Genomic DNA, 55,917 nt, shown 5'->3' with positions numbered 1-55,917 from the left:
GGTGAACCGCGTGGCCAAGGTAGTAAAAGGCGGGCGTATCTTTGCTTTTACCGCGCTGACCGTGGTGGGCGATGGCAAGGGCAAAGTAGGCTTCGGCCGTGGCAAGGCGCGTGAAGTGCCGGCTGCGATCCAGAAAGCACTGGAAGCTGCCCGCCGTAACATGATCCAGGTGGATCTGGATGGCACCACCATTCAGCACCCGATCAAGGCGCGGCACGGTGCCTCCAAGGTGTACATGCAGCCGGCCTCTGAGGGTACGGGCGTAATTGCCGGCGGTGCCATGCGCGCCGTGCTGGAAGTGACCGGTGTGCAGAACGTACTGGCCAAGTGCTACGGGTCTACCAACCCGGTAAACGTGGTACAGGCAACATTCGAAGGTCTGCGTTCCATGACGTCGGCGGAGCAGATTGCTACAAAGCGCGGCAAGAGCCTCGAAGAAATCCTGAACTGAGTCTTGCGAAACAGGCGGAAGCAGAAAGATGGCGGCTAACAAGATCAAGGTAACCCAGACGAAGAGCTCCTCTGGCCGGCTGGAAAAGCACAAGGCCTGCGTACGGGGCCTCGGGCTGCGCCGTATCGGCCACACCGTCGAGGTGGAAGACACACCTTCGGTGCGTGGCATGATCAATAAAGTCTCGTACATGGTGCGAGTGGAAGGAGAATGACGATGCGTCTGAACGAACTGAGCCCGGGCGCGGGCGCCCGTCCGTCCGGCAAGCGCGTCGGTCGCGGCATCGGCAGTGGCCTGGGTAAAACCGGTGGTCACGGTCACAAAGGTCAGACGTCCCGCTCGGGCGGCACCGTCAAGCCAGGTTTCGAAGGCGGTCAGATGCCGTTGCAGCGTCGCCTGCCGAAATTCGGTTTCACGTCGCGCAAGGCAATGAGCACTGGTGAAGTGCGCCTGGCCGAGCTGGCGAAGATCGACGGCGATGTGGTGGATCTGGACGCGCTGAAGAAAGCCAACGTGATTCGCGGCGACATGCGGCGTGCAAAGATTGTACTGAGCGGTGAACTGAACCGTGCACTGACCGTACGTGGTGTTATGGTTACCCGTGGTGCCCGCGAAGCGATCGAGCAAGCCGGCGGGAAAGTCGAGGAATAAAAGGCAGTCCTACATGGCCAAGAACCGTGCACAGACACTGAGTCAGAACACACCCGACGGGTCCGCGATGAGCGGCCTGTGGCGCCGTATCGGCTTTTTGCTGGGGGCGCTGGTGGTGTTTCGGATCGGCGCGCACATCCCGGTACCGGGGATCAACCCGGATGCGATGGCGCGTCTGTTCGACCAGAACCGCGACACAGTATTGGCAATGTTCAACATGTTCTCCGGGGGGGCCCTGGAGCGCATGAGTATTTTCGCGCTGGGTGTGATGCCTTATATCACCGCATCCATCGTGATCCAGCTGCTGACGGCGGTAAACCCGACCCTTGAGCAGCTGCGCAAGGAGGGCGAGCAGGGCCGTCGCAAGATCACCCAGTACACCCGATATCTCACGGTCGTGCTGGCGTTGATCCAGTCGTTTGGTGTGGCAGCCGGGCTATACAGCCAGAATGTCACCCTGGTGCCGGTGAACCCCGCCACCATGGACATCTTCTCGTTCTACTTTGTGGCGGTGACGTCGCTGGTGACCGGTTCGGTGTTCCTGATGTGGCTGGGCGAGCAGATTACCGAGCGCGGCATCGGCAACGGCATCTCGATGCTGATCTTCGCCGGGATTGTTGCCGGCCTGCCCGGTGCGGTGGCGCAGACCTTCGAGGCAACGCGCCAGGGCGAGATGAATCTGCTGATCATGCTGGCAGTGCTTGTGATCGCCGTGGCGGTAGTCTTTGCAGTGGTGTTCTTCGAGCGTGGCCAGCGTCGGATTACGGTGAACTACGCACGCCGACAGCAAGGCCGCCGGATGTATGCAGCGCAGCAGAGCCATCTGCCGCTGAAAGTGAACATGGCAGGGGTTATTCCGGCGATTTTCGCCAGCTCGATCCTGCTGTTCCCGGCATCCATCAGCCAATGGTTTGCGGGCAGCGGTGACAGCTGGTGGGCGAACGCGATGCGTGTCACCACCGATGCGCTGATGCCGGGTTCGCCGCTGTATATCCTGCTGTTTACAGTAGGCATTGTGTTCTTCTGCTACTTCTATGCGGCGTTGATGTTCAACCCCAAGGATGTGGCGGATAACCTGAAGAAGTCGGGTGCCTATATTCCGGGCATTCGTCCGGGCGAGCAGTCTGCCCGGTACATCGATACAGTCATGGGCCGCCTGACACTGGTTGGTGCAACCTACATGACACTGGTGTGCCTGATGCCGCTGTTCCTGCAAGGTATCTGGAACGTCCCGTTCTATCTTGGCGGCACGTCCCTGCTGATCGTGGTGGTTGTGGTCATGGATTTCTGGGCGCAGGTGAATGCCCAGCTGATGTCCACCCAGTACGAAAAGCTGATGAAGAAAGCGAATCTGAAAGGCTATGGCGGCACCGGCCTGGTGCGCTGAGGCAGTCGTAGCGGGCGTAGTAACAGCGAGGCGAAAGCAATGAAGGTTCAGGCTTCAGTCAAGAAAGTGTGCCGTAACTGCAAGATTGTCCGCCGTAAAGGCCGGGTAATGGTCATTTGCAGTGCCGAGCCGCGGCACAAGCAGCGTCAGGGCTGATCGGGCGTTTATACCCCGATCATGGCTTCTGGCAGGGTTAAGTTGAAAAATTGCCAGTCTGAGGATACTATTCGCGCCCTTTGGGGTTGCGGCCCCGGCTGGCATTGAATAGTTGCGTTAAGCGGAGAAATTTGGATGGCCCGTATTGCAGGCGTCAACATCCCGGATAACAAGCATGCGGTGATCTCGCTGACCTACGTCTATGGAATCGGCCGCACCACGGCACACAAGATTCTGGAAGCTACGGGGATTGCGCCGACCACCAAGATTCGTGAGCTGAGCGAAGAGCAGCTGGACCAGATCCGGGGCGAAGTGGCCAAGATCACGGTTGAAGGCGATCTGCGCCGTGAAGTCAGCATGAACATCAAGCGATTGATGGACATGGGGTGCTTCCGTGGCATTCGTCACCGCCGCAGCCTGCCGCTGCGTGGCCAGCGCACCAAGACCAACGCCCGGACCCGCAAGGGCCCGCGTAAACCGATCCGCAAGTAAACTGATTCGGGCTAGGCATTTATTATGGCAAAGTCAAAGAAAGACACCGGCGCTCGCCGTAAGAAAGTTACCCGGACGGTAGCGGACGGTATTGCGCACGTACATGCGTCCTTCAACAACACGATCATCACCATCTCTGATCGCCAGGGCAATGTCCTGTCCTGGGCGACCTCGGGTGGTGCCGGGTTCCGCGGCTCGCGCAAGAGCACTCCGTTCGCTGCCCAGGTAGCGGCAGAGAACGCCGGCAACGCGGCGAAGGACTACGGTCTGAAGAACCTGGAAGTGCGGGTGAAAGGCCCGGGCCCAGGTCGTGAATCCTCGGTGCGCGCACTGAATGCTTGTGGTTACAAGATCACCAGCATTTCCGACGTCACACCGATTCCGCACAACGGCTGCCGGCCGCCGAAAAAACGCCGCGTGTAACGGGAGTTAGAGCAAGATGGCAAGATACATCGGTCCCAAGTGCAAGCTTTCCCGTCGTGAAGGCACCGACCTGTTTCTGAAGAGCGGTATTCGCCCTCTGGATTCCAAGTGCAAGGCGGATCAACCGCCGGGTGCAGCGGCGGCCAGCCGTCGCCAGAGCCGTCTGTCGGAGTACGGCCTGCAACTGCGTGAAAAACAGAAAGTGCGCCGTATGTACGGTGTGCTGGAAAAACAGTTCCGTGGTTACTACAAGAAAGCAGCGGGCTCCAAAGGTGCAACCGGCGAAGTGCTGTTGCAACTGCTGGAAGGCCGTCTGGACAACGTAGTTTACCGCATGGGCTTTGGAGCAACGCGCGCCGAAGCTCGCCAGCTGGTGTCTCACCGTGCCATCACCGTGAACGGCCAGACCGTGAACGTGGCGTCCTATCAGGTTCGCCCCGGCGATGTGGTAGCCGTACGCGAGAAAGCCAGAAACCAGCTGCGTGTCAAAAACGCGATGGAACTGGCTCAACAGCGCGGATTCGCAAGCTGGCTCGAAGTGGACGAGAAAAAGCTGGAAGGTACTTTGAAGGCACTGCCTGAGCGTATCGACCTGCCGGCCGAGATCAATGAAAACCTGATCGTCGAGCTGTATTCCAAGTAAGCACAGCCTGAGGGAGCCCTATGACCGCCGTGAACGACTTTCTCACGCCTCGCTCGATCGCCATCAACGCGATCAGCCCGACTCATGCAAAGGTTGTGCTGGAGCCCCTCGAGCGTGGTTTCGGCCACACCCTCGGTACTGCGCTGCGCCGCATTCTGCTTTCCAGCATGCAAGGCAGCGCCATTACCGAAGCCGAGATCGAAGGTGTGCAGCACGAGTACTCCACCGTTGAGGGTGTGCAGGAAGATGTCATCAACATCCTGCTGAACCTCAAAGGTGTCGCGCTGCGCATGCACGACCGCGACGAGGCCATCCTGGAGCTGAGCAAGAAAGGCCCGGGCGTGGTAACAGCCGGTGACATTCAGCGCGATCACAGCGTTGAAATCGTCAATCCGGAGCATGTGATTTGCAATATTACGGGTGACACTGAGCTCAAAATGAAGCTCAAGGTGACCCAGGGCCGTGGCTACGTGGCAGCGGATGCGCGCCTGAGCGACGAAGACGAGACCCGTGGTATCGGCCGCCTGCAACTGGATGCCAGCTACAGCCCGGTGTTGCGTGTGGCCTATGTGGTGGAAGCCGCGCGGGTCGAGCAGCGCACCGACCTGGACAAGCTGGTGATCGACCTGGAAACCAATGGCACCATCGATCCCGAAGATGCCATTCGTTCCGCCGCGACGATTCTGCAACAGCAGATTGCCGTGTTTGTCGATCTGGAGCAGGACCGCAAGCCGGAGCCGAAACAGGAGCGCGAAGAAGTCGATCCGATTCTGCTGCGCCCGGTGGACGATCTGGAACTGACAGTGCGTTCGGCTAACTGTCTGAAAGCAGAGAACATTTACTACATCGGTGATCTGGTACAGCGCACCGAAGTAGAGCTGCTCAAGACCCCGAACCTGGGCAAGAAGTCGCTGACAGAAATCAAGGATGTGCTGGCATCCAAAGGCCTGTCCCTCGGGATGCGCCTGGAAAGCTGGCCACCGGCAAGCCTGCGCGACGATGACCGCCTGACGCACAAACTGCGCTAAGCGCCAAATTTATTATCTTGCAGTGTGCGGGCGTCGAGAGACGCCCCGAATCTTAAGGAAACGGAACCATGCGTCATCGCAAAAGTGGCAGAAAGTTCAACCGGACCAGCGCGCATCGCGAAGCGATGTTCCGCAACATGGCGGTGTCGCTGTTCGAACACGGTGCAATCAAGACAACCTTGCCGAAAGCCAAAGAGCTGCGTCGCGTCGCTGAGCCGCTGATCACTCTGGCGAAGCAGGATTCCGTGGCGAATCGTCGCCTGGCGTTTGCCCGGACTCGTTCCAAGGAAGCCGTAGGCATCCTGTTCAACGACCTCGGCCCGCGCTACAAAGAGCGCCCCGGTGGTTATATGCGCGTCCTGAAAATGGGCTTCCGCGCAGGCGACAACGCGCCGATGGCGTATGTCGAGCTGGTGGATCGCCCGCAAGGCGGCGCCGTGGCAGAGGCCGAGGCCGAATAAGGCTGGTCATTGTCAAAAACACGAAAGCCGGGCCAAGCCCGGCTTTTTTGTTTTGTGCCGGTGAAAATACCGGATCTGGCAGAAGATCGATCCAGCACAGCAGCCTGCTTGATACTTTCAGCATGAACTCGCGGGCTACTTGGCCAAAAGCACTCCCCCATCGGCACCGGGGATAATGCCCGTGCTGCCAGCTACCCTTCCTGTGGGAAGGCCCTGTGCGCTGAGCGCTTGTTGAGAGCGCCCTGGGCTTGACGTGCAGGCCACGCCGCTCTGGATAACTACCTCGTGCTGATATGGGCGAAGCAGGCTCAGCCATCCTGAAGCGCGGCGCCTTGCTGCGGCGGGCGGGGCGATGGCAGGCTCGCGCTCTCTCGCCTCAAAGCGGTGTTGCTGTTGTAGGTGGTGCTCAGGTACGGCAGAACCAGGCGTCGCAAGGCAATGGGCGCAGCCGGGCCAATATATTGTGCAGACCACAATACCGCGCCGTCATCCAGGCGTACGACAACAGCGTCGGCTATCACATCGCTAGTGGGCGGGAGGTAGCCACTGCCGCCCGGCATGGCACTGAATGCGATGGCAGTGCCGGTTTTCGCTGCCGCAGCGTTCCGGGTGTAGCGCCAGCCGTTGAGGCGAAAAAGTAGCGCGCAGCAGCTCTCCGCAAGCAATTCCGGCGCCCAGCCCGGCAAGGCCAGATGGCTGTCGAGGAGCTGGCTTTTCACTGGCGGCGCACCGAGGCCGAACAGGGGTGTTTCCGAGCGAACGGATCCGGGGTCGCGAGGCGCCTCCCAAAGTGCTTCCAGAAGAGCGCGGAGACTGGCTTCGGCATCGGGCCCGAGGCTCACGGGCCGCAAATCAATCTGGTAAGCGCTGGCTGCGGAGCTTACTTGCGCAGCCAACGCAAAAGCCAGGCTGCTGTCGAGATGCTGCTCCCGTTCGATCTCGGTGTCATCGCCGTGCCGTACGGAGACGGTATAAAGCGGCGGCAGTATCAACAATTGTGAGTGTTCGCGAGTACCCAGCTCCGTGTACCGGAGCTCGTCAACACATGCCTGCTCACATTGGAAGCCCTCTACAAACTGCCCTATGGCTGTGCAGCCGGACAGTGAAAGCAGGGCGGAGAAACAGCAAGCTGTAACCAAGCCATAGCGCAACATCGACCTTCCCCTGGTTGTTTGGCGTTTTTTGTAATGGTGTTATCTGGCGGGCTGCCGCTTACCGAGCAGCGGCACCCCGGATGCGCAGCTTAATGCTGCGCGAGAATCGTTTTCAGAAAGCGACCAGTGTGGCTGCCTTTCACTTTGGCGACATCTTCCGGCGTGCCTTCCGCAATAATCTGGCCGCCGCCATCACCGCCTTCCGGCCCCAGATCCACAATCCAGTCGGCGGTCTTGATGACGTCCAGATTGTGTTCGATCACCACAATGGTGTTGCCGTGCTCACGCAGGCGGAACAGCACGCCGAGCAGCTGCTGGATATCATGAAAATGTAGCCCGGTGGTCGGTTCATCCAGAATATAGAGTGTGCGCCCGGTGTCGCGTTTGGACAGCTCACGCGCCAGCTTCACTCGCTGCGCCTCGCCACCGGAGAGTGTGGTGGCTGCCTGGCCCAGCGTGATATAGCTCAGACCCACATCAATCAGTGTTTGCAGTTTGCGCGCCAGCGCCGGCACCGCGTCGAAGAATTCGCGGGCTTCTTCAACGGTCATCTCCAGCACTTCAAAGATGTTCTTGCCTTTATAGAGAATCTCCAGCGTTTCCCGGTTATAGCGCTTGCCCTGACAGACCTCGCATGGCACGTAAATATCTGCCAGAAAGTGCATTTCGACCTTGATGACGCCATCGCCCTGGCACGCCTCACAGCGGCCGCCGCGCACGTTGAAGCTGAAACGCCCGGCCTTGTAGCCTCGCGCGCGGGCCTCCTGCGTGCCGGCAAACAGATCACGAATAGGTGTGAACAACCCGGTGTAAGTGGCCGGGTTGGAGCGTGGCGTGCGCCCGATCGGGCTTTGATCAATGTCGATTACCTTGTCGAAATGCTCCAGGCCGCTGATGCCCTGATGCGGCGCTGCTTTCAGAGTGGTCGCGCCGTTCAGGTGGGTGGCAGCTTCCGGGTACAAGGTGTTATTGATCAGCGTCGATTTGCCCGAGCCGGATACGCCGGTGATGCACGTCATCAGCCCCACCGGCAGCTTGAGGGTGGCACCTTGAAGGTTGTTGCCGCTGGCGCCGCTCAGCGTCAGCCACTTGTCGCTGGAAGGCAGGCGCTCGGCCGGCACGGCAATCCGCTTGCGGCCGGAGAGATAGTCGCCGGTGATGGAGTTGCGGTTGCTGGCGATCTGCCTGGCAGTGCCTTGTGCGATGATCTCACCGCCGTGGACGCCGGCGCCTGGGCCGATGTCGATCACATGATCCGCCGCCCGGATAGCGTCTTCATCGTGCTCCACCACAATCACTGTATTACCGAGATCGCGCAGCCGATTGAGTGTTTCGAGCAACCGTTCGTTGTCGCGCTGATGGAGCCCGATGGAAGGCTCGTCCAGCACATACATCACCCCCACCAGGCCGGCACCAATTTGAGAGGCCAGTCGAATGCGTTGCGCCTCACCACCGGAAAGGGTGTCCGCGTTACGTGCCAGGGAAAGGTAATCCAGCCCCACGTTGACCAGAAATTGCAGGCGATCACGGATTTCCTTGAGGATCTTGTCGGCGATCTCGCCTTTGTGCCCCGGCAGCTTCAGCTGGCCAAAATAGTCACTTGAGCGGCCCACAGGCAGACGCACAAGATCGGGCAGGGTGCGATCATCGATGAACACATGCCGGGCCGCTTCGCGCAGGCGCGAGCCATGGCATTCCTGGCAGTCTGACGTGCTGAGAAGTGTTGCGAGGTCTTCACGCACGGCGTCGGATTCGGTTTCCCGATAGCGCCGCTCCATGTTCGGAATGATCCCCTCGAACGGGTGGTGCCGCTTGACGATATCGCCGCGATCGTTGAGGTAGCGGAACTCGACAGCCTCATTGCCGGTGCCGTAGAGAATCTTGCGGCGCACGGCCTTGGGCAACTTGCTGAACGAGGCATCAATATCAAAGCCGAGGTGCGTCGCCAGCGAGGTCAGCATCTGGAAATAATAAACATTGCGGCGATCCCAGCCGCGAATAGCCCCCGCTGCCAGCGAGGAAGCGGGCGCAACGACAATCTTGTCTTCGTCAAAAAACTGCTGCACCCCCAGGCCATCGCAAGTGGGGCATGCGCCAGCCGGGTTGTTGAACGAGAACAGCCGTGGCTCCAGCTCGGGGATGCTGTAGCCACAGTGCGGGCAGGCAAAGCGGGCGGAAAACACATGCTCTTCACCGCTGCTGTCCATTGGCGCCACCACAGCGATGCCGTCGGCCAGCTCAAGCGCAGTTTCAAACGATTCGGCCAGGCGGTTTTGCAGATCGTCGCGTACCTTGAACCGATCGACCACCACTTCTATCGAATGCTTCTTTTTCTTGTCCAGCGCGGGCACATCATCCAGATCGGTGATGCGGCCATTCACCCGCGCACGCACAAAGCCCTGGGCACGCAATTGATCAAACAGATGCAGATGCTCGCCCTTCTTGTCGCGCACGACAGGCGCCAGCAGCATCAGGCGTGCCCCTTCGGGCTGTGCCAGCACCTGATCCACCATCTGGCTCACCGTTTGCGCGGCCAGCGGGGCGTCATGTTCGGGGCAGCGGGGCTCGCCCACTCTGGCGAACAGTAGTCTCAGGTAGTCATAAATCTCGGTGATGGTGCCCACCGTGGAACGCGGGTTATGGCTGGTCGATTTCTGCTCGATGGAGATTGCCGGCGACAGCCCCTCGATATGATCCACATCGGGCTTTTCCATCATGGACAGAAACTGCCGTGCGTAAGTGGAGAGCGATTCCACATAACGGCGCTGGCCCTCGGCGTACAGCGTATCGAACGCCAGCGAAGACTTGCCGGAGCCGGACAAGCCCGTGATCACCACCAGCTTGTCGCGGGGGATATCCAGATCGACGTTTTTGAGATTATGCGTGCGCGCACCACGCACCTGAATCTTGTCCATGAGGTAGGGGCCTGCTCATTGCGGATTTCATTGGCAGCACTGGCCAAAATGACAGCGAAGTATAAAGCGATTGATGGCGGCACGCCATGGTGTGCGTGTGCTGAAGGCGAGCGGAGTCACAGGCGCCGGCAGCGGAAACGCAGCGAAACGTTACCGGGCGCAGCGGCGATTGAGGCCGTGCACGGCTATATTTCGCGGCACCCTGTGAGCGGCACCATGCGGTGCCGGAAAAAAAGTGCAGAGCCTGATGGCACGGCAGATGCCGGATCAGAGATTTTCCTGCGCCCAGTTCACCGCCTGCAGGCGGTTGGAGGCGTTGATCTTCTTGAAGATGTTGTAGATGTGCGTCTTGATGGTGTGCGGGCTGAGATTGAGGCTGCGCGCGATATCGGAGTTCTTGGCGCCGGTGGCCATCACCTTCAGCACCTCCACCTCGCGCTCGGTCAGGCTCACTTCACTGCGGGAAAACGTCTTGTTGAACGTGCGGCTCTTCATCAGGTATTGCTGCAATACCTTGCGCGGCAGCCAGAGCTCGCCCTCGAACATGGCTTTGATACCCTTGAGCAGCAGATCCTGCGGGCAATCATGCAGAAAGCCGCCATTTACCATGGGCAACCCGGCCAGGCGGGAGAGCGAGTCATCTTCGTCCACATTGAACACCGCGATGAACAGTTCGGTTTCAAGGTCAGGATCAATCGACAGCAGATAGCTGATAGCTTCGTTGATATCCACCGTTCTGAAATCGACCAGAAACAGCGCCTGGCTGGAAGCAGCAAGCTGCTCTGCGGTTGCATCCTGGATTTGCTTGACGCTGCGTGCGCTGACCTCTTGCGTGTTCAGGAATTCTGCCAGCAGAGAATTCTGCAACTGTTGGCCGCCGGCCACATAGACTTGATGTTCACTGGCGAAAGCGTTCATGCATGATTCCCTGCTTCATATGCCCTGGCGCGTAGGTGAGGGGTTGCCAAATCAGGTTACGCGCAGCCATTTCAACGGTAGATCCGCCGATTATAAAGTGCCCGGCCTTCTCTAAGAAGAAAAGCCGATCAGTTGGCAATCTATCACCAGTTTGACGGGGGTTCAATTTGCTTGCCGGGGCACGTCGCGGTACGCCCCGCCGGAGCCTGTTTCTGCTACACTGCGCGGCTCCGGGCGGCCCGCTGCAGGGCGGCTCAGGGCACCCGCGCAGCGCGGCCCACGCAAAGCGACGTGCCCATCAATTTCTCTTTTCTATCACGAGATGAGACATGAGTACCTCTTCCTCTCCGGCGCTGGTTCGCTCCGAAGTGCGAGTGACCGGCGCCCTGGCGGCTATTTTCGGCTTGCGCATGTTCGGCCTGTTCATGCTACTGCCGGTATTCGCTGTGTTCGGCGCAAGCCTGCCGGGGGCGACGCCATTTCTGATCGGACTGGCGGTGGGCGCGTATGGCCTGGTGCAGGCGCTGTTGCAGCTGCCCTTCGGGATGTTGTCAGATCGGTTCGGCCGGCGTCCGTTGCTGGTCATCGGATTGCTGTTGTTTGCGGCGGGCGGAGTGGTTGCCGCCTGTGCGGATACTATCTATGGCGTTATCGCCGGCCGTGCCATTCAGGGTGGTGGCGCAGTGGCAGCGGTGATCATGGCGTTGGTGACGGATGTGATCTCCGAGCAGCACCGCACCCGCGCCATGGCCGGCATCGGCATGTCGGTGGGCGGTGCTTTCGTGCTGGCGCTCATTCTCGGCCCCCTGCTCGCCAGCGGGCTGGGATTGTCCGGTTTGTTCTGGCTCTCCACCGGCTTGGCACTGCTGGGATTGCTGGTGGTGCTGGTATGGGTGCCTGACCCGAAGGTGCGCGTGCGCGAAGCGCAACTGCCACTGCCCCAGCGGCTGCTGCGCATCATTCGTGATCCGCTGATGGTGCGCCTCAACAGTGGTATTTTTGTACTGCATGCGCTGCTGACGGCGAGCTTTGTCGTCATCCCCGGTGTTTTGAGTGAGCGTCTGGGGCTACCCTTGCCGCAGCATAGCCTGCTCTATCTGGTGGTGTTCCTCGCCAGTTTTATCGCCATGGTGCCATTGATCATTGCCTCCGAGCGGCGCGGGCAGCGCCCGATCATGGCGATCAGTGTGAGCCTGTTGATCCTGTCCCTGGTCATGCTTGCTCTGGGCGGAGGAAAGCTGTGGCTGATCGGCGCTGCATTATGGGTATTCTTTACCGGTTTCAATGCCCTGGAAGCGTTGCTGCCGTCGCTGGTAGGCCGGGCCGCCCCGGTGGGCACACGAGGGACTGCATTGGGCATCTATTCCTCTTGCCAGTTTCTCGGGGTGTTTGTAGGCGGCGCTGCCGGCGGCTGGCTGTTGCAGCAATTCGGGTCTGGGATGGTGTTCTGGGCGGCGGCGGTGCTGTGCGCAGGCTGGCTGGTGCTGGTGTTGGGCATGCCGCCTCTGGTGAAGCTGGAAAGCCGCGTGCTGCCATTGCCGGTGGCGGCAGAGCAGGCCGACGACTGGGCCAGCCGCCTGTTGTCGGTGCAGGGCGTGCTGGAGGCCGTCGCCTTGCCGGAGGACGGCATAGCGCTGCTGAAAGTGGCACCGGCCGAGCTGGATGAAGTAGCGCTGGCGCGCCAGGCCGAGGGTGCCGTGACCGCAGTGTAGGAAGATGCCGTCAATCGCTGTCAGTGATTGACGACAGGCGCACCAGGGCGGTGGGAAACACCGGATTTAGCTGCCACAATGATTTGCCCGTCGCGGCGGGTGGAACCAATATCAACGGGTTTTACGGAGAGGCAAGATGGCACGAGGCATTAATAAGGTAATCCTGATTGGCAACCTGGGCGCTGACCCGGAAACCCGTTTCATGCCGAGCGGCGGCGCCGTCACGAATGTGAATATCGCCACCAGCGAATCCTGGAAGGACAAGCAGAGCGGGCAGATGCAAGAGCGCACCGAATGGCATCGGGTGGTGTTCTTCAATCGCCTGGCCGAGATCGCCGGCGAATACCTGAAAAAAGGCTCGAAGGTGTATATCGAAGGCAGCCTGCGCACGCGCAAATGGCAAGGGCAGGATGGTCAGGATCGCTATACCACCGAGATCGTCGCCAATGAAATGCAAATGCTCGACAGCCGTGGTGGCGGCGGTGATGGCAACTATGGCGGTGGCTATGGTGGAGGTCAGGGTGGTGGTTTCGGCGGCCAGGATCGGCAGGGTGATGCGGGCGGCGGCCGGCAATCGGGGCAGCAGGGCGGCGGCAACCAGGGTGGTTTTTCAGCTCCTGCGGATGATTTCGACGACGATATTCCGTTCTGAGGGCAGCCCCTGCCATGCCACGCGTTTTGACACTGATCGGATTATTCCTGCTCTGCCTGCTGTTCTTTCTGGTGCGCTCGCTGCCGGCGGCGCCGTTTGCGCGGCATGTTGATGGCCTGATGATCGCCGGTGCGCCCCTGCAGCTGGAGCAGGTTCACGGCCGCGTGTGGGCGGGCGATGCGCGCTGGCGCTGGAGCACCTGGCGCGGCGAGCTCAACTGGGCCACTGACTGGCGTGGCCTGCTGCCCGGCGTGCGGCTGGATATCGCCGGGCACGGCATTTCTGCGCAGGGCTGGCTGGCGGCGACACCCGGCAGTGCGCAGGTGCGCGATCTCTCCTTTACTGTCCCGCTCTCGGAAATTTCACGAAATATGCCGGCCGGCCGAGCCGATGGCACTGTCTCCGGGCACGTGGATTTACTGCGTTTTTATCGCGATGGAAGCGCTGAAGTCGAGGGCGCGCTGCGTTATGGCGGCGGCCGGGTGAGCTGGGCTGACGGTGAGGCCACAGTGCCACCACTGGATGGAAAGCTGTTCACCGCGCACAATGTGGCCTGGCTGGTGATGACGGACCCGGCCGAGACACTCTTGCTGGATGCGAAAGTGGAAGATGGCGAGGCTGCCGTGCGCGTCTACCGGTCATGGCCCCGGTTGCTGGGCGTCAGCCAGGGCGGCGCCGACGAAGACGTGGTATTTCAGGTTGCGCAGCCGCTCGGCGGCTGAAACGCCGGAACATTTTGCAGCGTGGGGAATTTTTCGCCGGGCCGGACTCTAACCAGAGAGCGGGCGCGGGGGTGTCAGAAGAACAGGTCGAATGACTGGCTGCCTGCCGCAATAGTCGGGCGTACGATGCAGGATTTTATTTGCAGCGTGGTACCGATATCCGGCAAGGCGGTCATGACACTGGCATTTCGTCATAACAATAATGGTTAATACTAAATGAGCGCAGGCGGTTGACCCGCGCGGGGTGGTCGGAACGGAACATGGCATTAACCCTCAAGCAGACACAATTGGACAGGCTGGCCCGTATTGCACGGTGGTTGCTGGCAGTACTGCTTGTCGTCTGGCTGGCTCGCGTACTGGCTGACAGCCTGCTGTTATGGTTTGCCGGGCCGCAATTGACGCCACCGGTCGATCCTGCAATGCAGCGGCTGACGGCAGCGAGTTCGAACCAGCGCACAGCACTGAGCCTCGGTGACATCGAAAGCTGGAAATTGTTTGGTATACCCCCGGAAGAATCTCCCGAGCAGCGCGTTGTGGATGCACCCGATACACGCTTGCGGCTGGAGCTGGTGGGGCTGTTTCAACATATCGACCCGGCGATGGCCCGTGCAATCATTGCCGAGCAAGGCCGGGATGCGGCGCTGTTCAAGCCGGGCGACAAGGTGCCGGGCAACGCTGAGCTGGTGGAAGTGCTGGGTGACCGTGTGATCCTGCGCCGCCAGGGGCAGCTTGAAGCGCTGCGTCTGCGCGAGCCGGAGCTCAGTGGTACGGTGTCCGCCTCTGCGCCGCCACGGCGGCGGCCGGAGCCAGTGGTGCAACAGCAAACAGCGGCGCCGGCACCAGCTCAACTGCTGCCGGACGGCGACCCGGCCCAGCAGCGCGCAATGATCATTCAACAGCTGGCGCTGGAGCCGGTAAACGAAGGCAGCGCGGAGGGCTACCGCATTTCGGCGGGCGCTCCGATGGCGATGCTCAGCAGTGTCGGCCTGCGGCCGGGAGATCAGATTCTGTCGATCAACGGCCACCCGTTGGGTGAGGAGCAGGGCGATATTGCCGCCTTGCAGGAGGCCACCTCTACAGGTTCGGCCACGATCGAAGTGCAACGCGGCTCGCGCCGCTTTACCGTCAACTATCCGCCCTAGACCGGAAAGGCGAGAGTAATGAAAACAATCAAGCGCACGCTGGCTGTGCTGCTCTGCAGCTCCACGCTGCTGATGGTGCAGCCGCTACTGGCACAGGAAAGTGGAAGGGCTGCGGCCAATATGGAAGGCAAGACCTGGACGGTGAATATCCGCAATGCAGATATTCAGGCGTTTATCGGCCAGGTTGCGGACATGACCGGCAAGAACTTTGTTGTCGATCCCCGCGTGCGGGCGCGTGACGTGACAGTAATCTCCCGCCAGACCCTCACATCCGACGAAGTGTATGAGCTGTTTCTGGCGGTATTGCAGGTGCACGGATATGCAGCGGTGCCTTCCGGCGACATCATCAAGATCGTGCCGAACACCACGGCCAAGCAGGGCAACCTGCCGCTGACGCAAGACACCGCCGTGCGGGGCGAGGAGCTGATTACCCGCGTCATCACCGTTGACAACTCGCCTGTAGAAGAACTGGTGCCCGTATTGCGCCCTCTGGTGCCGCAATATGGGCACCTGGCCGCAGTGAGCTCGGCCAACGCGCTGATCATCAGCGATCACGCGGATAACATTCGCCGCATGGAAGCCATCATCGCTCACCTTGATGGCTCGGAAGCAGAAGAGGTCGAAATCATCAACCTGAAACACGCCTGGGTGGGTGATATCGTCAAACTGCTGGAAACACTGACGCCACAGCAAGCAGCCGCCCAGGGCCGGCGTCAAAGCCCGCGTGAGGGCCGTGTCAGCGTGGTCGCCGATGAGCGTACCAATCGCCTGATCGTGAAAGGCGATAGCATCATGCGCCGCCGCGTTGCCGATATGGTGGCCGAACTGGATGTGCCCGCCAACCGAGCGGGCGCTGCCCAGGTGGTACGCCTCAGCCATGCTGATTCGGAAAAACTGGCCGAGTTGCTGAACAATTTTGCCGAAGCCACCCGAGAGGCCGAGGGCGGCAGCGGGCAGGCCGCAGCCGTGCCGGGCTCGAAAGTCTCGATTCAGGCGGATACCTCGCTCAATGCGCTGGTGATCCGCGCCGAGCCGGCAAAAATGGAAGAGCTGCTCAGCATCGTGCGGCAACTTGATGTGCGCCGGGCGCAGATATTGATCGAGGCCGCCATCGTCGAAGTTGGTGGCAACAGTGGGCTGGATCTCGGTGTGCAGTGGGCGGCAGGTGATCTGGAGCGAGGCATTGGCGGCACCAACTTCGATAACGCGGGCATCAGCCTCAATGATGTGATTGGTTCGGTGCTTGCTGGCGAGCCCACCACCACACTGGGCAACGGCCTGATTGTCGGCGGCGGTGAAACGGATGGCGACGGTAACTTGCGCTGGGGCGGTTTTCTGCAGGCACTGGCCACCAACAGCAACGTGAACCTGTTGTCGACGCCAAGTGTGCTGACACTGGATAACCAGGAAGCCTCCATCGTTGTGGGCCAGAACGTCCCGTTCGTCACCGGGCAGAGCACCAACACCGGCTCGGGCATCGACAACCCGTTCCAGACCATTCAGCGTCAGGATGTGGGTATCACCTTGACCGTCACGCCGAGCCTGGCGGGCAGCAACACGGTACGGCTTGAGCTTGAGCAGGAAGCGTCTGCCGTACAGCGCGCCGTGGAAGGTGTGCAATCGGTTGACCTGATTACCAGCAAGCGCTCCATCAAGACCACGGTGCTGGCAGATGATGGCGAAACCATCGTGCTTGGCGGGCTGATTCAGGATGACGTTACCCGCACGGAAAGCAAGGTGCCGCTGCTGGGCGATATACCGCTGCTCGGTGTGCTGTTCCGCTCGACCAGCGATTCACGGGAAAAGCGCAACCTGATGGTGTTCTTGCGGCCGACAATTCTCAATGACAGCACACGCCTGGTCGGCCTGACCCGGCAACGCTACCTGGGTATTGCCGCACTGCAGTTTCGTGTGAATCGCCGTGGTGAGTTGGAGCGGGTTGTGGCGCAGCCGTTGCCGGCAGAGCCGAACGAGCTGTTTCTGGGCCGCGAGGCGCCGCCTCAGGAGCTGGTTGAATACATGGAGCGTGGCTTGCTGCCCCAGGATGAGCCGTCGCTGATCGACGAGGAAGTCAACCGCTAGCCTGGCCGGTAGCCGATGAAACAAAACGCCGCGGAAACGCGGCGTTTTTGCAGGCTTGCTGGCCGAGGCTGGCGCCGCACCTGACAGGGCAAGGGCAATCAAGGCCCGGCCTTGAGCTCCTGTAGCGACTCCAGCACCCGTTGTGTGCGGGCAATCTTTTTCTCCAGCTCGGCATCGTCGCTGGCGAGAGGCGTGACCCGGCGCCATACCTCATAGGCTCGTTGGTATTCGCCGCGGGCATAAAGCGCGTCCCCTGTGGTGACCTCGCGACGTACCCGCTCGCGGCACAGACGCTCGATGGTTTCATGTTCCGCATCGAGATTTGCATCGCGGCGGTGGGACTGGATGAAACGCCGTGCGGCAATCAGATCGTCCAGTGCCTCGCTGCGCCGGTAGCGAGCCAGGCGTTCGCGAGCCTGTTCGCGCAGCGTTTCGGCACGGTTGTCCCGGGCACGCTGGCTGGCGGTGGCCAGATGGCGCTCGGCTTGCACCAGTGCAGGATGGTGGCGATGGGAGGCATCCAGCGAGCTGGCGGCTCGTAACGCGGTGCGGGCAGCGTGCCATTGTTTATGCGATGCATGCCACTCGCCAAGCGTGATCAGCTCTTCCAGCGCGGTGTCACGCCGCTGGACGAGATCTGCCGCCATGGCCTGCGCTGACGGGTCGCTGAACTGCGCCAGCCTGGTGGGCAGCGTTTGCAAGCTTTGTAGCCACCCCGCCTCGCTGGCAAACAGCTCCGTGCGCAGCGCCACCAGTGCAGCAAGCTGCTGGTGATCAAGATCCTGACGGGCCTGATACAAGGTTTCGCTATGGGGCCAGAGCGCCAGAGCGCTATCAATACTTTCAAGCGCAGCGCGCCATTGCCCTTGCCCGGCCTGCTGGCGGGCAAGCCGCAGTGCCGCCTGCTCGGTGCTGGCCTGGTGTTCACGCAATTGTTGTTGCAATCGCAGCAAGCCAGGGTCGGGCTCGGTGGCCGGATCATGGGCCAACTGCCAGGCCCGCGCATAATCGCCCTGGGTCATGGCCGCTTCCACATCGGCAATGGAGGGCGGTGTGACGGGGCGGTGCAGGCAGGCGCTGCTAGCGAGCGCAAGCGTAATCAGAGCGGAGGCTTTCACACATTTCATGGTTGGATAACAGCTGCGGTCATCAGGAACTGCCGGCCCGGACAACCGGGGGCGGCGCTACCGTGTCCTCCTGACAGATAAAATGAGCGATCCGCTGTTCCATTAGCGTTTCGGAATGGGCGTGCACACCCTCGACGCGATAGGTGAGCACCGGGTCGGTCTTGCCGCGCACCCGCATGGTGCCGGCCACACTGCTGCGCAGCCGCGAGGCGATATTCGGATCACGCACCAGCGCCTCGGGAATGATGATCTCCCCGGCGCCAGCCATGTTCGATAGCCGTGAGGCGAGGTTCACCACATCGCCGACCACCGTATATTGCATGCGATCCTGGGAGCCGAGATTGCCCGCCAGCATGGCGCCAGCGTTGATGCCAATGCGGAACTCGACGGTGACCAGCCCCTGCGCACGCCGGCGCTCGTTGAGACGCTCCACCAGCCGCTGGATCATCACGGCGCAGCACAGCGCATGATAAAGGTGCTCGCTGTCCGCCTCGGGCACCCCGAACACCAGCATGGCGCAATCACCCATATATTTGTCGATGGTGCCCCGATAGAAATCCGTTGCGCGGCAAATGGCGTTGAAATAGCAATTGAGCAATTCGGCCACGGCATCGGGCGCCATACGCTCGGAAAGGCGGGTAAAGCCAACGATATCCGCAAACAGCACCGAGCCTACCACCTCGCGCCCGCCCAGCTGCACCTCGCCGATATCAGCCATCATTTGCTGCGCCACACGGGGGCTGACAAAACGCGATAGCACACGCTCCACCTGATTTTTTTCCAGCAGGCCGCGCGCCATGGCGTTGTAGGCGGTGATCAGCTGGCCGATTTCGTCGTTACTGGTGTTCTGCAAACGGTAATTAAGATCGCCGGCGCGCATGGCCGAGGTGGCGGCAATCAGGTCATGCAGCGGCTGGGCCAGCCGTCGACTGATGATGAAAGCAAGAATAATGGCCACCAGCCCCATCACCACCGTGGCGGTGACCATGGTGCGTTGCGCATGCGCTTGCGCGGTGGCAATCGGTTCACCGGAAAGCGTTACTGCTACATAACCTGCGGTATGTTCTTCCGCACTGATGGGCGCAAAATAGGTCGTCATCGGCGCGTCGCCATGGTACCAGTGACGCACCGGGCCACTGATGGTCGGCACCGCTTCTGGCGGCAGCAGGCCGGCTTGCTCAAGCGGGCGCAAATCGCGATTGAATAGCGCCGCGCCGGCAAGGTTTTCGCTTTCGCCCAGATTATGGATCAGCACTTTCAGGTTGAATTCATCGTTGGCCAGCAGCGGCTCGCGTGCGGTATCGGCCAATTGCTTGGCGATGGTCTGGCCGAGCCGATCGGATTGCGCCTGCATATCGGCAAGCTGCGTGCTGAGAATCACCGAGCCGAGCAGTGTCATGCCCAGCAGCACCAGCACCGAGAATGTCAGGCCCAGTTTCCAGGCGACGGGCAGGTAATCGGGCAGCAGCGGGCGCAGGCTGTCCAGAAGGCGACGGCCCAGGTTTCGAAGATTGTTGCGCCAGCGCTGGCTCACGGTTGTGGTGTCCTCGATGACAAATCGCGGCGGGCTCCGATGTGCCAGCCCGCGAACAACCATAGCACTTTGTGCAGCTGGCTACACCGCTGGCGCTAGACGGCCAGCGCTATGCCATGGTCAGTCTTGTCTGTGAGGATCTCGAATGCCGCCCGATGAGCACTGTGTAACGTGATCGGTGCCTGGCCCCGGCGTGTCAGCGTCAGCTCGCAGGAAGCCAGCTTGCTGTTCAGGCAGGTTTTGCTGCTGCCGGGCGGATTGTAATAAGTAAGAGCGGTGAAATGATCGGGCGGCGCCTGAATGTTCACCGAGAGCTGATGGTGATCCTGAGTAGTGTCAAAATGCCATTCAAAATAACGATAATTGCCGGTCGCTCGCAGTGCCGTACTGATGCGATTGAAGTATAGCGTCTCGCCGCCAAGGCGCAGGCAGGCGATGGTCATCCAGGGCGAGCGAAACGGCCCCAGCCGTACGCGGGCAGTCAGGCATTCCAGAAATGCATCAGGATGATCATCAAAGCCGGCTACCTGCCCCCAGGCATATTCGTCCGTGTGCTGGCGGCCCCAGTTGTGGTTTTCGCTGCCGGGCCAGCCGTTGATCTCGAATGTTTCACCGTTCACGGTGAAAGTGCCAGTGAACTGGACATTGGGCCGGCTGACCAAGGCTTTCGCTTTCGGTAGCGCCGTGCGGTAAAGCTTTTCAGGGAGTAACAACAAGCTGTCATTACCCTCCGTGTAATGCAATTGCCAGGCGAGGTGATGCCCGGCATGCGCCGCACTGCCCTGTAGCGCCTGGTGGGACAGCGAAGCACCGGGCAATGACACGCCCAGGTCATCGCGGTTGAAATGGCAGGCTTCAAGCGGATACTCCTCCTTTACTGCTACCACCTGCTTGCGCTCGGCATCAAACCAGATCGCCCATAGCTCACCCAGCGCGGGCCGTTTGTCCGCAGGCACGAACATTGTATAACGCACCCAGAACGCCTGAGCTGCGCGGGGATGATTGCCGCGCAGGAACCAGGATTCATAGTGGCCGCCGCGTCCGGAAAACTGGCTTGCATGGAAGGGGATCATGGCTGCACCTCCATTGCGCCGGTAAAGGCTCGTTCCTGTGGCACCAGCCGCAACGCACGGAACGGGAACAACAAAATGGACTCGCGATAGGCGACCTCCGCTTCACCGATGGTCTTGTCCCCTTGATAAATTGTCAGCGGGCAGGTCACCAGAGACTTTATCCAGCCATCATGGCCATAACGCTTGTTGCCAATTGCCTGAAGCGCGCCGAGCTCGGGATGGTGAAAATCGACCCGGTAACGGGGGCCTGTCAGCTTCAAGGTGAGCTCGCCCTGGCAGGGCATGATGTCATCGCCAAAACGCAACCGGCCCTGAAACGGACGTGGCACAGTGAAGCTGAAAACGCGTGGTGTAAAAGCACACAGAGCGAATGCAAATGTTTTTGTCGTGCCGTCATTCAGTGTCAGGGTGCCGCTCATGGTTTCGCGGATCTGCAAGCCGATAGCCATGGTCAGGCTCCTGTTTCAGTCAAGGTTTCAGCCAGCTGCGCTGCGGCCCGGCTGGCGAGTGTCATCAGAGTGATTTGCGGGTTCGCGCCCAGGCTCGTGGGTGGGTTGCTGCCATCCATTACGTAAAGGCCCTGCCACCCGTGCACGCGGTGATCCACGTCGCACACGCCGTCGCTGGCGTCGGCGGCGAGACGAGCAGTACCCAGAGGATGGTAGGCCGTGATCAGGAAATCTGACGGGCGATGAGAGCGCGCCATAAATGCATCCAGCTCTGTCACGCTGCGCAGCGATACCAGCTGGCGTGGGCCGGGCACCAGCACTTCGGAGGCCCCCGCGGCAAAATAAATACGTGCCAGAGTGTCGATGCCGCGAAGGAAAAGTGCAAAATCCTTCTTGTTCATGCGGTAGCTGATCCAGGGCAAATCACGGTGAATACCGCGCCGTACCCGACCTTCGCTCGTGTCACGGAGCATGAAGCCGAAATAGGCGGTGTGGGCATAGCGTTCTGCGAAGCGGACGAACTCCGCGCCATAGAGCGCGCTCAACACACCATGGGCTGCAAACGGTAATGTGCAGCCCTCGAACATCAACCCCTGCTCGGCGAAATCGCCGACGGCAAAGCCCTGCGGAATGGTGCGGCCGTTGTGCAGGTCGATATCAGGGAAAACGGCGTTCACCACCCCGCATGGATGCAAGGTGAGATGGCGCCCCAGATGCGGATTGCGAACTCCGTTTGCACGCAGGAACAGCGGTGTCAGCAGCGCGCCCATGGCGACCACAGTGGCTCGCGCCTCGACGCGCAAGGTAACGCGTCGGCCATTGGCATCCCGCCCTTGAGCCAGCACACCCTGTGCCTGTTTGCCGTCGCGTAGCAGGCGCGTGGCGCGCATTCCGGTAAAGAGAAATGCGCCGCGCTCCAGTGCGCGGGGGATATAGCTGACGTTAGTGGACTGTTTGGCATCCGTAGGGCAACCGAACTGGCACAAGCCCTGACCATCGCAGCCTTCGGCGTTACGCTGCAATGGCGCCACTTGTGTCAGCCCCAGAGCTCGTGCACCGCGCTCGATCAGATCACCCACCGGGCCCACATACCGGCGCTGGGCCTGGGTTACCCGCAGCATGGTTTCGACATTGTCGAACCAGGGCGCCAGCACGTCTTCTGTGAGTGCGGCAAGGCCGAACCGTTCGCGCCAGCGCGCCAGCACGGCCGGTGGCGTGCGCATGCAGGTGCCCGAGTTGATGGTGGTCGTGCCGCCCACGTTGCGGCCGATGGGGACAGGTATGAAGGCATTGCCCAAGGTTATTGTCGCACCGAAGGCCCGATAGAGCCGGCGCAGCATATCCGGCAAATGCCCGCTGAAATGACGGCGATCGTGCCAGTCGCCTTCCTCGATGATCACTACCGCAAGGCCGCGGCTGGCGAGTTCGTAAGCTGCGGCCGCCCCGCCTGCCCCGGTACCGATGACCACCACATCCGCTTCAATGGTGTGTTCACCATCCAGCTCGGAGGCGTGGGTTACTTGTTGTTGCCATCGGAAACTTTCCGTCTGCGCCGGCACCTGTATGCGCGGCATGCCCATATGGCTCGCGCGCTCCTCTTCAAGCACATAGGCGGCACGAAACGGCAAGCTCAGCAAGCGTAGCAGCAAGCTGCTGAACAGGGTGTTCGACAAGGTTTCAATCACCGCACGCTGTTGGGCCACATCGGCACGGCTGAAGCGGCGGTGCAGGTGCGGCAGGCTCCGCCATTCCAGCCATTGCAGGCCTGCGGTCAGTAGCCAGCGGTGTGTCCTGCGATGCGCGACGTACCCGGCTACCCGTGCTGCCAGCTGATGCGGTTCCGGCGCCGGCAGTATCTCGCCGGCCGGAAACAGCGCAGCGGCAAGGTGAGCGGCGAGCGAGGTTTTTGAAAAGGATGTAGATGTTGTCATACGGCTATGCTGGCATAAGGCGGACGAGACGGCTTGCCCGGGCCCGCCGCCCGTGTTGCAGACTGGGACAAGCTGAAGGCCTTCGGTTGGCATTGTCGAAGCCGGGCGCCACTCTGGGAGGCGGTCAGCTCAAGGGTGCTAGCCGAGATGCGGCCATGGTTGCCGCCGACACAGCGCTGGGCGCTCCGCTTCTCGATCGCGGCCCGCCCCCGGCTGGCGGCGCCCACAACACGCGTAGTGTGGCGAGGGCGAGGCTGTGCCGCGATGTCGCTGTGCACTCGATTCCCGACCTGCGTGTGGTGGGAGGTTCCGCTGCCGATGGGCCATTGCAGCGCGGCCGGAGCGGTAACGCGGCCGCCGTATTAACGCTGGCGCCGCCGGCGCAGCGGGCGCACATTATCCGGGTGCTGCTCCTGTGGTGCAGGCAGTGTTTTGCCCCGAGCAGCGGCGGATTCAGGTGTGAGCTGGTAACCCAGATTGACGAGTGCTTCGCTGAGTGTCGGCAGGAACATGTGCGCGCCCAGCGCCACATAAGCGAGCGGGCTGGCCACCCGTTTCTGGCGCGTGATGATAGCCCGGCAAATCTGATCCACCGCCTGCTCCGGCGAAATCGCCGGGGTGTAGCGGTAGATTTCGGTGGGCGCAATCATCGGTGTGCGCACCAGGGGGAAATTGACCAGCGAGAAGCGAATGCGCTTGTGGCCCAGCTCGTTGGCGGCTGCCTGTGTCCACATTTCCAGCGCGCCCTTGGAGGCCAGATACGCGGCAAAGCGGGCCGGAATGGTCTGCATGCCGAGGGTTGAAATATTGATGACATGCGCACCGCCCTGATCGATCAGCCGAGGCAGCAGCGCCATGGTAAGGCGGATGGCGCCGAAGTAATTCAATTGCATGGTGCGTTCAAAATCGTGGAAGCGATTCAGCGAGCGCAGCACCGGGCGGCGGATCGAGCGCCCGGCGTTATTTACCAACACGTCAATGCGGGGGTGCTCGGCAAGCACCTCGGCGGCCATCCGGTCGCAATCTTCCGGGTTGGCGATGTCGCACGGGTAGATCGTCACGCGGCCGCCTTGCTGCTCGATCCGCGCCGCCACTTGCTCAAGCTTTTCGGTGCTGCGCGCTGTGAGCAGCACCTGCGCACCCGCCTGTGCCAGGCGGTAAGCAAGCACCTCGCCGATGCCAGTGCTGGCACCGGTGATGAGCACCGTGCGGCCGTTGATCCGCTGGCGCAAGTGGAAGCGGGGAAATAGCGCGGCATCGGCTCTGCGCAAAGCAGCGCCGGCCAGCTCGGTGGCGTAGGGCAACAGGTTCGGTAGCGGTAAACGGGCCACACGGTTCTCCTTTCTGTCTGCCTTCGGGGCGGCCATCGGCTCGGGTTTGCAGCCGGCCCTGGATTGGGCGTGACAGCAGCGCCTGCAAGCGGGCCGGGCAATGGCGCTTCATCCATGGCCTTGGCAAAACGAGCGGCTATTAGCGCTCTTATGACAATACGCTAGCAGGTGATGGGCGCCACTGACACAAGGTGTCCTTGCCCGGAGCACCTTGGTCAATAGCTTTTATACATCACCAGTGGATGCCTCGGAACAGGCGGGAAAACGCCCGCTGCTCGCGGCTGATCTTCTTCGGCGTGCTTTCCTGCTGGCCAATTGCGGCGGCGGAATCCGAAAAGATTTTATAGCCGGTGTTCATGATGGTTTCGGTCACTTTCGGCGTCAGGAAATGCATCACCGAGCCGAGGATGCCAAGCTGGGTCGCGATCCGTTTCGGCTGGCGGATAATGGCATCGCAAATCATGTCGGCGGCCTGGTTCGGGCTGATGGTGGGCACATGGTTGTAGATTTTGGTCGGCGCGATCATCGGTGTGCGCACCAGCGGCATATTGATCGTGGTAAAACGGATGCCTTCATGGGCAAGCTCGGATGCCGCACAGCGGCTGAAAGCATCCAGCGCTGCCTTTGACGCCACATAGGCAGAAAAGCGTGGCGCATTGGTGAGCACGCCGATAGAAGAAATATTGATGATGTGGCCGCCGCCCTGCGCCGTCATGGCCGGCAGCAATTTCATGATCAGCCGCAAGGCACCAAAGTAGTTCAGTTGCATGGTGCGTTCGAAATCGTGAAAACGATCCAGCGCGTTGATGACCGAGCGGCGAATCGAGCGGCCCGCATTGTTGACCAGGATATCGACCCGGCCGTGCTCCTTGAGCACCTGTTCCACCAGCGCGTCACAGCTTTCCAGATCGGCCACATCACAGGAATAGGCGTAGGCTGTGCCGCCCAGTCGTGCGACTTCATCCAGGGTTTCGTCGAGCTTCTCCCTGGTGCGCGCCACCAGCAGCACGCAAGCGCCAGCGCGTGCCAGCTTCAGGGCGGCGGCTTTGCCGATGCCCGAGGTGGCGCCCGTCACCAGCACTACCTTGCCGGCGACACGTTGCTCCAGTGTGGGCAACGGCTGTGTTTCGTCGTCGCGGTCTTCGCGTTCCGGATCGAGGTGGTTGGCCCAGTAATCCCACAGGATCTGCGCGTAGGATTCCAGCTCCGGCGCCTCGATGCCGCTGCCTGCCAGTGCCGCCTGGGTGTGTGCGTTGGCATAAGTGGTGGGGTAAGTGAGGAACTTCAGAGTAGCTTCGGGAATATCGAGGCTGTCCAGTGTCTGATGCAGCAGAAAACGGCTCGGCGGCAGGTTGCCGAGCCGTTTGCGGAGCAGGTTGGCACCGGGCAGCGCCCGGAACAGGCTGTTATCCAGCCGCACGGCCATCTTCGGTGCATCGGCCACTGCGGCGAAGATATTGACCACTTCGCCAAGGCTGTAGTGACGGGCTGCGGTGAGGTGGAAGCATTCGCCATCGCGGCCGGGCAAGTGCGCCAGATAGTCGATGGCGTCGGCAACAAAATCCACCGGCACGATATTGAAACGCCCGCCTTCAATGCCCAGCAGGGGGATCCAGGGCGGCAGCAGATCATGCAGGCGCTGGATCAGCTTGAACAGATAATAGGGGCCGTCGATCTTGTCCATTTCGCCGGACTGCGAATGGCCCACCACCATCGACGGGCGGTAAATGCGCACCGGCAGTTTCGCTTCTTCGCGCACCAGCCGTTCGGATTCATGTTTGGTGTACAGATACGGGTCGTCCAGAGGGCCGGCTTCGGCAAACATGCTCTCGTCGAAGGTGCCTTCGTACAGGCCGCCGGCGGCCACCGAGCTGACGTGATGGAAGCACTGTGCGCCCAGCGCCGCCGCCAGCCGTAACGCCTGGCGTGTCCCGTCGATATTGGTGATCTGCTGGCTCTCGGCATCCATGTTCAGATCGTAAATAGCAGCAAGATGGATGAAGTGATCTATCTGGCCCTTGAGATCTTCCTGCGCCCGTTTGTTCAGGCCCAGGTGCCGGCGCGTCATGTCGCCGCGAATGGCGATCAGCTGTTCCGGCTCGGCGCCCAGCCGCTGGCGCAGCGCATCCAGTTTGTATTCCGAGCCGGGGCGTATCAGGGCAAATATGCGTGAGCCGGGCCGCTTGAGCAGGCGAGCGACTACAAAGCGCCCGATGAATCCGGTCGCGCCAGTGACAAAATAGTTCATCGACGTTCCCCTTGGTCTTCCCTGTGGAGGCCGCTAAGCCGGCGCAGCGGCGTTGCGGCTCTATCGGGATAGTCGGCTCCTGCCGGCCTTCCGTCCAGTCCGATTGCACCCTGCCGCTATGCCCGGCGAGACTATCGAACGCCGCACGCCCGGCACGGTTGGCCTGTTCGGATGTGTCTTTGGCGCTAGAATCGGGCCTCTCACGCATTGCAGGAATTGCGCCAATGAGCATGATCCACCCGGTTCGCGAGAACGATGCGCTGGATGATTTCGCCGTCAGCGAATTTACCCATGCCGGCTATACCTACCCGGTGTTCCGATTGGGCGAGGGGCCGGCGGTGCTGGTTATTCATGAGGTGCCGGGCATTACACCGGAGGTAGCGCAATTTGCCCGCCGTGTGGCTGCTGCCGGTTTTACCGTGTTGATGCCCAGCCTGTTCGGCGTGCCGGGGCGGCGGCTGACGCCCGGCTACGTGATGCAGGCAATGGCCATGGCCTGCGTGCGGCGCGAATTCGCCGTGATGGCGGCCAACCGTACCAGCCCGGTGACCGATTTCCTGCGCGGGTTGAGCCGTGCAGCCCATGAGGAGCTTGGCGGCGCGGTCGGCGTCATCGGGATGTGCCTGACGGGCAATTTCGCGCTGGCGCTGGCGCTAGATCCCTGGGTGCGGGCGCCGGTGCTGAGCCAGCCATCGCTGCCGCTGGGCGTGACACCGCGGCTGCGCCGGGCCTTGCACCTGTCGCCGCAGGATGTGGCCCGGTTGCGCCAGCGCATGGACGAAGAGCAGCTGAAAGTCGTCGGGCTGCGCTTCACTGCCGATGCCCTGTGCGGCGGCAGCCGCTTTCGTGCGCTGCGCGAGCGCCTCGGGCCGGGCTTTGAAGGAATCGAGATTTCCTCAAAGCCGGGCAACCCTCACGGCATCCCGCCCATCGCCCATTCGGTGGTGACCACCGATCTGGTCGATGAAGCTGGCCACCCCACCCGGCAAGCGCTGGAGCGGGTGCTGGCGTTCTTCGAGGAGATGCTGCGCGAGCCGCCCGCGCCGCAGGATATCGGGGGCGGGCTGTGATAGAATCGCGCGCTTTCCAGTGATCAGAAGTTGCGCTTGAACCCGATGATTATTGTCAAAGGTGAAATTCCGGTCAAAACCGACCACCGCGATGAGGCGGTGGCGCTGGTGCTGGCGCTGGCAGAGGCGTCACGTTCGGAAGACGGCTGCCTGGCCTATGAAGTCTATCTTCAGGCCGAGCGGCCGGAAGTCATCGTCGTGTGGCAGCAGTGGCATTCGATGGAGGCACTGGAGTGCCACTTTGCGTCCGATCATGTGGATGCCTTTCTTGACGCTATCCCGGATATGATCGAAGGGCAGGTGACCTCCTCCCGCTTCGAGGTGCGCGCCAGCGACGAGCAGCTGCTGACGACCGACGACAGGTTCGAGACGCCCCCGGTGCTGTACGGTGACGAAGTCATCATGCATTGAGCCTGATCGTTTCGGTCAGGACGCCCCGCCCGCCACTGCCGTACACTCCTGCCATGCCACGGCCAGGAGAATTACATTGAAAACTCGCATTGCCTCTGTCGAGGAAGTCCGCAGCGATTTCGCCCGGCAGGGCTACATCTGCGATGACGACATCGCCATGGCGGTATTTCTCGCCGCGCAGTTGCGCAAGCCGGTGCTGGTCGAAGGGCCGCCCGGTGTGGGCAAGACCGAGCTGGCCAAGGCGGCCGCTGCATTTCTGAACGCACCGCTGGTTCGGCTGCAATGCTACGAAGGGCTGGATGAAGCCAGGGCGTTGTATGAATGGAAGTATGGCAAGCAATTGCTGTACACCCAGCTGTTGAAAGAAAAGCTTGCCGATGTGCTTGGCGACGCCAGCACGCTTGAGGCATCAATGCAGCGGCTGGCGGGGTTTGGCGATGCCTTCTACTCGGAAGAGTTCCTGCAACCCCGGCCGTTGTTGCAGGCGCTGCGGTCGGACGACCCCCCGGTGCTGCTGATCGACGAGATCGACAAGGCCGATCAGGAATTCGAAGCCTTTCTGCTGGAGCTGCTGTCCGATTATCAGGTATCCATTCCCGAGCTGGGCACCGTCACGGCACGCAGTGAGCCGCTGGTGTTTCTCACCAGCAATAATACCCGCGAGCTATCCGACGCGCTGAAACGGCGCTGCTTGCATCTCTATATTCCGTTTCCGGATCGCAAACTCGAAGAGCAGATTATCGCGGCGCGTGTGCCGGAGATAGACGCATCGTTGAGGAAGCAGCTGGCGCTTTTTGTTTCCCGCTTGCGGCAGATGGATTTGAAAAAGCAGCCGGCCATTTCGGAAACAATCGATTGGGCTCGCGCCCTGGTGCTCCTCAACGCGGATGCACTGGCGCCCGAGACTGTCGAAGCGACACTGCGATTGCTGCTCAAGCACGAGGAAGATCTGGTGAGCGCCCGCGCCGAGCTGCCACGGCTGCTCAAACCCGAATGAGCACCGCCACCCTGACCCGGTTCATCAAGGCGTTGCGCGGCGCCGGGGTGCCGGTATCCACGGCAGAAACCCTTGATGCAGCGCGTGTGGTGGAGCAGATCGGCTTTGCAGATCGCACCAGGCTGAAAACCGCGTTGGCAATCACACTGGCGAAAACCTGGCCGGACAAACTACGTTTCTCCCAATGCTTTGATGATTTCTTCCAGTTTGCTGCCAGCGCCGCGCAGCCTGCCCCAGCCGCCGGGCCAACAGCGCCACCCCAGGGTGGGGCAGGCGATGCCGGAGGCGGTGGCAGTGGCGCGGGCGGGCAGGGTGAACAGGGTGAGCAAGGCGAGCCATCGGCGTTGGCGCAGCTGCTGGCCCAAGGGGATCGCGCCGCGCTGGAAGCGCGTATGGCGCAAGCTATGCAGGCAGCCAAGGTATGGCAAATACGCGTCATTACCCAAAAGGGCTTGTTTGCCCGCCGCGTGATGCAGGCAATGGGCGCTCAGGCGCTGGACGAGGAGTTGCTGGCACTGGAACAGCGTGGTGATCCGGCAGCAATACCCTTGCGTGCCGCACGAACCGCGTTGCAGCAGCAGGTGATCGAGCAGGTCAACCGGGAGTTCTTGTTGCAGGCGCGTGCCGAAGGCCAGGGGCTGCGGGAGCGGGCCATGCGCGAAGTGAACCTGCGTGACCTGCATGAGTTTCGTGATGTGCAGGCACTGGTGCAACGTATGGCCCGGCGGCTGATGGCGTCCCATTCCCGCCGCCAGCAAACGGCCCGGCGCGGCACGCTCGATATGCGGCGGACATTGACGGCCAGCGTGCGCCATGACGGCTTGCCCATGCGGCTGCACTGGAAGAAAACCCGGCGCACCCGCGCTCAGGTTTTCGTGATCTGTGATGTATCCTCCTCGGTGGCCGCCGCTGCTCGCTTCTTGCTGCTGTTCTTGTATGCCGTCAACGACGTGCTGCCGCGTGTACGCAGCTTCGCCTTTGCGTCGCGCTTCGGTGAAGTCAGCACTTTTTTTGATGGCAGCAGCGGTGATGCCACGGCAGCGGTGGATCAGGTGCTGGCAGAGTATGCCGGCAGCGGCACCGATTATGCCGGCATGTTGGAGCAGTTCTGGTGTGTTAACGAGGCAGCGCTCAACAGCCAGGCAACAGTTATTATTCTTGGCGATGCTCGCAATAATAATCTGCCGCCCGGGCAGCAGTGGCTACAGCGCATCAGCGAGCGCTCCCGGCAAGTGCTGTGGCTGAATCCGGAAGGGCGCAGCCGCTGGGGTAGCGGTGATTCGGAAATGCCTGCCTACCTGCCGTATTGCCGCCACGCATTGCCATGCCGCAACCTGGCGCAGCTGGAGCGGTTCGTGGATCTGCTGCTGAAAGATTTACACTGACTCCCTCTTTTCAAATTCAGAAAGCGAGTTTTGTTCTTGTGGCACGGTGGGGGCGGGCGACTTGTGAATGGCCGGCCCAGGTGCTGTTGCTCATCTCCCTCCCGCCAGCACCGCCCGCAAGCTATGGTCGAGTTTCAGCGCGGTAACGGGTTTGGCGATATGTGTAATCATACCGGCTTCGTGGCAGGCGCGTATTTTGTCCGGCACTGCGTGCGCCGTCAGCGCCACAATCGGAAATTGGGAAAGCTGGCCGCTTTGCTGTAGCGCGATGATTTGCCTGGCAGTGGCGAAGCCATCCATGCCCGGCATTTCGCAATCCATCAATACCAGATCAAAGGGGCGCGAATCTTGCAACAGTAGCCTGATCGCCTCCATGCCGCTTGATGCCACCTCCACCTCATGCCCGAGTTTGCGGCACAGCCCTTCCGCCACCATCAGGTTGATAGCGTTGTCATCGACGATCAGTAACCGTACCAGCGGCAATGGCTCTTGCGCTGGTGCAGGTTCGGCGGGCAGCGCGGGCTCGGTAGCGCGAGGTAGCGGCATGCGAAACCAGAAGCATGAGCCTTGCCCATCAATGCTGCGGGCACCGATTTCGCCGCCCATCATTTCCACCAGCTGGCGGCAAATGGCCAGGCCAAGCCCGGTGCCACCATAACGGCGGCTGGTCGATGTATCGAGCTGGTGAAAATGCTCGAAAAGCTGCGGCAGTTTTCCTTCCGGGATACCGATGCCCGTATCTTCAATCTCGAACCGCACGCAATCCGGATTGCCTAGCTCTCGGTATGCGCGCACGGTTATCTTGCCATCCTCGGTGAACTTGACGGCGTTGCTGATAAGGTTGACCAGCACCTGGCGCAAGCGCATCGGATCGCCCCGTACCTCGCCGCTGAGGCCCGCGCTGATATCGTGGTGCAGACTGTTGCCAGAGAGGTTCGCCCGCTGCTGAAATAATGCCACGCAATCCTCCACCAGCCGGGCAAGCTGGAAGGACGTGTCTTCCAGCGGCATCTTGCCGGCCTCGATCCGGGCGTAATCGAGCACATCATTGATCAATTGCAGCAGGCTATTTCCCGATTGCTCGATGACATGCATGTGCTCCATCTGCTTGCTGCTCAAGCCACTGTCGCGAAGCAGATCCAGCGTGCCGATGATGCCATTGAGCGGCGTGCGTATCTCATGGCTCATCACCGCCAGAAACTCGCTCCGTGCGCTCAGTGCTTCATTGAGCTCCTGAGTGCGTTCGTAAACCCGCTGCTCAAGTACTTCGTTGGCTTCGCGCTGGATGCGTTCATTCTCTTCCTTGAGAGTAGTCATGCGGTGCGCCAGTGCAAAAGAGAGCAATAGTGCTTCCAATGCTGCACCAAACTGAATGGCATGTTCCAGCAACCAGTTGCCCGGTAGTAGCTGAAATACCTTCAGCACGTAGAGCGTGACGGCGAGCGACAGCACGAGAAACGCAAGCACAAAATAATAAGCGGCCTTGTGGCCCTGGGCTGCCTGGATGGCGGCGATAAAAATAATGATAAGCACCCAGGGTAACGCCAAGGCGGTGGAAGCCTGTATCCAGAAATGAAAGTTCAGCAGCGATATAGGCGCCAGACACGCCACCAGCAGCGCTACCCATCTCAGTACCCGGTTCAGCCGTGGCCGGTAACGGGACAGTTGCAGAAAATAACAGGCAAACAAGATTGAAAAGGCCACCGATAACAAATTGAGCACCGGCAGGCTGTGATGGTTCCACCAGGGCGAATCCGGCCACAGCCATTGATAAGCAAGGCCGTCACGGGTAAAAAGATTCAACGCAAGCGTACCCAGGTAAGCGACATAAAGCAGAAAGCTCGGGTCGCGCATGGACAGAAAAATAAGCAGGTTGAAAAGGCACATGATCAACATGGAGCCGTAGTAGAGGCCGTGCAATATCTGGCGCTGGCTGTCCTGTTGTTGAAACGTCATCGGTGTCATCAGTGTGAGTGGCATTTCAATCGCGTTGCCTCCTTCGGCACGCAATAATATCTGGCTTTTCCCGGCAGGCAGCAGCAGCGGAAATACCAGCTCGGGATGGGGGATGGCGCGCTGCGAAAAGGGTATGCGGTCACCCGCCTGGTAATGGATCAAGTGCTGGCCGTCGGCGCCGGTGAGATAGAGATCAAGATAGTCGAGGTGCGGCCGACCGGCCTGAAGAATCCACTGTTCGTGTGATGACTGGTTATCGACACGCAGCAGAAACCACTGCGGGCCGCGACGAAAACCCAGCGAGGGGAAGCCGGGATCAAGCAATATGCCGGCGCCTTGCTGTAACGCAACCAGCGCTTCGTCGGGCGTCAGCCGGCCGTCGGGATCATCCAGCCACCTGAGCCCGTCCGGCTGCGCATAGAGTGTGGTCTGTTGCGTCAGTATCTGATCGCTGCCGGCGGAAGCCGACGCGGCAGTCAGGCACGCGAGTACGGCCATGATGAAATACGTCAAGCGCTGTTGCATTCCCTTTCCCCGTGCCTGAACAGGCGGTGCGTCCAAGTTGTGTTGCCGACGCCACGGTTGGCTTGCCTCCTGTTTTACACTGTTTTGCTCAAACAGTGTTAATTCCCGTACGCAATCACAAGGCTTTAAATCCATACTTGTCTGCGAGAACCAATCCCGCAAGATGGTGCTCGAAAGCAATGTCACTACCTGATCAGGAGGAGCACATGAAGAAAGGATACTCTGGCAAACTTCTGCTGGCCGCGATTGCCTTGAGTGGCAGTGGCGTTGCACTGGCCGCCAACGGTTACGATAGCTACGGCGCGACCTACAGCGGTTCCAGCAGCAGTAGCAGTAACTGGCGAGACAATATCGGGCCTTATGTTGGCCTCAACTACACCCGGTTCGAGTTTGAGAGCGAGGAAACCGAGCGTGAAGTGGAGCCCGACGGTGTCACCTTGCGCCTGGGGATGGAGTTCAACCAGTTCCTGGGTCTTGAGGTGCGGGGCGCGACTGGCGTTAGCGCCGACAAGCGCCGCACGTCACTTGGTACCGCAGAGTTTGATCTCGACCGGCTGTACGGCGGTTATCTGAAAGTCTCGGTACCGGTAGGCGAGATGGTGCGGCCTTATGTTATTGCCGGTTACACAGAGGCCAAGGGCGAGGTGAGGTTCACCAACTCGCTGGGCACGATCGAGCGTGAAACCGATACCGTAAATGACGAATCCTATGGCGCCGGCATCGACTTCAATCTGACTGACACGTTCGGGATGAACCTTGAATACATGCGCTATCTGGATAAGGACGATTATGAACTCAACGCTATCAGTGTGGGGTTCCGGTCGGCCTTCTAAGGGTAGTGTGACGATCAGCGCCGACAGGACGATGGCGTCGCTTCAAGGATGAAGCAGTCTCATGGAGGAGAACGACGGGCCGCTTTGCGGCCCGTTTTTATTTGTTTCAACATCGATTTACGTGGAGCCCTTATAGGCGGGTTCGTACTCGGAGCTGTGTTCGTCGCACAACGGTGAGCGTGGCAAAGAAGATTGGTATTTCGGGTAACCTCCTGATGCTTTCAGCGGTGGCGGAAATACCTTCACGGAAATCGACGATGACCCCTTTGGTTGCGCAGCACAGAGGCTACCGCCATTCGGGCTCGATTTCATAACACATATTCAGGAAGGCTCATCCGCCGCAGCAAACAGCCGCTCGACATTGGGCCGGAACGCGGCCACCACGCCCAGGTTGACCATGGTCCAGTAATGCCCGCCCAGCACGCGATTGACCAGCAAGGTGCGTGCCGATGGCTGAAAGGATTCCAGGTAGCGCCATGGTGTATCGCGAGTCTGTTTGGCCAGCTTCAGGTGCAATCCCGCATTGGCGAAATCAAACGGCTCGGCATCGAAGGGCGGCAATAGCAGGTTGATCCAGGCGCTGTAGAACTCATCCGCGATTTCCGGCCCTTGTGGCTTGCGAATATCCAGCCGCCGCAAGACCTGCTCCACCGCCGGGATATCATTCTCGTAGGCGGCTTGCGTCAGATCGCGGAAGGCGGCCAGATCCTCCGGCTCGATGCGTTTGATGGCGCCGAAATCGTACATCACGATGCTGCCATCCGGGCGATAGGCAAAATTTCCCGGGTGCGGATCGCAGTGCACCGCCCGCAGCACGAACATCTGCCGGCCAATGGCATCAAACAATCGCTCCCCGATCAGATTACGTAACGTCTGATCGTAGCGGCTGCTTGCTCGCACTGTATCAAGGTCGTCGCCAGGTTCGTAGCTCAGCGTCAGTACGCGGTCACTGCTGTGAGAGCTGACCACATCCGGGATCACCAACCAGGGTTCATCTTTGTGAAAGTCGCGGAACATCGCCAAGTGGGCGGCCTCCTGCCGGTAGTCAAGCTCTTCTTCCAGCTGATCGCGAATTTCACGGAAGATTGCATCCAGCACGGCTTCTTCCACTTTCAATAGCCCGCCGAGCTTGAGGATGCGGCGCAAGTGGCGCATATCCGAATCAATGGATTCCTTCACGGCCGGGTATTGCACCTTCACCACCACTTCGCGGCCATCGTGAAGCCGGGCGCGATGTACCTGGCCGATGGAGGCTGCGGCAAATGGTTGCTCGGAAAATTCGGCAAACAACTGCGCTGGCTCATCCCCCAGCTCGCGTTTGATCTGGCGGCGGATCACCGAGAAAGGCATCGGCGCCGAGGCTTTTTGCAGGATGGAAAGTGCATCGGCAATTTCCGGTGGCAACAGATCTTGCATTTGCGAGGCAATCTGGCCGACCTTCATGACTGCGCCTTTCATCTCGCCGAGCGTACGGGCCACTTCACTACCGATATGGCGCAGCAGTTTTTCCTTGTCGCGCTGTTTTGCTTCTTCCGATTGAAACAGTCCTTTTACAGAATGCGTTGCTACCCGCGAGGCGATGGCGGTGGTCATGCCGGTCAGGCGCAGAAGCCGGCCAGCCTGGGTGGTGGTTCGGAATGAAGACTTGTTTTTCGCCACACTATTGCTCCGTTGGATTGCTCCGCCAGGGTTGCGTGCCATGCCTCTTGCCCTGACATCGAGACTCGCGAGGGTGGGGCCGCCGGGCTTTGGCGTTTCTGGCAATCTGCGACCTCCGGCGTGGAGTGTCAACGCTTCAGTAACGCTCGCCCGCGGCGTGCCGGCCAGCACCGTACACAGTAGTGGGAGAATATCAGCGTAGATAATCAAAAGACGAGGAAAGGCAGCAGCAAGACGCAGAGGGGGTGGGGCAGCAAGAGAAGCGAGAGAAGAAGGGTGTGCGGCAAGGGGTGCTGGCAATACGGCGGCCTTGGCTCCGTATTGCCAGCTGGAACAAGTCAATCAGGCGCGCTGTTCACCAGCGGCAACCAGCTCGTTGAACAGCTTCTGGCTTTCTTCGCGAGCGGTCACGACAGCGCCCAGGCCGGCCAGCAGGTACTCATTGGTGGACTCTGCCTGCTCGCCACGCTCTTCGCGGCCAGCTTCGATAAAGCGCTGATACAGCGCCTTGCGCTTTTCCGGCGCGGTTTCGACCAGCTCACGGGCAGCTTTCAGCAGGCCACGGCCTGCCAGCAGTGCTTTCGGCTTGCCGTCCGCAGCGTCGCCCAGCTCGGCGGCGCCGGTTTCAGCGTATTTTTCAAAAAGCTCGGTGGAGGTGCCTTCGGCTTTGCTCACCGCGCCCAGGCCCGCCAGGTAGATCTTGCGATTCACTTCCTTGGCACGGGCCAGAATGCTTTCCTGTTGCTCACGGAGATTTTTCAGTTCGCCCATTGTGGTAATCCTTCTCGGTTCTGGTGGGATAGGGTTGCCGGCCGCCGCACGTCGTGCGAGGTTGGCACATGGCGCGGCGGGCAGCAGTGAGCGAAGAATAGCGGCGTCGGAACTTGCGTGCCGGCTTGGTTGTCCGACAATCGCACAGTCGTGAGACAGCCGGGCGCAGGCGCCCCTGTGACTGGTGTCATGGCTCACGCTACGATTGGTGCGCAGCGATTGTCATGCCGAGCTACTAGACTGGCGCAACACGCCGCTTTCGGAGAGCGCGACGCTTCAGGAGAACCAATGATAGAGAAACAGGTAGCCACGGTGCCGCAGCATATCTGGGAAGACGGCCGGCCGGCCCGATTGCGCGTCTGGGAAGGTGAATATAACGTTGCCTCCTGGGTGCGGATAACGGGCGCCACGGGGCCGCTGGAGTTGGCGATCGTTTACACCGATGAGGCCGGCGAGCACCGGGCACGGGTGGATAGCGCCGTCATTCGCGCCGATGGCAGCGCGCTATTGTCGGGCATGGTCAAGCTGCGCTTTACCGGCCAGGTGGGCCAGGTGCTGGTCACGCTGGGGCTGGGCGATGCGAAGATGCGGTTCGTGGTCGAGGAGCTGTATGTGCAGCGCCGGGGCAGCGTGCTCAACCGCGCCGACAAGCTGATTTCCAACTACTGATCTGCCACAGGCTCAGCGGGCACGGCGTGACGTTGCCGGGTTGCCGGTGTGTGGCTGTGGCGCTTCGGGCAGCCCCAGAGCCTGACGGCGAATGTGAGCGGCATCGCCATTGCTTATCGGGGCATCCAATAGCGATTCGGGGTGAGATTCGAAATCCAGCCCGGTCAGCCGGCGCAATTGCTCCAGCGCTTTTTCCGGCGCATGTGCGCTTATCTTAATCACCTTCCCCATAACATGGCCCCCGCCGTCCCCACGCCCGTGGCAATACCGGCGCCAGGGCTTGTGTCAGAGCTTATGCCAGAAGCGTGCCATCTCGTGCGCTTGCCTGCGCCGCTGATCTTTGCAACGAAATGGCGCAGCACTGCCCGGCCTTGGCCGTGTTTCAGGTGACAATATTTGTAAGCGAGTGCCCTGCTGCGTCGCGCCGCATTGGCTTTGCGGCCTCTGACGGGGCTCTCCAAAGGCAACCGCGGCCGGGCGGATAACTTGCGAAGCCGGGGTAGCCACGGGTATCTTCTCTGTGCCAGTCATTTTGGGCCAGCAATAAAAGGTCAGGCTGCGACGGAGGATCAGACCGCATGACTATCTTGAAAATGAATCCTGATGAGTATTCGTTTGCGGCGGAATATGTGCCGCTGCTGCTGAATACTCTGGCGCAACGCGGTATCAGCGAAGAGGACGCGTTGTGTGATACAGGGGTGCGGCCGGAGTTGTGGCGCGAGCCAGGCGGGCGCGTGTCGGCGGAGCAACTGGAAAAGCTCACGCGTCGGGCGCTGGCGCTGACCGGGGATGATTGGCTGGGGTGGGAATTTGGTGCCAGCCTGACGATGTCCACCCACGGTTTTCTTGGTTATGCAGCACTCAGCAGCGAAACGTTGGGCGAGGCCATTGAGCTGGCGGTGAAGTTCTTTCGCACTCGCAGCACCATTCTTGATCTGCAGCTGGTGCACGACGGGGATATGGTTGCGTTGCAGCTGGATGAAATGATTGCGCTGAACGATCTGACGCCTTTTCTGGTAGAGAGTCTGTTCAGCAGCTTTCACTTCATGACATTAAAAGTGCTGCCGGACATGCCGATCGATGACGGCGAGTTGCGCTTTGCCTATCCCGAGCCGCATTACTTCGAGCGGATCAGGCCGCAGATTCCGGTGCCTTGCCTGTTTGATTGTGCCTACAATCAGATGCGCTTCCCGGCCTGGAAACTGAATGAAAAACTGCAGTTTGCCGATCCTCGCCTGGCCAGCATGGCCGCTGCGCAATGTGAGCAGGAGCTGGCCACGATCAAGGCGCCACCGGGCCTGCTGGGGCAGGTGCGACGCATCGTGCTGAGCTATTCGGGCCGCTTTCCCAGCGTCGATGAGGTGGCGTCGGAACTGCACATGTCTTCCCGCACACTCAAGCGCAAGCTACAGCAGCTGGGCACCAGCTATCAGCGGTTGCTGGATGATCTGCGCAAGGGGCTGGCGGTGGAGCACCTTACCCAGACAGAGAGCACAGTGGATGATATTGCGTTGATGCTGGGCTATTCCGACGCCTCCAACTTTGCCCGCGCCTTTCGCCGTTGGACAGGTAAAAGCCCGACGGATTACCGGGCATGAATAACGCATGACAAATCAGTGATGGAGGTTACCGGGTGAAAGAACCCGCGATGTTGCACCCTGTTCTTGAAGCCGACACCGGCGCGATCGGTGAAACGGCAGAATACTGGCTGCGGTGGATGGATGATCGCCGCTTCCCCTGGGTGATTATCGTGCCCAAAGAACCGGATATCCGGGAATGGCACGAGCTCAGTCACGAAGCACAGCACTCGTTGCTGGATATGGTGAACCGGTGTAGCCGGCAGCTTCAGATGCTCACTGGTGCGGAAAAGATGAACATCGGCGCGCTGGGCAATATGGTGCCGCAGTTGCATGTGCATGTGATCGGCCGCTCCAGCGATGATCCGTGCTGGCCGGGGCCGGTGTGGGGGCAGGGCACGCGGCAGCCGTGGGGTGAGGAGCAGCCGCCCTGGCTTGCTGCATTGCGCGACCGCTTCAGCCAGCGCTGCGCGTGAGAGAGCGATGCTGGAGCCGGCCCGCGTTACCTGCCCCTATTGCTGGGAAAGCATCGAGATTCTGATCGATGCCAGCGCTGGCGCGCAGGATTACATCGAGGATTGCTCGGTGTGCTGTAACCCGATCCGGTTTCTGGTCGAGGTGGATGAAGCGGGCGGTGTGCAGGTGGATGCCTTGAGCCAGGACGACTGACAGCCTGCTGGTATTTGCGTGACGACAGGGGCGTTTGCTGTCAGCGCTGCCAGTGCGTGGGTGGCTGGCCGTCAGTGGGCGTTCACTGCCGGGCGTTGGCAGGTAGCAGCTTTGCGGTTTGCCGGGGCTGTCGCCGAGGCACGCAGGGCGTCGAAGGTGAGGTGGTCGAGGCGCGGGAAGCGCTAGGGTTCGGCAGGGTCCGGTTTTGCGTCAATATGACCCAGCGCCTGATCGGGCGCGATCACATCCCGCACACGGCGCTTGAGCTCCGCGATATCCGGAAAGCCGCCCTCGCTCTTGCGATCCCACACCAGCGTATCGTTTGCCAGCACCTGAAAGATGCCGCCGCTGCCGGGGCGCAGCGCCACCTCGGCCAGCTCCTCGCTGAACGTTTGCAGCAGCTCCTGCGCCATCCAGCCCGCCCTCAGCAACCAGCGGCACTGGGTGCAGTAATGGATCACGACGCGGTGCTCGCTCATGTTCGGGGTGCGGGCATCAAGGGCTGTCATTGCCAGCCAGGAACGACAGCATTTTCGGATCGGCCAGCAGCCGCTCCAGCGTGCGCTCCAGCACGTCATTGATCATGTCTTCGTTGCGCCGGGCGCTGGGTGTCATGGGCATGTCGTGGGTGACGCTGCTCTGATAGCGCCCGGTATGCTCCAGCTGGCCCCGGCTGGCACGCGCTTCTACCAGCGCACTGACCTCCACCCGATTCACCACATTGCCGGTGCCGGGCACATACGCCAGCTCTACCAGCCGCACTTCGAGGTGAGTGGCGCCGTCGGTGGGGTTGTAGGCGTTGAATCCTTGCGTTTGCAAGCCACGGGTTACGGCATCATAAATCGCTTTCGGCACATCGTTGCCGGGGCGGATCAGGCTGGTTTCAGGGTAAATGCCGCCGCGTGAGCCGAAGGCGTCGCCTTCGCGAGCGTCTCGCGCCAGCACTGAAACGGCGCGATTCTGCCCCACGTTGGTGCTTTCCACCTGCGGTGACGGAGAAAGATTGACCACCTGCGGGCTGAGGCCGCAGGCAGCGAGCAAGGCTGTGGTGGCCAGGGCAAGCGCGATGCGTCGGATCATTGGCGGCTCCTCCAGGATGGCTTGTGTAGCAGGCGGATATCAATATTCTCGCGCTGCGGCCTCGCGGGCCAGTTGTTCCAGCGCCTGTCGATAGGGTGAGTCAGGCACGGTGTCGAGCGCCTTGAGCGCCTCGGCGGTGTGTTGCTGCGCGATCTGGCGTGTATATTCCAGGCCGCCTACTTGCTGCACAGTTTCGATGATCTCGTCGAGCCGGTCGAGGCCACCGGTGCGAATGGCATCCCGGATCAGCGTGGCCTGGGCAGGGGTGCCGTCGCGCATGGTGTAGATCAGCGGCAGGGTCGGCTTGCCTTCGGCAAGATCATCGCCCACGTTCTTGCCCAGTGCGGCGGCATCGCCTGTGTAATCGAGCACGTCGTCGATCAACTGAAAAGCGATACCCATGTGGCGGCCATAATCACCAAAGACCTGCTTTGCCCACTCCGTCGCATCCGCACCGTCCGCGCCAAGTACCGCACCGGTTTGTGCCGCAGATTCGAACATTTTTGCGGTCTTGTGATGGATCACCCGCATGTAGCGTTCTTCCGTTGTATCCGGGTCGCGGCAGTTGATCAGCTGCAATACCTCGCCCTCGGAAATGATGTTGGTGCTCAGCGAGAGAATATCCAGCAGCACCGGATGGCCGACCTGCACCAGTAGCTGGAATGCGCGGGAAATCAGAAAGTCCCCTACCAGCACGCTGGCGGCGTTGCCCCACACGGCATTCACCGTCGGCCGGCCCCGGCGCATGTTCGATTCGTCGACAACATCGTCGTGCAGTAGCGTGGCCGTGTGCAGGAATTCGATTACCGCGGAAATATCGATGTGATGCTCGCCCTGGTAGCCATTGGCGCGGGCACTGAGCAAGCACACCAGAGGGCGCAGCCGCTTGCCGCCGCCTTCAATGATGTATTCCCCCACCTCACGGATCATCGGCACGCTGGAGTCCAGGTGCGTCTGGATGAAACGGTTGACGGCATCGAAATCGTCCGCGACGGGGGCGGAGATGGCTTTGAAGTCCATGAGGCGTGTGTATCCAGTGAGGCCCGTGGAGAAAGCGCCGCGCACCGCTCGGGAAGCCCTGGGCCGATCTTGCCCCGCTGTGCCCTGTGGGTGCCTCGCGCAGGCCGGATGCTCCCCGGCGTGGCTTGCCAGGCCAGCGAAAACAGCCTGTATGCGAAGCGCCCCGCGAGCCAGCAGTGCAGGGAAGAAGGGTCAAAATTCCTGAGGCGCGGTCGCGGCAATGCTAACAGTGAGGGGCGCTGAGTCAAGGAAAGCCGGCAAATCAGCGGCTTGGTGCAAAGGAACCGGTGCGGGCTTGGCAATCGGGGGGCCAATGGCGTAGAATTCGCCGCCCTAAAGCCCGACCTCTGCCTGTTGGCCGGGGTTATATGAAAAACCGTCGTCGTGGCTACCAAGTAGCGCCGTGTTTGCCAGATCGGCAGCATGCCTCGCCACCGGGGACCCGCTCGGAGTCAGTGCAATTATGTACGCAGTCATCAAGACCGGTGGCAAGCAGTATCGTGTGGAAGAAGGCGATCTGCTGCGCATCGAGAAAATCGAAGCCGGCGAGGGCGATGCCCTGGAGTTCGGTGAAGTATTGCTGGTCGCCAACGGCGACGATATCACCGTTGGCCAGCCGCTGGTTTCCGGCGCCAAAGTGACCGCCGAAGTGGTGTCGCAAGGCCGCCACAAGAAGATCAAGATCATCAAGTTCCGCCGCCGCAAGCATTCGCGCAAGCAGCAGGGCCACCGTCAGTGGTTCACGGAAGTGAAGATCACAGGTATCACCGCCTGATCCGGGCACAGTGAGAGGTATTGAACAATGGCACACAAAAAAGCTGGCGGTAGTACCCGCAACGGTCGCGATTCAGAAAGCAAACGCCTTGGCGTGAAGCGTTATGGCGGCCAGCTCGTGAAAGCGGGCGAAATCATCGTGCGGCAGCGCGGCACCAAGTTCCATTCCGGTGAGAACACTGGCCTGGGCCGCGACCACACCATCTTCGCCACCGCCGAAGGCCGGGTGAAGTTTCTGGTGAAAGGCCCCGAGAACCGCAAGTTCGTGACCATCGAGCCGGTTGCCTGAGGCAAGGGTCACCGCCGACAAGGCCCCGCCGGGTAACACCGCCGGGGCCTTTTTGGTTTCAAGGGCCGGGGTATTCAGCACCAGCGGGTGCTGGCGTAGACTCGAACCGGTACAGGCAACAACGAAGGAGCGCCCCGAGGGGCGAGCGCCATGAAGTTTGTAGATGAAGCCACCATCGTCGTGCACGCCGGCAAGGGCGGTGACGGCTGCCTGAGTTTCCGTCGTGAAAAATATATCGAATTCGGCGGGCCTGACGGCGGCGACGGCGGTGCGGGCGGCAGTGTGTGGCTGGAAGCAGACAGCAACCTCAATACGCTGGTGGATTACCGCTACGAAAGGCTGTTCCGCGCCCGCAACGGCGAGGCCGGGCAGGGCCGGCAGCGCACTGGCAAATCGGCCGAGGATATCGTGTTGAGAGTGCCGCTGGGCACCACCGTGCTGGATGGCCAGATCGACGAAGTGCTGGCAGATCTTTCCCGCCATGGCGAGCGCGTGATGGTGGCGCGGGGCGGCCGGGGCGGCCTTGGCAACGTGCATTTCAAGAGCAGCATCAACCGGGCGCCTCGCAAGACCACCAAAGGCACGCCGGGTGAATCGCGGCAGCTGCGGCTGGAATTGAAAGTGCTGGCAGATGTCGGCTTGCTGGGCATGCCCAACGCGGGCAAGAGCACGCTGATTCGCGCGGTATCCGCGGCCAAGCCGAAAGTGGCCGATTATCCCTTCACCACTCTGGTGCCGCAGCTGGGTGTGGTGAAGGTGGATCGTTATCGCAGTTTCGTGATGGCGGATATCCCCGGCCTGATCGAAGGCGCCGCAGAAGGAGCGGGGCTGGGTGTGCGGTTTCTGAAGCACCTGGCGCGCACGCGGCTATTGCTGCATGTGCTGGATGTTGCGCCGCTGGATGGCGGTGATCCGGTCGAGCACGCCCGGGCGATCGTGGGTGAGCTGGAAGAGTTTTCCCCAGCCCTGGCGGATCAGGAGCGCTGGCTGGTTCTGAACAAGCTTGATCTCATTCCCGAAGAGCAGCGTGATGCGCTTTGCCGGCAGATCACCGAGCAGCTCGGGTGGGATGGCCCGGTATTCCAGATTTCCGCCGCGACGGGCACCGGCACCAAAGAGTTGGCATTTGCATTGATGAACGCCATCGAGGAGCGCCGCCTGCGCGAGCAGGAAGATCCCGATTATGCCGTCGAACAGCAGGCGCTGCGTGAGCGGCTGGAGCGCGAGGCACGGGAGCGAGTGCAGTTGATCAAGGCAGAGGCGCGACTGGCAAGGCTCGCAGCGCAGGATCTCGGCGACGATGATGACGATTTTGACGACGACGATCACGACGTCGAAATCATATACAAGCCATAGCAATTCACAGGACGAGCATGAGCGGCGACAACAAGGCCACGGCACGCTGGGTCATCAAGATCGGCAGCGCCCTGCTGACCAATAATGGCCAAGGCCTGGATCTGGTATTGATGCAGGCATGGGTGGATCAGATGGTGGCCTTGCGACAGCAAGGCATCGAGGTGGTGGTCGTCTCATCTGGCGCTGTGGCGGAAGGCGTGCGCCGTCTGGGCTGGGCCAGCCGCCCGGCATCCGTGCATGAGTTGCAGGCCGCCGCAGCGGTCGGGCAGATGGGGCTGGTGCAGGCGTGGGAATCCCGTTTCCAGGTGCACGGCCTGCTGACCGCGCAGGTGCTACTGACGCACGATGACCTTTCCCATCGTACCCGTTATCTGAATGCGCGCTCGACCTTGCTGACACTGCTGGGGCTCGATGTGGTGCCTGTGGTGAATGAGAACGACACCGTGGTCACCGATGAAATCCGCTTTGGTGACAACGACACGCTGGCTGCGCTGGTGGCCAATCTGGTGGTGGCTGATCGGCTGGTTATCCTGACCGACCAGAGCGGGCTGTTCGAGCGTGACCCCCGCCAGGATCCGAGCGCGCCGCTGATTCGCGAAGCGCGTGCCTCCGAGCCACGGCTGATGGAAGTGGCCGGCGACTCCGGCTCAGGGCTCGGCCGTGGTGGCATGATCACCAAAGTGCGTGCCGCCCGGCTGGCGGCTCGCAGCGGTGCCTGCACCACCATTGCCAGCGGACGCAGCCCGGAAGTGCTGGCGGCGCTGGCCGCTGGCGAGGCGCCAGGCACCACGCTGCTGCCGGATACGTCGGCCTATAACGCCCGCAAGCAGTGGCTGGCCGGGCATTTGCAGATGCGTGGGCGGCTGGTGCTGGATGACGGCGCCGTGCAGCGCCTGCGCGAAGCAGGTTCGAGCCTGCTGCCGGTGGGCGTGCTGGCCGTGCACGGGCGCTTTTCCCGAGGTGAAATGGTGGCCTGCGAAGATCAGCAGGGGCGGCGTATCGCCTGCGGGTTGGTGAACTACGATCACGAAGAGGCAGCATTGATTCGCCGCAAGAAAAGTAGCGAGATCGAGGCTGTTCTGGGCTACCGGAACGAAGAAGAATTGATCCACCGGGATAATCTGGTGGTGCTTTGAGGGTGCCTGGCGAGGGCTTGGTGAGTCTTGGAGTGCCTGAAGAGCGCCTGACGAGCGTCTGGAGAGTCTTGGAGACTGCCTTGAAAGTGTCTGGAGAACCCTTTGAGGGCCAGGCCGGAGTCACCTTGGCAGGAAGGCTGGCTTGCCGGGCATGGTGAGCCCGGCATGTCAGGCCAGCCGGGCTCATCTAGAATTGAAACTCAGCCAGCCCTGACGGGCATTTGAGCAAATCCAGGCAATCTCATTAACCGGAAGAGTTGCCGCAGCGTTGCCCAGGTGCAGCGTCCGAAAGCGGCGAATGATCTCAGAGCATGCGCCGCAGTACGCCATCCTTCTTCACGAAGTGATGCAGCAATGTGATGCCGATATGGCCAGCGATCAGAATGGTCAACAGCCAGGCAATCGGCGAGTGCAGGCTGCCGACGCTCGCCATCCAGGCGATTTCCTCGCCATTGCGAGCAGCCAGCTCAATGCCGAACGGCTGCCAGCCATAGCCGCTGCCGATCATGTACATCACCCCGGTGATCGGCATGGCCACCATGCCGGCATAAAGCAGGAAATGCCCCGCCTTCACCAGAAAGGCGGTGGCGGGATCTTGCTCGGGGCGATTATTTCTCTGCCGTGCCGCCCACAGGATACGCAGCAGCACCAGTACAAGCAGCAGCGAGCCGATGGATATGTGCCAGGGCACCAGCGTTTCACCTACCCAGTGTTCGCCGTCCGCGATGCGATCAAAGAATTTCAGCAACTGCCAGCCAATCAGAAAGCTCATACCCCAGTGAAAAAGCCGAGAAATACTGCCGTAACGTTCTTTTGAGTCGCCGCTCATGTGCTGCTCCCGTTTTTTATCCATGGTGATTTGAAGCGAAATGTATCATGCAATACCAGGCCGCATCTTGCTACCGCAGCATAGTTATAGTGTGGCGGGGGATTACTTTGCCGCTGTAGTTGATAGCGCGCAGGCGTCAAGCTGTTTATGAGTTGAAGAGGCGTCTGGTGGTCAGCTGCAATGCCTCAAGGGCTTTTTTCTCATCATGTATGGCCAAGCCAGGCCAAGCTTGGCATGGGCACCAGGGCGCCTTGCTGTCGGCCAGATGGTGGTCGGTGCGGTAAGATTGTCGGCCGCTAGCGCGGTTTGATCATGGCCATAGCTGGCGGGTGGAAGGGCCGATTCCGGGAGTCTTTAGGGGATCGAGCGGATGGAAGGCGGGCCAGGTGTCGTAAAGCAGCGGAAAGCAGCGGGAAGCAGCAGAAAGTGCCAGCATAGGATTGGAAGGCGCGAGCTATCGACAAGCCTGCCAAAATGGGCGGTGGCGGAGCCCTGCGAAGTTGGGTGCGGGAGTCAGGCTGACATAAAAAAACCGGCCATGGCAGCCGGTTTTTCCTGATCAGGTTGGATGTCGCCTCAAGCGGCTGCACCCAGTGCCTTGATCTTCTCGTTCAGGCGGCTCTTGTGGCGAGCTGCTTTGTTCGGGTGAAACTTGCCTTTACGGGTTGCCTTGTCCAGGACCGATACAGCCGTCTGGTACGCTGCCTGAGCGGACTGCTGGTCACCGGACGCAATGGCAGCGTTTACCTTCTTGAGGTAGGTCCGCACCATAGAGCGCATTGCTGCGTTGTGCTGACGACGCTTCTCCGCCTGGCGAGCACGCTTTCGCGCTTGCGGTGAGTTAGCCAAGGTCCTGCTCCTGTCGAAAATTGGGTGATCATCACCTGAAAACCGTGCTGTGCACCGTTTTCAGTGGCTGGCGCAGCGTTGTAAAGTGCCACACCCTCCGGGAAGACGCGCAACTATGCCCATGAGCCGGGCCGATGTCAATGGCAAGGCGCATGTTGTGGCGCTACAGCCAGCGAATCGCTACGCTTGCGCGGTCTGAGGGAGGCACCATGAGCGAGCCGGCACAATCTGGAACCCACCGCCCGCGCAGCAGCCTGCTGGCCTCGACGCTGGTGGTCAGCAGCATGACGCTGCTCTCGCGTGTGCTGGGGCTGGTGCGCGATGTGGTGCTGGCACGCCTGCTGGGTGTTTCGGCCGGCACCGATGCGTTCTTTGTCGCGTTCCGCATACCGAATTTCCTGCGCCGGCTGTTTGCCGAGGGGGCGTTCAACCAGGCGTTTGTGCCGGTGCTCAGTGAGTACAAGACGCGTGGCTCGATGGCCGCCACCCAGGCGCTGGTCAACCGGGTGGCCGGCACGCTTGGCAGTGCGCTGGTGCTGGTCACCGTGCTTGGCGTGGTAGGCGCGCCGCTGCTGATCACGGTGTTTGCACCGGGCTTTGGTGGTGAGAGCGCACAGCGCGAGCTGGCGGTGGAAATGCTGCGGCTGACTTTCCCCTACATCTTTTTCATCTCGCTGACGGCGTTCGCCGGCAGCATCCTCAATACCTGGGGCCGTTTCGCCGTGCCCGCGTTTACCCCGGTGCTGCTGAATCTGTGCCTGATTGCCGCGGCGTTATGCCTGGCGCCGCTGTTTGCCGAGCAGCGCATGGCGGTGGCGCTGGCCTGGGGGGTGCTGGCGGCGGGCATCCTTCAGCTGATCTTCCAGTTGCCGTTTCTGGCGCGCCTTGGCCTGTTACCCTGGCCTGAAGTCGCCTGGCGTGATCCTGGCGTAAAGAAGATCATGCTGCTGATGGCGCCGGCGCTGTTTGGTGTGTCGGTCAGCCAGATCAATTTGCTGCTGGATACCGTGCTGGCGTCGCTGCTGGAAACCGGCAGTGTTACCTGGCTTTATTATTCCGATCGGCTGGTGGAGCTGCCGCTGGGTGTGTTTGCCATCGCCATCGGCACGGTGATCCTGCCGAGTTTGTCGAAAACCCACGCTGCGGATGCGCCGGAGCATTTTTCGCGCACGCTGGATTGGGGGCTGCGGTTGATCCTCATCGTCGGGCTGCCCGCTGCGCTGGCGCTGGCAGTGATCAGCGAGCCCCTGCTGGCGAGCCTGTTCCTGTACGGTGAATTTTCCCTGCATGATGTGGGGCAGGCGTCGCTGTCGCTGCGCGCCTATGCGTTCGGGGTGGTCGCGTTCATGCTCATCAAGGTATTGGCGCCGGGTTTCTTTGCGCGTCAGGATACCCGCACGCCGGTCAAGATCGGCATCATCGCGCTGGTCGCGAACATGGTGTTCAACCTGATACTGGTATGGCATTTGCGCCACATGGGGCTGGCGTTGGCCACGGCGCTTTCTGCCTGGCTCAATGCGGGCCTGCTCTGGCATGGCCTGCGCCAGGCTGGCATCTATCGTGCCCAGCCCGGCTGGGGAGCACTGCTGTTGCGGCTGCTTGGCGCAGGCGGTGTGATGTCGCTGGCGATCTGGTGGGTGGCAGCGCAAACGGATGTCTGGTTCGCTGGGTTGGCCGGCCAGCGCGCCCTCTGGTTGCTGGCCGTGGTATTCTGCGGCGTCATGGTCTATGCCCTGGCGCTGCTGGCACTGGGGTTGAGACCTCGTCACTTGCGGCGTTGACCCCTATAATCCCGCGCTCACTCATCCGGAAGGTCTGCCAGAAGGTCTGCAATGGAGCTGATACGCGGTATCCACAATCTGCGCAGGCAGCAACGGGGCTGTGTTGCCACCATCGGCAACTTCGATGGCGTGCATCTTGGGCACCAGATGATTCTGCGCCGGGTGCAGCAGGAGGCGCAGGCGCGAGGGCTGACCAGCACGGTGATGCTGTTCGAGCCCCAGCCGGCCGAGTTCTTTTACCCGGCGCAGGCACCTGCACGGCTGATGTCGCTGCGCGACAAGCTGTGCACCCTGGCGGCGATGGGTGTGGATCAGGTGTTCTGTGCGCGCTTTGATGCGCGCTTGAGCAGCCAGCTGGCGGCGGATTTCGTGCGCGACCTGCTGGTGGATGGCCTTAACGTGCAGCACCTTGTGATCGGCGACGACTTCCGCTTCGGCAGCGGCCGCGAGGGCGATTTCGATTACCTGCAACAGGCGGGTGCCGAGTATGGCTTCGGGGTAGAGGATTCGCCCACATGCGAGTATCAAGGTGAGCGTGTGTCCAGCACCCGTGTGCGGGCCGCGCTTGCCGCAGGCAATCTGACACAAGCGGAGGCGCTCCTGGGCCGGCCCTATCGCATCAGCGGCCGTGTGCATCACGGCGACAAGCTGGGGCGCACCATTGATGTGCCCACCGCCAATCTGCCCTTGCGGCAATTGCATGTGCCATTGGGTGGCGTGTTCGCGGTGACGGTGAATGGTGCCGGGCTGGTGAACCATCCGGCGGTGGCCAATATGGGCTGCCGGCCGACGGTAGCGGGCCGAAACTGGCGCCTGGAAGTGCATCTGCTGGATTTTGCCGGCGACCTTTATGGCCGCCACATAGAAGTATCGCTGCGGCATTTTCTTCGGCCGGAGCAGAAGTTCGATGGCCTGGAGGCGCTGCGCACAGCGATCCACGGCGACATCGCTCAGGCGCGGCAATGGTTCGCTGCCCGAGCAGAAACAGACCACGTTGACGAATAACGTCCGAGAGATGACATGACTGATTACAAGGCCACACTGAACCTGCCCGATACGCCGTTTCCGATGAAGGCCGGGCTGGCCCAGCGTGAACCGCAGCAAGTGGCCGCCTGGCAACAAAGCAATCTGTATCAGGCCATCCGCGAACGCTTTGCCGGCCGGCCGAAATTCGTGCTGCACGACGGCCCTCCTTATGCCAACGGCAGCATTCATATCGGCCACGCGCTGAACAAGATCATCAAGGACATGATCGTCAAATCGCAGACGCTGAACGGCTTTGATTCACCTTATGTGCCGGGCTGGGACTGCCACGGCCTGCCGATCGAGCACAAGGTGGAGCAGAAAGTGGGCAAAGCGGGGCAAAAGGTCGACGCCCGCACCTTCCGCGAAGAGTGCCGCCGCTACGCAGCCAGCCAGGTCGATGGCCAGCGTGAGGAATTCATCCGCCTTGGCATCTTTGGTGACTGGGACAACCCCTACCTGACGATGGATTACGCCTTCGAGGCGAATATCATTCGTGCGCTGGGCAAGATCGTTGATAACGGGCATTTGCAAAAAGGCTTCAAGCCGGTGCACTGGTGCCTGGATTGCGGCTCCGCACTGGCCGAGGCGGAAGTGGAATACCAGGACAAGCAATCGTATTCCATCGACGTAGCATTTCAGGTGGTGGATGCGGCCGATTTTGCCGAGCGCACCGGCGTACAGGCCGCGGCGCCAGCGGTAGCAATCTGGACGACCACGCCGTGGACACTGCCGGCCAACAAGGCGGTGGCGGTGCACCCGGAGCTGGATTATGTCGTCATCAGCGGCACCAGCGAGAACGGGCCGCGTGCGTTGATCGTGGCCGAGGCACTGGCGGAGGCCGTCGCCGAGCGCGCCGGGCTGGCGGATGTGGTGCATTCCAAACCGTTTGCCGGTGCGGTACTGGAGAACATGCGGCTGGCGCACCCGTTCTTGCCCGCACAAGTGCCGGTGATTCTTGGCGAGCACGTGACCACGGATGCCGGCACCGGCGCAGTGCACACCGCTCCCGGCCACGGGCAGGATGACTTTGTCGTGGGCCAGCGCTACGGCCTGGAAACCGATAGCCCATTGCTGGATTCCGGGCTGTTTGTCGACAGCACGCCCGTCGTCGGTGGCCAGCATGTCAACAAAGCCAACGAGCCGGTCATCGAGGCGTTGAAAGCAAACGGCAACCTGATCGCGCTGGCAAAAATTACCCATAGCTACCCGCATTGCTGGCGGCACAAGACAGCGCTGATCTTTCGCGCCACGCCGCAATGGTTTGTCAGCATGAACAGGGCCGGCTTGCAGGGCCTGGCCAACAAAGCAGTGGACGACGTGCGCTGGGTGCCCGAATGGGGCAAGGCGCGCATCGAAGGTATGCTCAAGGATCGGCCGGACTGGTGTATCTCGCGGCAGCGCACCTGGGGCGTGCCGATTGCGCTGTTCGTTGACCGTGAAACCAGCGAGCCGCACCCGGAAACGCCACGGTTGATCGAGGCAGTGGCAAAACGGGTCGAGCAGGAAGGTGTGGAAGCCTGGTTCTCGCTCGATTGCGATGCTTTCCTGGCTGAGCAGGGCCTGGCGGCCGATGCGGGCCGCTACCAGAAAGTCACCGACACGCTGGATGTGTGGTTCGATTCCGGCGTCACGCATTTTTGTGTATTGGAGCAACGGCCCGAGTTGCAGGTGCCGGCTGATGTATATCTGGAAGGCTCCGACCAGCATCGCGGCTGGTTCCAGTCCTCTTTACTGACCAGCCTGGCGATCCGCAATGCACCGCCTTACAAGACTGTGCTCACTCACGGCTTCACGGTAGACGAAGCCGGCCGCAAAATGTCGAAATCCCTGGGCAACGTGATAGCGCCGCAGGAAGTCACCTCCACGCTGGGCGCGGATATCCTGCGCCTGTGGGTAGCCGCCACGGATTATCGTGGCGAGATGAGTGTGTCGCACAATATTCTCAAGCAGATGGGCGATGCTTATCGCCGCATCCGTAACACAGCGCGCTTTCTGCTCGCCAACCTGAACGGCTTTGATCCCACCGAAAATGCCCTGCAACCGGACGACATGCTGGCGCTGGATCGCTGGGTGGTGGATCGTGCCGCCGAATTGCAGGAAGAAATCCGCACGCTGTTTGATGAATTCCAGTTTCATCAGGTGTATCAGCGCATCCACCATTTCTGTCTGGTCGATCTGGGTGGCTTCTATCTGGATATCATCAAGGACAGGCAGTACACCACGCAGGCCGAGTCGCGCGCCCGCCGCTCCTGCCAGACAGCGCTCTACCACATCAGCGAAGCACTGGTGCGCTGGATGGCGCCGATTCTCAGTTTCACCGCTGAGGAAATCTGGCAGCACCTGCCCGGCGAGCGTGACGTTTCTGTGTTCGTCGCCGAGTGGTACACCGGGCTGTTTCGCCTGCCGCAAGAGAGCGCCATGAACGCGCACTTCTGGCAGCAAGTGCAGCAAATCAAACAGGCCGTCAACAAGGCCATCGAAGATGCCCGCAACGACAAGGTCGTGCGCGCCAACCTGGCCGCTGATGCGGTGCTGTATGTGGATGAAGCCAAGCAGAAACTGCTGGAAGCACTGGGCGATGAATTGCGTTTCGTGACCATCACATCGACCGCCACCCTGGCGCCGCTCTCCGCCATGCCGGCCGAGCTGGCGCCTTCCGCCGTGCCGGGGCTGGGCGTGCAGATCACCGCCTCGCCACACAGCAAATGCGTGCGCTGCTGGCACCACCGTGAAGATATCGGCCAGCACGCCGCCCACCCGGAGCTGTGCGGCCGTTGCGTAGACAACATCGACGGAGCGGGTGAGGTGCGCCACTATGCCTGATGCCCTGAAAGCAGCAAGCCAGAGCCTGGACTGGCGGCGCCTGCACTGGCTGTGGATTGCACTGGCCGTGTTGCTGCTGGATCAATGGACAAAAGGGCTGGTGGCTGGCTCGTTGCGGCTTTATGAGCAAATCGAGCTGCTGCCGTTTTTCAATATTACCCTGGCCTATAACGAAGGCGCGGCGTTCAGTTTTCTGGCCGGTGCCGGCGGTTGGCAACGCTGGTTTTTCTCCATCGTCGCCGTGGTCGCCAGCGTGGTGATTCTCGTCTGGCTGCTACGCGGCCGCGACGGGCCTGTCGTGGCCACGGCACTATCGCTGATACTGGGCGGTGCGCTGGGCAATTTATGGGACCGCATTGTGCTGGGCCATGTGGTGGATTTTCTGGATTTCCACTGGGCCGGCTGGCACTTTCCGGCGTTCAATGTTGCCGACAGCGCCATCACCGTCGGCGCCGCGCTGATCATCATCGACATGCTGTTCGGAGGCCATCGCCATGACTGAGCCCCTGCGCGCCGGGCCGCAGCGCCGCATCACCCTGCATTTTGCCGTGCGGCTGATGGACGGCACCGAGATCGACAGCACCTTTGCCGGCGAACCGGCCAGCTTTTCCTGGGGCGACGAATCGCTGCTGCCCGGCTTCGAGCGGGCCATCCTCGGCCTGAAAGCCGGCGACCGCCGCAGTGTGGTGATCGAGGCCAGCCAGGGCTTCGGGCCGCGCAACGATGAAAATGTGCAGCACTTTCGCGCCGATCAGTTCGATGATGACACTGATTTGAGCCCCGGCGTGGTGATGCAGTTTGCCGATGCCAGCCAGGCAGAATTGCCCGGTGTCATCACCGCCGTGGAGGGCGACTGGGTCACGGTGGATTTCAACCACCCGCTGGCGGGCCGCGATCTCACCTTCGAGGTCGAAATCATCAACGTGGCCCTGGATGCGCCGGAGCAGCCCGTCACACTGCGTCACTGACTGCCCGCCGGGCGCGCAGGCGCTCACTCGCCTTCGCCGCGCCCGGCTCGCTGGTGAGTCGCCCGCGTGCGCCCGGCAGCGTACAATAGCCGTTCGCGGCCTTTCGCTATCGCAACCTCTGGTGAGCTGTATGGAAATCCGTCTGGCCAACCCGCGCGGCTTCTGCGCCGGGGTGGATCGCGCCATCGAGATCGTCAACCGTGCCCTGGAAACATTCGGGCCGCCGGTCTATGTGCGGCACGAAGTGGTGCACAACCGCTTTGTGGTGGAAGACCTGCGCGCACGCGGCGCGGTATTTGTCGAAGAACTGGACGAAGTGCCCGATGACGCCATCGTGATCTTCTCCGCCCACGGCGTTTCCCGCGCCGTGCAGAACGAAGCCGGCCGGCGTGAACTGAAAGTGTTCGATGCCACCTGCCCGCTGGTCACCAAGGTGCATATGGAAGTGATCCGCTACAGCCGCGAAGGGCGTGAAAGCGTGCTGATCGGCCATGCCGGCCACCCGGAAGTGGAAGGCACCATGGGCCAGTACGACCGCAGCCACGGCGGCGACATTTACCTGGTGGAGGACGAGCAGGATGTTGCCAACCTGCAAGTGCGCAACCCTGACAAACTGTCTTTCGTGACCCAGACCACGCTCTCCGTGGACGACACCGCTCGCGTGATCGACGCCCTGCGCGCGCGCTTCCCCACCATCCACGGCCCGCGCCGGGAAGATATCTGCTACGCCACCACCAACCGCCAGGATGCCGTGCGCCAGCTGGCGCTGGAATGCGACCTGGTGCTGGTCGTCGGCAGCCCCAACAGCTCCAACTCCAACCGCCTGCGCGAACTGGCCGAGCGCTGCGGTACCCCCGCCTACCTGATCGATGAGCCCGGCCAGATCGAGGCCGCCTGGCTTGATGGCAAACGCGCCGTAGGTGTCACCGCTGGCGCCAGCGCGCCTGAAGAGTTGGTGAAGCAAGTGGTCAGCCACTTGCAGGCGCTCGGTGGCCAGGTGCCGGTGGAGCTTGCGGGGCGTGAGGAGAATATCCGGTTTTCGATGCCGAAAGGGTTGCGTTGACACCAAAGGCTGTTCGCAATTCGTTTCTTACCGTCCGCCCCTGCCGTTCTGCCGCCCGTCTTCTGTCAGATTGCGCCCGCTTTGCCGCCCGTTAGGATGGCCTCTGGGTCACCAGAAGTGGGCGTCAACCATGGCGAAGCGTTTAACAGCGGTTGGGTGGGGCAGTGGGAGGAACGAGGCCGGCTTCGGATTGGTCGAAGTCATCGCTGTAGTTCTTATTACGGCAGTCGTCGCTGCTGTCGCAGTGCCATCATTTCGATCCATACGTATCAGTTCAGATGTTCGCTCTGTTTCATCTGACCTTGCTACTGCCATCACGCTCGCACGAACGCAGGCAGTAACGTTGAGAGTGGATGTGAAACTCTCGCCGCTCGATAACGACTGGTCCAAGGGCTGGCAAGTGATTTATGACTGGCCTGCGGGCGCTCCGGCGGTCGAAAGCGATGTAACTGTAGCAAAGTCTGGTTCGGTCACCATTACCGGTCCGGATAGCGATGTTCTGTTTCGCTCCAGCGGGATCATTAATAACGGAGCCATTTCCTTCGAATTGTGCCGTGCAGAGCAGGGCAGAGAAATTCAGGTTACTCCGCTCGGTCGGGTAAATGTGGAGGGGGGGGCATGCTGACCTCAAGCCCGAGGTATTCGCTCGCCAAACGAGACCAACAAGGTGTCGGGTTGATAGAGGTGTTGGTTGCGGTGCTGGTAATAGCTGTGGGTGTGCTCGGTTACGCTGCAATGCAGTTATTTGCCTTGCAGAGCGCTGAAGAGGCCTCTTACCGCACACACGCTGCCTTGATCGCGCGTGACGCTCTGGAGCGGCTCCTGCTTAACGCCGACCCTGATGCGTTGGCGGATTATTTTGATGCAGCGAATTGGCCCAGCGAGCCCGAAAGTTATGGTGGGGACTACCCGGATGGCTGCACCAATACGGCCTGCGATCCGCAGCAGTTAGCTGCGGCAGATATATCCCAGCTCGCCTGGGCAGCAGCCAATAGCTTGCCTGCCGGGATGGTTCAGGCCAGCGATGATTGTGGGGGGGTGCCTTCACCAAGCTGTGTAGTTGTAACCTGGATGGACATGACGCCAGAGGAGTGTCTGGCGGAATACCCCGATATTCCTGATGCCACGGACTATCACTGCGTTGTGCTGGAGGCACTGCGGCCATGATGCAAAACCAGCGCGGATTGACCTTGATCGAACTGATGATCGCCATGTTGCTGAGCGCACTGGTGATATTGGCGGCGACCCAGCTTTTTACTACCAATCAGCAATTATTCATGACACAGCAGATTGCTTCCCGGGTGATGGACGATGGGCAGCTGGTATTGCGCTTTATTGGCTCAGATATGCGGCAAGCCGGCTACAGTGGCGGGGCATTGCCGAGCTACTCTGGTGTGGTGTTTGGCGGCGCGGGGGGCAGTGATGATGGCGACCCCTCAGACCAGGTTGCGGTCCGGTTCAACGGCAATCAGGACTGCCAGGGTACGGTGAGCCCTACCTCTGTAACTATTACGAATCTCTACTTTGTTAACGGTAACGGGGAGCTGATGTGTGATGGGAGCCTGTCTGCAGATCCTGTCGCGCTTGTTGAGGGCGTGGAGGCTATGCGAGTCATGTACGGCTTGGATATGGCCGGCGATGGAGAAATTGGGCCGATCCGCTTCATGGACGCTACTGCCGCCCAAGGGGTATCACGCCCGGTTGTTGCAATCCGCTTGG

The 55,917-nt window shown here is 61.1% G+C and carries 56 protein-coding genes (2 of these 56 running past the window's edge); 37 read left to right on the top strand and 19 right to left on the bottom strand.

Translation table 11 applies throughout. From position 1 onward, the window contains the following. From rpsE to rplQ, 10 genes are all read left to right on the top strand, one after another. Nucleotides 1–451: the 3' portion of a 30S ribosomal protein S5 gene (gene rpsE, locus MU846_RS12620; protein ID WP_246953290.1), read on the top strand. Its footprint begins 47 nt before the window's first position; only the last 451 of its 498 coding nucleotides appear in the window; its start codon lies off the left edge, out of view; it ends in the stop codon at nt 449–451. A 28-nt stretch (nt 452–479) separates the two neighbouring features. Further along, complete coding sequence (gene rpmD, locus MU846_RS12615; RefSeq protein WP_246953288.1) at nt 480–665, top strand: 50S ribosomal protein L30; 186 nt, start codon at nt 480–482, stop codon at nt 663–665. 2 nt (nt 666–667) lie between these two features. Next, a complete protein-coding gene (gene rplO, locus MU846_RS12610) occupies nt 668–1,102 on the top strand; it encodes a 50S ribosomal protein L15 (protein ID WP_246953285.1) in 435 nt (144 codons plus the stop codon). A 13-nt stretch (nt 1,103–1,115) separates the two neighbouring features. Then, nucleotides 1,116–2,489 (top strand): preprotein translocase subunit SecY, encoded by a 1,374-nt coding sequence (gene secY, locus MU846_RS12605; RefSeq protein WP_246953284.1) that lies wholly within the window; start codon nt 1,116–1,118, stop codon nt 2,487–2,489. Nucleotides 2,490–2,528: 39 nt separating this feature from the next. Then, nucleotides 2,529–2,645, top strand: a complete 117-nt coding sequence (gene rpmJ, locus MU846_RS12600) for a 50S ribosomal protein L36 (RefSeq protein WP_008740001.1) — start codon at nt 2,529–2,531, stop codon at nt 2,643–2,645. A 135-nt stretch (nt 2,646–2,780) separates the two neighbouring features. After that, nucleotides 2,781–3,137: a 30S ribosomal protein S13 gene (gene rpsM / locus MU846_RS12595; protein ID WP_246953282.1), complete on the top strand. Its 357-nt coding sequence runs from the start codon at nt 2,781–2,783 to the stop codon at nt 3,135–3,137. A gap of 24 nt (nt 3,138–3,161) precedes the next feature. Beyond that, nucleotides 3,162–3,560 (top strand): 30S ribosomal protein S11, encoded by a 399-nt coding sequence (rpsK, locus tag MU846_RS12590; RefSeq protein ID WP_246953280.1) that lies wholly within the window; start codon nt 3,162–3,164, stop codon nt 3,558–3,560. 16 nt (nt 3,561–3,576) lie between these two features. Continuing rightward, nucleotides 3,577–4,203 carry a 30S ribosomal protein S4 gene (rpsD, locus tag MU846_RS12585; protein WP_246953278.1) on the top strand — a complete coding sequence of 209 codons (627 nt, stop codon included), beginning with the start codon at nt 3,577–3,579 and terminating at the stop codon, nt 4,201–4,203. A gap of 20 nt (nt 4,204–4,223) precedes the next feature. Continuing rightward, nucleotides 4,224–5,231, top strand: a complete 1,008-nt coding sequence (locus tag MU846_RS12580; RefSeq protein WP_246953277.1) for a DNA-directed RNA polymerase subunit alpha — start codon at nt 4,224–4,226, stop codon at nt 5,229–5,231. 68 nt (nt 5,232–5,299) lie between these two features. Next, nucleotides 5,300–5,692: a 50S ribosomal protein L17 gene (rplQ, locus tag MU846_RS12575; protein ID WP_246953275.1), complete on the top strand. Its 393-nt coding sequence runs from the start codon at nt 5,300–5,302 to the stop codon at nt 5,690–5,692. Nucleotides 5,693–6,000: 308 nt separating this feature from the next. Here the strand turns inward: rplQ and MU846_RS12570 are convergent, their stop codons facing one another. The 3 genes from MU846_RS12570 to MU846_RS12560 form a co-directional block, all read right to left on the bottom strand. Next, complete coding sequence (locus MU846_RS12570) at nt 6,001–6,687, bottom strand: hypothetical protein (RefSeq protein ID WP_246953273.1); 687 nt, start codon at nt 6,685–6,687, stop codon at nt 6,001–6,003. Between the two features lie 248 nt (nt 6,688–6,935). After that, entirely contained in the window at nt 6,936–9,761 is a 2,826-nt protein-coding gene (gene uvrA, locus MU846_RS12565) for an excinuclease ABC subunit UvrA (protein ID WP_246953271.1), read from the bottom strand. Between the two features lie 267 nt (nt 9,762–10,028). After that, nucleotides 10,029–10,679: a response regulator transcription factor gene (locus tag MU846_RS12560; protein WP_246953268.1), complete on the bottom strand. Its 651-nt coding sequence runs from the start codon at nt 10,677–10,679 to the stop codon at nt 10,029–10,031. A gap of 329 nt (nt 10,680–11,008) precedes the next feature. Here MU846_RS12560 and MU846_RS12555 point away from each other — a divergent pair, with 329 nt between their 5' ends. From MU846_RS12555 to gspD, 5 genes are all read left to right on the top strand, one after another. Then, entirely contained in the window at nt 11,009–12,391 is a 1,383-nt protein-coding gene (locus MU846_RS12555; protein WP_246953266.1) for an MFS transporter, read from the top strand. Nucleotides 12,392–12,527: 136 nt separating this feature from the next. Then, nucleotides 12,528–13,043 (top strand): single-stranded DNA-binding protein, encoded by a 516-nt coding sequence (gene ssb / locus MU846_RS12550; RefSeq protein ID WP_246953264.1) that lies wholly within the window; start codon nt 12,528–12,530, stop codon nt 13,041–13,043. Between the two features lie 14 nt (nt 13,044–13,057). Then, the gene (gspN, locus tag MU846_RS12545) at nt 13,058–13,765 is read left to right on the top strand and encodes a type II secretion system protein N (RefSeq protein ID WP_246953262.1); all 708 of its coding nucleotides are present in this window, start codon (nt 13,058–13,060) and stop codon (nt 13,763–13,765) included. 260 nt (nt 13,766–14,025) lie between these two features. Then, nucleotides 14,026–14,907 carry a type II secretion system protein N gene (locus MU846_RS12540; protein ID WP_246953260.1) on the top strand — a complete coding sequence of 294 codons (882 nt, stop codon included), beginning with the start codon at nt 14,026–14,028 and terminating at the stop codon, nt 14,905–14,907. An 18-nt stretch (nt 14,908–14,925) separates the two neighbouring features. Beyond that, a complete protein-coding gene (gspD, locus tag MU846_RS12535) occupies nt 14,926–16,989 on the top strand; it encodes a type II secretion system secretin GspD (protein ID WP_246953258.1) in 2,064 nt (687 codons plus the stop codon). A gap of 98 nt (nt 16,990–17,087) precedes the next feature. Here the strand turns inward: gspD and MU846_RS12530 are convergent, their stop codons facing one another. From MU846_RS12530 to MU846_RS12500, 7 genes are all read right to left on the bottom strand, one after another. Then, nucleotides 17,088–18,107 (bottom strand): coiled-coil domain-containing protein, encoded by a 1,020-nt coding sequence (locus MU846_RS12530; protein ID WP_246953255.1) that lies wholly within the window; start codon nt 18,105–18,107, stop codon nt 17,088–17,090. A gap of 31 nt (nt 18,108–18,138) precedes the next feature. Beyond that, nucleotides 18,139–19,650, bottom strand: coding sequence for an adenylate/guanylate cyclase domain-containing protein (locus tag MU846_RS12525; protein ID WP_246953253.1), 1,512 nt, complete (start codon nt 19,648–19,650; stop codon nt 18,139–18,141). A gap of 95 nt (nt 19,651–19,745) precedes the next feature. Next, nucleotides 19,746–20,723: a tocopherol cyclase family protein gene (locus MU846_RS12520; protein ID WP_246953251.1), complete on the bottom strand. Its 978-nt coding sequence runs from the start codon at nt 20,721–20,723 to the stop codon at nt 19,746–19,748. Continuing rightward, nucleotides 20,720–21,172, bottom strand: a complete 453-nt coding sequence (locus MU846_RS12515) for a hypothetical protein (RefSeq protein WP_246953250.1) — start codon at nt 21,170–21,172, stop codon at nt 20,720–20,722. The genes MU846_RS12520 and MU846_RS12515 overlap by 4 nt, the downstream gene beginning before the upstream one ends. A gap of 2 nt (nt 21,173–21,174) precedes the next feature. Next, complete coding sequence (locus tag MU846_RS12510) at nt 21,175–23,103, bottom strand: GMC family oxidoreductase (RefSeq protein ID WP_246953247.1); 1,929 nt, start codon at nt 23,101–23,103, stop codon at nt 21,175–21,177. Nucleotides 23,104–23,465: 362 nt separating this feature from the next. Next, a complete protein-coding gene (locus tag MU846_RS12505) occupies nt 23,466–24,434 on the bottom strand; it encodes an SDR family NAD(P)-dependent oxidoreductase (RefSeq protein WP_246953245.1) in 969 nt (322 codons plus the stop codon). A 232-nt stretch (nt 24,435–24,666) separates the two neighbouring features. After that, nucleotides 24,667–26,682 carry an SDR family oxidoreductase gene (locus tag MU846_RS12500; RefSeq protein WP_246953243.1) on the bottom strand — a complete coding sequence of 672 codons (2,016 nt, stop codon included), beginning with the start codon at nt 26,680–26,682 and terminating at the stop codon, nt 24,667–24,669. Nucleotides 26,683–26,906: 224 nt separating this feature from the next. Between MU846_RS12500 and MU846_RS12495 the strand changes: the two genes are divergently transcribed. From MU846_RS12495 to MU846_RS12480, 4 genes are all read left to right on the top strand, one after another. Next, a complete protein-coding gene (locus MU846_RS12495; protein WP_246953242.1) occupies nt 26,907–27,752 on the top strand; it encodes a dienelactone hydrolase family protein in 846 nt (281 codons plus the stop codon). Nucleotides 27,753–27,797: 45 nt separating this feature from the next. Further along, nucleotides 27,798–28,163 (top strand): putative quinol monooxygenase, encoded by a 366-nt coding sequence (locus tag MU846_RS12490; protein WP_246953329.1) that lies wholly within the window; start codon nt 27,798–27,800, stop codon nt 28,161–28,163. Nucleotides 28,164–28,239: 76 nt separating this feature from the next. Further along, complete coding sequence (locus tag MU846_RS12485) at nt 28,240–29,160, top strand: AAA family ATPase (protein ID WP_246953240.1); 921 nt, start codon at nt 28,240–28,242, stop codon at nt 29,158–29,160. After that, nucleotides 29,157–30,545, top strand: coding sequence for a VWA domain-containing protein (locus tag MU846_RS12480; RefSeq protein WP_246953237.1), 1,389 nt, complete (start codon nt 29,157–29,159; stop codon nt 30,543–30,545). The genes MU846_RS12485 and MU846_RS12480 overlap by 4 nt, the downstream gene beginning before the upstream one ends. Before the next feature lie 90 nt (nt 30,546–30,635). On the opposite strand, the gene MU846_RS12475 is transcribed toward MU846_RS12480, so the two are convergent. Continuing rightward, nucleotides 30,636–33,026: a hybrid sensor histidine kinase/response regulator gene (locus MU846_RS12475; RefSeq protein WP_246953235.1), complete on the bottom strand. Its 2,391-nt coding sequence runs from the start codon at nt 33,024–33,026 to the stop codon at nt 30,636–30,638. Between the two features lie 206 nt (nt 33,027–33,232). Between MU846_RS12475 and MU846_RS12470 the strand changes: the two genes are divergently transcribed. Beyond that, the gene (locus MU846_RS12470; protein WP_246953232.1) at nt 33,233–33,859 is read left to right on the top strand and encodes an outer membrane beta-barrel protein; all 627 of its coding nucleotides are present in this window, start codon (nt 33,233–33,235) and stop codon (nt 33,857–33,859) included. A gap of 321 nt (nt 33,860–34,180) precedes the next feature. On the opposite strand, the gene MU846_RS12465 is transcribed toward MU846_RS12470, so the two are convergent. Further along, nucleotides 34,181–35,518 carry an ABC1 kinase family protein gene (locus MU846_RS12465; protein ID WP_246953230.1) on the bottom strand — a complete coding sequence of 446 codons (1,338 nt, stop codon included), beginning with the start codon at nt 35,516–35,518 and terminating at the stop codon, nt 34,181–34,183. Nucleotides 35,519–35,860: 342 nt separating this feature from the next. Further along, nucleotides 35,861–36,289, bottom strand: coding sequence for a hypothetical protein (locus MU846_RS12460; protein WP_246953228.1), 429 nt, complete (start codon nt 36,287–36,289; stop codon nt 35,861–35,863). A 288-nt stretch (nt 36,290–36,577) separates the two neighbouring features. On the opposite strand from MU846_RS12460, the gene MU846_RS12455 reads away from it, so the two are divergent. Further along, the gene (locus MU846_RS12455) at nt 36,578–36,958 is read left to right on the top strand and encodes a hypothetical protein (protein WP_246953226.1); all 381 of its coding nucleotides are present in this window, start codon (nt 36,578–36,580) and stop codon (nt 36,956–36,958) included. Between the two features lie 12 nt (nt 36,959–36,970). Here MU846_RS12455 and MU846_RS12450 read toward each other — a convergent pair whose 3' ends face one another. Further along, nucleotides 36,971–37,189, bottom strand: a complete 219-nt coding sequence (locus MU846_RS12450) for a hypothetical protein (RefSeq protein ID WP_246953224.1) — start codon at nt 37,187–37,189, stop codon at nt 36,971–36,973. 347 nt (nt 37,190–37,536) lie between these two features. Here MU846_RS12450 and MU846_RS12445 point away from each other — a divergent pair, with 347 nt between their 5' ends. The 3 genes from MU846_RS12445 to MU846_RS12435 are packed head-to-tail and all read left to right on the top strand — an operon-like array spanning nt 37,537 to nt 39,204. Next, on the top strand, nt 37,537–38,556 hold the full coding sequence (locus MU846_RS12445) for an AraC family transcriptional regulator (RefSeq protein ID WP_246953222.1): 1,020 nt from the start codon (nt 37,537–37,539) through the stop codon (nt 38,554–38,556). A 50-nt stretch (nt 38,557–38,606) separates the two neighbouring features. Then, the gene (locus MU846_RS12440; RefSeq protein ID WP_246953220.1) at nt 38,607–39,011 is read left to right on the top strand and encodes an HIT family protein; all 405 of its coding nucleotides are present in this window, start codon (nt 38,607–38,609) and stop codon (nt 39,009–39,011) included. 7 nt (nt 39,012–39,018) lie between these two features. After that, nucleotides 39,019–39,204 carry a CPXCG motif-containing cysteine-rich protein gene (locus MU846_RS12435; RefSeq protein ID WP_246953217.1) on the top strand — a complete coding sequence of 62 codons (186 nt, stop codon included), beginning with the start codon at nt 39,019–39,021 and terminating at the stop codon, nt 39,202–39,204. Between the two features lie 182 nt (nt 39,205–39,386). Here the strand turns inward: MU846_RS12435 and MU846_RS12430 are convergent, their stop codons facing one another. Genes MU846_RS12430 through MU846_RS12420 form a run of 3 tightly spaced genes read right to left on the bottom strand, consistent with a single transcriptional unit; the run spans nt 39,387 to nt 41,304 of the window. Further along, complete coding sequence (locus tag MU846_RS12430) at nt 39,387–39,683, bottom strand: Rdx family protein (protein WP_246953215.1); 297 nt, start codon at nt 39,681–39,683, stop codon at nt 39,387–39,389. A gap of 16 nt (nt 39,684–39,699) precedes the next feature. Further along, complete coding sequence (locus tag MU846_RS12425) at nt 39,700–40,284, bottom strand: YajG family lipoprotein (RefSeq protein ID WP_246953213.1); 585 nt, start codon at nt 40,282–40,284, stop codon at nt 39,700–39,702. Between the two features lie 39 nt (nt 40,285–40,323). Continuing rightward, nucleotides 40,324–41,304 (bottom strand): polyprenyl synthetase family protein, encoded by a 981-nt coding sequence (locus MU846_RS12420; protein ID WP_246953211.1) that lies wholly within the window; start codon nt 41,302–41,304, stop codon nt 40,324–40,326. A 463-nt stretch (nt 41,305–41,767) separates the two neighbouring features. Here MU846_RS12420 and rplU point away from each other — a divergent pair, with 463 nt between their 5' ends. The 4 genes from rplU (at nt 41,768) to proB (ending at nt 44,859) form a co-directional block, all read left to right on the top strand. Next, nucleotides 41,768–42,079 carry a 50S ribosomal protein L21 gene (gene rplU, locus MU846_RS12415; RefSeq protein WP_246953209.1) on the top strand — a complete coding sequence of 104 codons (312 nt, stop codon included), beginning with the start codon at nt 41,768–41,770 and terminating at the stop codon, nt 42,077–42,079. 27 nt (nt 42,080–42,106) lie between these two features. Beyond that, nucleotides 42,107–42,367 (top strand): 50S ribosomal protein L27, encoded by a 261-nt coding sequence (gene rpmA, locus MU846_RS12410; RefSeq protein WP_246953207.1) that lies wholly within the window; start codon nt 42,107–42,109, stop codon nt 42,365–42,367. A gap of 150 nt (nt 42,368–42,517) precedes the next feature. Then, the gene (gene cgtA, locus MU846_RS12405; protein WP_246953206.1) at nt 42,518–43,723 is read left to right on the top strand and encodes an Obg family GTPase CgtA; all 1,206 of its coding nucleotides are present in this window, start codon (nt 42,518–42,520) and stop codon (nt 43,721–43,723) included. Nucleotides 43,724–43,740: 17 nt separating this feature from the next. Then, on the top strand, nt 43,741–44,859 hold the full coding sequence (gene proB / locus MU846_RS12400) for a glutamate 5-kinase (RefSeq protein ID WP_246953203.1): 1,119 nt from the start codon (nt 43,741–43,743) through the stop codon (nt 44,857–44,859). Between the two features lie 304 nt (nt 44,860–45,163). Here the strand turns inward: proB and MU846_RS12395 are convergent, their stop codons facing one another. Next, nucleotides 45,164–45,688, bottom strand: coding sequence for a cytochrome b (locus MU846_RS12395; RefSeq protein WP_246953201.1), 525 nt, complete (start codon nt 45,686–45,688; stop codon nt 45,164–45,166). A gap of 576 nt (nt 45,689–46,264) precedes the next feature. After that, complete coding sequence (gene rpsT, locus MU846_RS12390; RefSeq protein WP_246953198.1) at nt 46,265–46,537, bottom strand: 30S ribosomal protein S20; 273 nt, start codon at nt 46,535–46,537, stop codon at nt 46,265–46,267. Nucleotides 46,538–46,746: 209 nt separating this feature from the next. Here rpsT and murJ point away from each other — a divergent pair, with 209 nt between their 5' ends. The 9 genes from murJ to MU846_RS12345 form a co-directional block, all read left to right on the top strand. After that, the gene (gene murJ, locus MU846_RS12385; RefSeq protein ID WP_246953196.1) at nt 46,747–48,318 is read left to right on the top strand and encodes a murein biosynthesis integral membrane protein MurJ; all 1,572 of its coding nucleotides are present in this window, start codon (nt 46,747–46,749) and stop codon (nt 48,316–48,318) included. A 51-nt stretch (nt 48,319–48,369) separates the two neighbouring features. Continuing rightward, nucleotides 48,370–49,323: a bifunctional riboflavin kinase/FAD synthetase gene (ribF, locus tag MU846_RS12380; RefSeq protein ID WP_246953194.1), complete on the top strand. Its 954-nt coding sequence runs from the start codon at nt 48,370–48,372 to the stop codon at nt 49,321–49,323. Nucleotides 49,324–49,338: 15 nt separating this feature from the next. Beyond that, nucleotides 49,339–52,167, top strand: coding sequence for an isoleucine--tRNA ligase (gene ileS / locus MU846_RS12375; RefSeq protein WP_246953192.1), 2,829 nt, complete (start codon nt 49,339–49,341; stop codon nt 52,165–52,167). Beyond that, nucleotides 52,160–52,669, top strand: coding sequence for a signal peptidase II (gene lspA / locus MU846_RS12370; protein ID WP_246953190.1), 510 nt, complete (start codon nt 52,160–52,162; stop codon nt 52,667–52,669). Before ileS ends, lspA begins: the two co-directional genes overlap by 8 nt. Continuing rightward, the gene (locus tag MU846_RS12365) at nt 52,662–53,135 is read left to right on the top strand and encodes an FKBP-type peptidyl-prolyl cis-trans isomerase (protein ID WP_246953188.1); all 474 of its coding nucleotides are present in this window, start codon (nt 52,662–52,664) and stop codon (nt 53,133–53,135) included. Before lspA ends, MU846_RS12365 begins: the two co-directional genes overlap by 8 nt. Nucleotides 53,136–53,265: 130 nt before the next feature. Next, on the top strand, nt 53,266–54,198 hold the full coding sequence (ispH, locus tag MU846_RS12360) for a 4-hydroxy-3-methylbut-2-enyl diphosphate reductase (RefSeq protein WP_246953186.1): 933 nt from the start codon (nt 53,266–53,268) through the stop codon (nt 54,196–54,198). Between the two features lie 130 nt (nt 54,199–54,328). Continuing rightward, nucleotides 54,329–54,823, top strand: coding sequence for a GspH/FimT family protein (locus MU846_RS12355; RefSeq protein WP_246953184.1), 495 nt, complete (start codon nt 54,329–54,331; stop codon nt 54,821–54,823). After that, nucleotides 54,817–55,365: a type IV pilus modification protein PilV gene (gene pilV, locus MU846_RS12350; protein WP_246953182.1), complete on the top strand. Its 549-nt coding sequence runs from the start codon at nt 54,817–54,819 to the stop codon at nt 55,363–55,365. Before MU846_RS12355 ends, pilV begins: the two co-directional genes overlap by 7 nt. After that, nucleotides 55,362–55,917: the 5' portion of a PilW family protein gene (locus MU846_RS12345; protein ID WP_246953179.1), read on the top strand. 158 nt of this gene lie beyond the right edge of the window; the window shows 556 of its 714 coding nt (coding positions 1–556); its start codon is at nt 55,362–55,364; the stop codon falls past the right edge of the window. Before pilV ends, MU846_RS12345 begins: the two co-directional genes overlap by 4 nt.

The sequence above is a fragment of the Alcanivorax quisquiliarum genome, from assembly GCF_023051175.1.
Classification (GTDB): Bacteria; Pseudomonadota; Gammaproteobacteria; order Pseudomonadales; family Alcanivoracaceae; genus Isoalcanivorax; species Isoalcanivorax quisquiliarum.
This window is presented reverse-complemented; position numbering and strand designations above follow the sequence as displayed.

Coding starts and splice junctions, on each gene's coding strand:
- rpmD (WP_246953288.1), top strand. CDS start 480: ATGGCGGCTAACAAGATCAAGGTAACCCAGACGAAGAGCTCCTCTGGC.
- rplO (WP_246953285.1), top strand. CDS start 668: ATGCGTCTGAACGAACTGAGCCCGGGCGCGGGCGCCCGTCCGTCCGGC.
- secY (WP_246953284.1), top strand. CDS start 1,116: ATGGCCAAGAACCGTGCACAGACACTGAGTCAGAACACACCCGACGGG.
- rpmJ (WP_008740001.1), top strand. CDS start 2,529: ATGAAGGTTCAGGCTTCAGTCAAGAAAGTGTGCCGTAACTGCAAGATT.
- rpsM (WP_246953282.1), top strand. CDS start 2,781: ATGGCCCGTATTGCAGGCGTCAACATCCCGGATAACAAGCATGCGGTG.
- rpsK (WP_246953280.1), top strand. CDS start 3,162: ATGGCAAAGTCAAAGAAAGACACCGGCGCTCGCCGTAAGAAAGTTACC.
- rpsD (WP_246953278.1), top strand. CDS start 3,577: ATGGCAAGATACATCGGTCCCAAGTGCAAGCTTTCCCGTCGTGAAGGC.
- MU846_RS12580 (WP_246953277.1), top strand. CDS start 4,224: ATGACCGCCGTGAACGACTTTCTCACGCCTCGCTCGATCGCCATCAAC.
- rplQ (WP_246953275.1), top strand. CDS start 5,300: ATGCGTCATCGCAAAAGTGGCAGAAAGTTCAACCGGACCAGCGCGCAT.
- uvrA (WP_246953271.1), bottom strand. CDS start 9,761: ATGGACAAGATTCAGGTGCGTGGTGCGCGCACGCATAATCTCAAAAAC.
- MU846_RS12560 (WP_246953268.1), bottom strand. CDS start 10,679: ATGAACGCTTTCGCCAGTGAACATCAAGTCTATGTGGCCGGCGGCCAA.
- MU846_RS12555 (WP_246953266.1), top strand. CDS start 11,009: ATGAGTACCTCTTCCTCTCCGGCGCTGGTTCGCTCCGAAGTGCGAGTG.
- ssb (WP_246953264.1), top strand. CDS start 12,528: ATGGCACGAGGCATTAATAAGGTAATCCTGATTGGCAACCTGGGCGCT.
- gspN (WP_246953262.1), top strand. CDS start 13,058: ATGCCACGCGTTTTGACACTGATCGGATTATTCCTGCTCTGCCTGCTG.
- MU846_RS12540 (WP_246953260.1), top strand. CDS start 14,026: ATGGCATTAACCCTCAAGCAGACACAATTGGACAGGCTGGCCCGTATT.
- gspD (WP_246953258.1), top strand. CDS start 14,926: ATGAAAACAATCAAGCGCACGCTGGCTGTGCTGCTCTGCAGCTCCACG.
- MU846_RS12520 (WP_246953251.1), bottom strand. CDS start 20,723: ATGATCCCCTTCCATGCAAGCCAGTTTTCCGGACGCGGCGGCCACTAT.
- MU846_RS12515 (WP_246953250.1), bottom strand. CDS start 21,172: ATGGCTATCGGCTTGCAGATCCGCGAAACCATGAGCGGCACCCTGACA.
- MU846_RS12510 (WP_246953247.1), bottom strand. CDS start 23,103: ATGACAACATCTACATCCTTTTCAAAAACCTCGCTCGCCGCTCACCTT.
- MU846_RS12500 (WP_246953243.1), bottom strand. CDS start 26,682: ATGAACTATTTTGTCACTGGCGCGACCGGATTCATCGGGCGCTTTGTA.
- MU846_RS12495 (WP_246953242.1), top strand. CDS start 26,907: ATGAGCATGATCCACCCGGTTCGCGAGAACGATGCGCTGGATGATTTC.
- MU846_RS12490 (WP_246953329.1), top strand. CDS start 27,798: ATGATTATTGTCAAAGGTGAAATTCCGGTCAAAACCGACCACCGCGAT.
- MU846_RS12480 (WP_246953237.1), top strand. CDS start 29,157: ATGAGCACCGCCACCCTGACCCGGTTCATCAAGGCGTTGCGCGGCGCC.
- MU846_RS12475 (WP_246953235.1), bottom strand. CDS start 33,026: ATGCAACAGCGCTTGACGTATTTCATCATGGCCGTACTCGCGTGCCTG.
- MU846_RS12470 (WP_246953232.1), top strand. CDS start 33,233: ATGAAGAAAGGATACTCTGGCAAACTTCTGCTGGCCGCGATTGCCTTG.
- MU846_RS12460 (WP_246953228.1), bottom strand. CDS start 36,289: ATGGGCGAACTGAAAAATCTCCGTGAGCAACAGGAAAGCATTCTGGCC.
- MU846_RS12455 (WP_246953226.1), top strand. CDS start 36,578: ATGATAGAGAAACAGGTAGCCACGGTGCCGCAGCATATCTGGGAAGAC.
- MU846_RS12450 (WP_246953224.1), bottom strand. CDS start 37,189: ATGGGGAAGGTGATTAAGATAAGCGCACATGCGCCGGAAAAAGCGCTG.
- MU846_RS12445 (WP_246953222.1), top strand. CDS start 37,537: ATGACTATCTTGAAAATGAATCCTGATGAGTATTCGTTTGCGGCGGAA.
- MU846_RS12440 (WP_246953220.1), top strand. CDS start 38,607: ATGTTGCACCCTGTTCTTGAAGCCGACACCGGCGCGATCGGTGAAACG.
- MU846_RS12435 (WP_246953217.1), top strand. CDS start 39,019: ATGCTGGAGCCGGCCCGCGTTACCTGCCCCTATTGCTGGGAAAGCATC.
- MU846_RS12430 (WP_246953215.1), bottom strand. CDS start 39,683: ATGAGCGAGCACCGCGTCGTGATCCATTACTGCACCCAGTGCCGCTGG.
- MU846_RS12425 (WP_246953213.1), bottom strand. CDS start 40,284: ATGATCCGACGCATCGCGCTTGCCCTGGCCACCACAGCCTTGCTCGCT.
- MU846_RS12420 (WP_246953211.1), bottom strand. CDS start 41,304: ATGGACTTCAAAGCCATCTCCGCCCCCGTCGCGGACGATTTCGATGCC.
- rplU (WP_246953209.1), top strand. CDS start 41,768: ATGTACGCAGTCATCAAGACCGGTGGCAAGCAGTATCGTGTGGAAGAA.
- rpmA (WP_246953207.1), top strand. CDS start 42,107: ATGGCACACAAAAAAGCTGGCGGTAGTACCCGCAACGGTCGCGATTCA.
- cgtA (WP_246953206.1), top strand. CDS start 42,518: ATGAAGTTTGTAGATGAAGCCACCATCGTCGTGCACGCCGGCAAGGGC.
- proB (WP_246953203.1), top strand. CDS start 43,741: ATGAGCGGCGACAACAAGGCCACGGCACGCTGGGTCATCAAGATCGGC.
- MU846_RS12395 (WP_246953201.1), bottom strand. CDS start 45,688: ATGAGCGGCGACTCAAAAGAACGTTACGGCAGTATTTCTCGGCTTTTT.
- murJ (WP_246953196.1), top strand. CDS start 46,747: ATGAGCGAGCCGGCACAATCTGGAACCCACCGCCCGCGCAGCAGCCTG.
- ribF (WP_246953194.1), top strand. CDS start 48,370: ATGGAGCTGATACGCGGTATCCACAATCTGCGCAGGCAGCAACGGGGC.
- ileS (WP_246953192.1), top strand. CDS start 49,339: ATGACTGATTACAAGGCCACACTGAACCTGCCCGATACGCCGTTTCCG.
- lspA (WP_246953190.1), top strand. CDS start 52,160: ATGCCTGATGCCCTGAAAGCAGCAAGCCAGAGCCTGGACTGGCGGCGC.
- MU846_RS12365 (WP_246953188.1), top strand. CDS start 52,662: ATGACTGAGCCCCTGCGCGCCGGGCCGCAGCGCCGCATCACCCTGCAT.
- ispH (WP_246953186.1), top strand. CDS start 53,266: ATGGAAATCCGTCTGGCCAACCCGCGCGGCTTCTGCGCCGGGGTGGAT.
- MU846_RS12355 (WP_246953184.1), top strand. CDS start 54,329: ATGGCGAAGCGTTTAACAGCGGTTGGGTGGGGCAGTGGGAGGAACGAG.
- pilV (WP_246953182.1), top strand. CDS start 54,817: ATGCTGACCTCAAGCCCGAGGTATTCGCTCGCCAAACGAGACCAACAA.